Source organism: Delftia sp. K82 (assembly GCF_002193035.1).
GTDB lineage: Bacteria > Pseudomonadota > Gammaproteobacteria > Burkholderiales > Burkholderiaceae_C > Comamonas > Comamonas acidovorans.
Map to the genome: position 1 here is coordinate 1,320,612 of NZ_MYFL01000003.1, position 56,711 is coordinate 1,377,322.

The following is a 56,711-nucleotide window of genomic DNA, read 5'->3' on the forward strand; positions in this document are numbered from 1 at the left end:
GCCGCCCCGCACCGAGGGTGTCGCCGGGTGCCCGTATGCCCCCCTTCAGGGGGAAGGCGCGAAGCGACTCAGGGGGCATTTCAATGTATGCGCATGCCGGGTGTGGCACCGGGGAAGGGCTCCAGCACGTAGATGCCGGGGTTGGCCTTCTCATCGGCGTGGCTGGCTGCCAGCACCATGCCTTCGGAGATGCCGAACTTCATCTTGCGCGGCGCCAGGTTGGCCACCATCACGGTGAGCTTGCCCTGCAGCTGCTCGGGCTGGTACATGCTGGAGATGCCGGAGAACACGTTGCGCGTCTTGCCTTCGCCCACGTCCAGCGTGAGCTGCAGCAGCTTGGTGGAGCCTTCCACGGGCTTGCATTCCACGATCTTGGCAATGCGCAGGTCCACCTTGGCGAAGTCGTCGATGCCGATGGTTTCGGCAATTTCCTCGCCACCGGGCAGGACCTTCTCGACCACGGGCTCGGGGGCCTCGAACAGGGCCTCCAGCTGCTTGACGTCCACGCGCTGCATCAGGTGCTTGTACAGGCCGATGGCATGGCCGGCGCCCAGCAGGTTCTGTGCGTCGGCGAACTGCAGCGGCGCCACGTTCAGGAAGCCTTCCACCTGTTCGGCCACGGCCGGCAGGATGGGCTTCAGGTAGATGGTCAGCAGGCGGAAGGCCTCGATGCAGGTGGTGCACACGTCCTGCAGGCGGGCGTCCATGCCTTCCTGCTTGGCCAGCTCCCACGGCTTGTTGGCATCCACGTATTCGTTGACGCGGTCGCACAGCTGCATGATTTCGCGCACGGCGCGGGCCGTGTCGCGGTTCTCGAAGGCCTGGACAACGGCCTCGCTCTGGCCGCGCAGCTGGGCCAGCAGGGCCTGGCCGTCTTCGCTGACCGTGCCCAGTTGGCCGTCGAAGCGCTTGGCGATGAAGCCGGCCGCGCGCGAGGCGATGTTCACGTACTTGCCGATCAGGTCGGAGTTGACGCGGGCCATGAAGTCATCGGGGTTGAAGTCGATGTCTTCATTCTTGCCGTTGAGCTTGGCGCCCAGGTAGTAGCGCAGCCACTCGGGGTTCATCTGCAGGCCCAGGTACTTGAGCGGGTCCAGGCCGGTGCCGCGGCTCTTGCTCATCTTCTCGCCGTTGTTCACGGTCATGAAGCCATGCACGCAGATCTTGGTGGGCGTCTTGCGGCCGCTGAACTTGAGCATGGCGGGCCAGAACAGCGTGTGGAAGGTGATGATGTCCTTGCCGATGAAGTGGTACTGCTCCAGCGTGGGGTCGGCCATGTAGGCCTCGTAGTCCTCGCCACGGCGGTCCAGCAGGTTCTTGAGCGAGGCCAGGTAGCCCACGGGCGCGTCCAGCCAGACGTAGAAGTACTTGCCTGGCGCATCGGGGATCTCGATGCCGAAGTAGGGCGCGTCGCGCGAGATGTCCCAGTCGCCCAGGCCTTCGCTGGTCGTGCCGTCCGGGTTGGTGCGCACGCCGAACCATTCCTTGATCTTGTTGGCCACCTCGGGCTGCACATGCTGGCCGTCCTGGGTCCACTCGGTCAGGAACTCCACGCAGCGCGGGTCCGACAGCTTGAAGAAGAAATGCTCCGAGCTCTTGAGCACGGGCTTGGCGCCGGACAGTGCCGAGTAGGGATTGATCAGGTCGGTGGGCGCGTAGACGGCGCTGCAGACCTCGCAGTTGTCGCCGTACTGGTCCTTGGCGTGGCAGCGCGGGCATTCGCCCTTGATGAAGCGGTCGGGCAGGAACATGTTCTTCTCGGTGTCGAAGAACTGCTCGATGGTGCGCGTCTCGATGAAGCCGGCAGCCTTCAGGTCCCTGTAGATCTGCTGGGCCAGCACATGGTTCTCGGGCGCGTCGGTGTTGTGCCAGTTGTCGAAGGCGATGTGGAAGCCGTCCAGGTACTGCTTGCGGCCTGCGGCGATGTCGGCCACGAACTGCTGGGGCGTCTTGCCGGCCTTCTCGGCCGCAATCATGATGGGCGCGCCGTGGGCGTCATCGGCGCCCACGAAGTTGACCGCGTTGCCCTGCATTCGCTGCGCACGCACCCAGGTGTCGGCCTGGATGTATTCCATGATGTGGCCGATGTGGAAGTTGCCGTTGGCGTACGGCAGGGCGGTGGTGACGAAGAGTTTGCGTGCGGTCATGGATGGCGGCTTTCTCGGGGGAACCTGACATTCTAGAAGGGCTGGGCGGTTGTGGGGCGGCGATGGCTTTTCCGTGCAGGCCGTCAGTTGGCGACCAGCGGCCGTTGCCAGCCCAGGAACTGCTCTATGTCGCTGCGCCGCGCCAGCGCGTCGCGCCGGCCCAGGGCCATGAGTTCGCGGGTGAAGCTGCGCTCGAACAACAGGTAGCTGGCCAGGGCGGCGCCGCGCGGGTCACTGGCGTCCTGGCGCACGCCCAGGGCGCCCAGCAGGGTGCGCATGGGCAGGGGCAACTGGCCCACGTGGCGCGCGGCGATGGCGTCTATGCGCTCGGACGGCGAGATGACCAGCAGCTGCAGGGGGCGCAGCCGGCTGCGTTCGCGGTCGGCGGGGGGGATCAGGGCCAGGGTCTGGTTGATGCGCTCGGCGCGCTCCACGTCCAGGGACAGGGCGTCCAGGAAGATGCTGGACAGCGTGTGGCCCGCGATGTGGGCCAGCGACGGGTAGCTTGCGCCTTCTGGCGGCGGCCTGGCCGGCGGCTCGGTGCGTCGGCCCGCACCCACGACGAGGATGCGCTCGGCGCCCAGGTGGATGGCGGGCGCCAGCGGCGCGGTCTGGCGCATGGAGCCGTCGCCGAAGTATTCGGTGGCGCCGTCCAGCGGCAGCGGCGTGGCCGGAAAGATGAAGGGAATGGCCGAGGACGCCAGCAGGTGCGCGTGCGTGATCTGGGCGGCTGCGGCCTTGCGCTGGTTGCGCACCCAGGGCTGGAGCTGGTCCTGCGCCTGGCAGAAGGTCACGTGCTCGCTGGTGGTGTAGCTGGAGGCGGACACCGCCAGCGCGCGCAGGTGGCCGTCCGCGATCAATTGCGGCAGGCGTTCCAGCGGAACCAGGCCGCGCGACAGCAGCCGGCCCAGCGGCTGGTTGTCCAGCAGCGAACGCGGGCGCATGCGGCCCCAGCGCGCCAGGGCCCAGCCCAGCGACAGCAGGGTCAGCCAGCGCGCGCCGCTGCGCAGCACGCTCAGCGAGTCGGACAGGTAGATGTCCTCGGGCCGCAGGTTGCGCCAGATGCGCGACATGCGGCGCACGGCCCGGTCGAAATGGTCGCTGCCGCAGGCCAGGGCCGCCGCGTTGATGGCGCCGGCCGAGGTGCCGACCAGGATGGGGAAGGGATTGGGGCCATGCTGCTGGCCGCAGGCGCGGCGTATTTCGGCAATGGCCTCCAGCACGCCGGCCTGGTAGGCGGCGCGGGCGCCGCCGCCGCTGAGCAGCAGTCCGGTGCTGGGGGGAGGGAGGCTGGAGTCGGGTGAGGGCGCGGCATCGGGCATGCCTGGAGTGTGCCGCGCGCCGGCCGTCATCAGATCAGGGGATGACCCCGAAGGGATCAGGCCTTGGCCAGCAGGGAGCCCAGGTCCTTGCCGGAGATCAGGGCGATGCCCTGCTGCTTGGCCCAGGCGGCGGCATTCTCGGCCGGCGGCTGCAGCGACAGGTAGCAGACCGTGGCCGCATCGCGCGCCTGGCCTGCGGCCAGCAGGGCGCGCAGCGGCTCCATGCCGTGCACGCCGGCCTTCCAGCGCTTGGCGCTGGCCACGGTGGTGCGGCCTTCGCGTTCCAGCACGAAGTCGGCGCCATCCTTGTCGGACAGGCGGGTCACGGTGTAGCCCTCGGCCTGCCAGGCGCGATCGAGCCGATCGGCGAACTCGCGCCAGCTTTGCTGGGCGGCGATCTCCAGAGCCTGCTCCACCTTGGCGGGGCTGGGCGCGCGCAGCTGGCGCCAGGCGGCAACGCAGCCTATGCCGAAGAAGGGCAGGGCGGTGATGGCGGCGAACGGCGCGATGTCCTTGGGCAGCAGCGCCGTGGACACCAGGGTCACCAGCGCGGCCAGCGCGATGCTGATCCACCAGCGCGAGCGCAGCAGGATCGCGAACAGGGAGTTGTGGGCCATCTTGAATTTCACGGGGCGGATCTTTCGCGGAAAAAGGCGGTAACAGGGGCCGCAAAGGCAGCAAGGCCCGCATTGTCTCGCGTGAGCGAGGGGATGGTGCCTTGGATAGACTATCCGGCTCTAGGAGTAATCAAAGCAATGGCAGTCACAGAACAAGCGCTCTTGGCCGCGCTCTCCAGCGTGCTCGACCCCCACACCGGCAAGGACTATGTGAGCACCCGCGCCCTGCGCAACCTGCAGGTCACGGGGGCCGACGTGGCCTTCGACGTGGAGATGGGCTATCCGGCGCAAAGCCTGGTGCCGGCGCTGCGCGGCCAGTTCGTCGCGGCGGCCAAGACCGTCGAGGGCGTGGGCAATGTCTCGGTCAACATCACGTCCAAGGTCGCCGCGCATGCGGTGCAGCGCGGCGTGCAGTTGCTGCCGGGCGTCAAGAACATCATCGCCATCTCGTCCGGCAAGGGCGGCGTGGGCAAGAGCACGACCACGGCCAACCTGGCGCTGGCGCTGGCCGCCGAGGGCGCGCGCGTGGGCATCCTGGATGCCGACATCTACGGCCCCAGCCAGCCCATGATGATGGGCATCTCGGGCCGCCCCGAAAGCCCCGACGGCAAGACCATGGAGCCCATGGAAAGCCATGGCGTGCAGGTCATGTCCATCGGCTTCCTGGTCAACAACGACCAGGCCATGATCTGGCGCGGCCCCATGGCCACGCAGGCGCTGGAGCAGATGCTGCGCCAGACCAACTGGAAGGATCTGGACTACCTGCTGGTGGACATGCCGCCCGGCACCGGCGACATCCAGCTGACGCTGGCCCAGCGCGTGCCCATGACGGGCGCCGTGGTCGTCACCACGCCCCAGGACATCGCGCTGATCGACGCCAAGAAGGGCGTGAAGATGTTCGAGAAGGTGGGCGTGCCCATCCTGGGCCTGGTGGAGAACATGGCGGCCCACGTCTGCACCAACTGCGGCCATGTGGAGCACATCTTCGGCGCCGAGGGCGGCAAGCAGATGGCGGCCGAGTACGGCATCGACTACCTGGGCGCACTGCCCCTGTCGCTGCAGATCCGCCTGCAGGCCGACAGCGGCAAGCCCACCGTGGTGGCCGAGCCCGACAGCGAGGCCGCGCAGATCTACAAGAAGGTGGCACGCGACCTGGCCGTGAAGGTGGCGCTCAAGGCACGCGATTTCACGAGCAAGTTCCCCACCATCACGGTGAGCCAGGGAACCTGACCCTTCTGGCGCTGCCGGCATGAACCTGCTGACCTCGATGCGGTATCTGGCGGCGCTCAACGAGCACCGCCATTTCGGCCGCGCGGCGCTGGCATGCCACATCACCCAGCCGGCGCTGTCCAATGCGCTGCGCGCGCTGGAGGAAGAGTTCGGCACGGTCATCGTGCGCCGGGGCCGCTCGTTCGCGGGCTTCACGCCCGAGGGCGATCAGGTGCTGGCCACGGCCCTGGCCATGCTGCGGGCCGAGGAAGGCCTGCGCCAGGAACTGAGCGCCGCCGCCGGCGCGCTGCGCGGGCAGCTGCGCATGGCGGCCGTGCCCACGGCCATGCCCATGCTCACGCGCTTTGCGGCCATGCTGCGCGAGCACCATCCGGGCATCACGCCCGTGGTGCTGTCCATGAGCTCGGCCGAGATCGAGAGCGGGCTCGAAGACCTGTCGCTGGACCTGGCCCTGGGCTACAGCGCGCGCATGCCGCCGCGCGGCCCGCGCCTGCAGTCCTGGCCCCAGTACGAGGAGCACTACTACCTGCTGTGCCGCGAGTGCTGCGATGGGCAGGGCGAGGGCCGGCCCTTTGCCTTTGGCGCCGACATCGCCTGGCGCGAAGTGGCCGGCATGCCGCTGTGCCTGCTCACGCCCGACATGCACAACCGCACGGTGATCGACGAGGCCTTCGCCGCCGTGGACATGGCCGTGCAGCCCGCCATGGAAACCAACTCCGTGCTGACCCTGGTGATGGCCGTGGCGCAAGGAACGGATGGCATGACCACCGTGCTGCCCGGCGCCATGGTGGCCACGGTGCGCCACATGCCGGGCCTGGTGGCGCGGCCACTGCGCTCGCCCGAACTGGTCACCCCCATAGGCTTCATGGCCCAGCAGGGCGTGGCGCCCACGCGCGCGCTGCAGGCGGCGCTGCAACTGCAGGACGACGCCGGTTGGCGTGCGCAGTGCCTGCGGCATGCAGGGGCGCTGAAAAACTAGGCGGGCTGTGCAGTCTTTGGCGCGGCATTCAGTGCGGCGCGCACCACGTCGGGCGTGAAGGGCGCGGCGTAGAAGCGCCGGCCGGTGGCGTCGAACAGCGCATTGGCCAGGGCGGCCGGGCCGGGGACCGAGGCTGATTCGCCTGCGCCCATGGGGGGCTCGTCCTGGCGCGGCATCAGCACCACTTCAATGGGTGGCAGGTCGCGGAATCCGATGATGGGGTAGCTGCCCCACTCGCGGCTGGCCACGCCTTGCGCATTGAAGGCGACCTTCTCCATCAGGCTGCGGCTCAGGGTCTGGATGACATTGCCGTGGATCTGGTGGCGCACGCCGTCGGGGTTGACCATCATTCCCGTGTCCTGGCCCACGACCAGGCGCCGCACGGCGATGCGGCCGCTGGTGGGGTCTACGTCGATGTCGATGACCCAGGCGGCCCAGGCCGCGCCGAAGCCGGGAAAGCGGCTGTGGATATAGCGCGCATAGGCCACGCCGCGCCCGTGCAGCAGGCCGTCGGCGCCGGGGCGGCCCCGGCTTCCCGGCTGGTTTTGCTGCCAGCCCGCGTGGCGGGCCGTGGCCTCGATCAACTCGACGGCGCGCGGGTCATCGAGGTGGCGAACACGGTAGTCCACGGGATCGGCACCGGCCGCATGGGCCAGCTCGTCGATCATGCAATCGTGGGCAAAGGAATTGGGCAGGGCCGAGACGCCGCGCAACCAGGATGAGCGCACGATGGGCGCCATGTCATGGCAGGTGATGCGCTGGCTGGCGTAGCGGTAGGGCGGCACGGCCGTGCGGTCGCCCATCTCCAGCGTGCGCGGCTCGCCCGGGATGCGGCCCGTGAGCAGCAGGGCCAGCAGCGGCGCGTCGTTGGAGGGGTAGCGCACGGCAAAGTCGTAGGCCAGCAGTTCTCCCTGGGCATTGATGGCTGCGCTCACGTCCATGAGCTGGGCCGTGCCCTTGGGCTCCCACTGGTGTTCCTGCTCGCGCGTGAGCTGCACGCGCACGGGCGCGCCCACGGCCATGGACAGCAGGGCGGCGTCGGCGCAGACATCGTCGGCGCAGTTGCGGCCGTAGCAGCCGGCCGCCTCCAGGCGCACGATCTCGATGCGGTCCTCGCCCAGTTGCAGCAGGCGGTCCAGGTCGGTGCGCAGCATGTGGGGGTTCTGCGTGCCGGCCCAGAGCTTGAGACGGCCCCCGCTGAAATCGGCCACGGCGCAGGACGGGCCGATGGAGGCATGCATCTGGTAGGGCCAGACGTAGCTGCGGCGCAGTTCGGTGGCCGCGCCCGTGCCGACGCCCGCGAAGGCATCGTCCACAGTGCCCTGGTCCACCAGCGAGCGGTGCTGGGCGGGATTGGCGCGTATCGCCGCAGCCAGATCGGATAAGTCAGGCGCTGGCGGCACGGCCTGCCATTGCACGCGCAGCGCGCGCATGGCGGCAATGGCCTGTTCCTCGCGGTCGGCGACCACGCCGACGAAGTCGCCCTCGGTGACCACCTGCACGTTGCCGGGCAGGTGGGCCACGGAGTCGCGCTCCACGGCCACCAGGCAGCGGCCGATGAAATCGCCACCGTCGCGGCCCGGGTGCGGAGGGCGGATGACGCGGCCATGGCGCATGCCGGGCACGCGCACATCGTGCACAAAGCTCAGCTCGCCCGTGGCCTTGGCAGGGATGTCCACGCGCGCCGCGCCACGGCCGACGAGCCGGTATTCGCTGGCGGGCTTGAGCTTCACTTCCTGATCGGGCGGGGCCAGCGTCAGCTGCAGTTGCTGGCCGCGCAGCAGATCGCCATAGCCGAGTTCGCGGGCATCGCTGCCATCGGCAAAGCGCACCGCGCCATCCCGCGCCTGGAGCCGGTCCGCCGCCACGCTCCATCGCTGCGCGGCCAGCGCCAGCAACTGCTCGCGCGCCTGGGCGGCGGCGCGGCGCAGCGGCACGGCCGAGATCTGGATGCTGGCGCTGGCAATGGTCGGGCCCTGGTTGGGCGCGGCGGCCGTGTGGCCCAGCACCATGTCCAGGCGCGCCAAAGGCACTTCGAGCTCTTCCGCCACGATCTGCGCCAGGGCCGTGCGTATGCCCGTGCCCAGGTCCACATGGCCGTTGAAGGCCAGGGCGCGCCAGCCCTGGGGCGCGGCTTCGTCGGCCAGCACGGCTACGAAGACCTCGGGCGTGGACTGCACATAGTCGGTGGCCGTGCCGGGCTGGCCGGGCGCAGGGCGCGGCGGCGCCACGGGCTGGCGCACCACAAGCAGGGTGTCGGCTCGCGTGAGCAGCTGTGCGTGCAGGGCTTGGGGCTGGGGCAGGTTCATGGGGCGGTGTTCTTCGCGGGCACGCTTTCAGGCGTGCCCTGTGCATGTTATGCACTCCGGGGCCGGCTGCGCAGGGCCGGCCCCATAGGCGCGTTGGCGCGGTGGGATCAACCTGCGGCGAGGGCGTCGGTGTCGGCGATGGCCTGGCTCAGCGGCATCACGGCCGCGTACTTCTGGGCCATGTCGAACAGGTTGGCCTCGTGCGGGCCCAGGGCGCGGTCGCCGCAGCAGTCGGCCACCACCAGCGGGCGAAAGCCCGACTGCATGGCATCGACCACGCTGGCGCGCACGCAGCCGCTGGTCACGCAGCCGGCCACCAGCAGGGTCTGCACGCCGCGCTGGGCCAGCCAGGGTGCGAGCATGGTGCCGAAGAAGGCCGAAGGCGTGCTCTTGCGCACCACGTATTCGCCAGCGGCCGGGGCCAGCTGGGGCACGATGGCGCTGTTGGGGCTGTCTTCCTTCAGGGTCAGCATGCCGGGCACCTTCAGGCAGAAGATGTTGTGGTCGGCATCGTCGTCCGAGAACACGATGCGGCTGTGCGCCACGGGCCAGCCGCGCTCGCGCGCATGGGCCAGCAGGTGCTGCGTCTGCGCGATGGCTTCGGGGATGTTGCCGCCGCCGAACACGGCCGGGTCGGCAAAGCCGTTGACGAAGTCGATGATGAGCAGGCCGAACGGGGCCTTGAGCGGCAGCGGCGTGCCGAAGCCCTGGCGTGCATAAACCGAGATGTCAGCAGAGATGTCGCCCTGCACGCCCTCGGTGGGAACGCTTTGCGTGCTGGTGGTGGCGGTGGCGGTGGCGGTTGTCATGCGATGTCCTTTCCTTGCTTGGACCTTTTGGCGGCGCGCGCCAGTCCTTCCTCGTCCTGCACCACGCCGTCGATGACCGTGGGCTTGCCATCCAGCGCCACCGAGCAGTGGCGCATGGGAATGTCGATGTGGCAGGCCGTGGTGCGGCTGCCGCCGGCCTCGTTGTTGGGGCCCATGGACCACAGGAAGTTGCCCTCGAAGGCGCGGGCGTCCATGCCGATGTGGGTTTCCTTGTTGTAGTGGGCCAGCATGGACCAGTGGGCGCGCGGCTGCAGCCCCCAGCCGATGTGGGAGACGGCGTAGGCCTCGGGGTCCTCGTAGGAGGCCATGTACTCCTTGAGGATGTCGGCCTGCAGGCCGCCGCTGATGCGCGTGACGTAGCCCTTTTCGATGACGAGTTCGATGGGCTCGGTCACGTAGTCCTTCATGGGCAGCAGAATGTCGCCCCGGTCCAGCACCACGCGGCCGTTGCTCTCGCCCTCGTCGGGCCAGGTCAGCACGAAGCCGCTGGGCCAGTGGTCCCAGCGGCCGGGCTGGTCCACGAAGCCGTATTCGCAGATGGCCGGGAAGCTGCCCAGGCGGCAGCGCAGGTCGGTGCCCGCGGCCGAGGTGATGTGCATCTGCCCGGCCGCCTCGATCAGCTTGGATGCGGCCTGCACGCGCGCACGGTCGCCCTCGGTGGGCACCAGGCGGCACAGCACCTCGGGCGGCTCCACGGCCAGCAGGATCTTGGTGCCGGTCTGCAGGATCTCGTGCTGCTCGGGCGAGAACAGCAGCGTCATCAGGTCCAGCACCAGGTCGCTGGCCTTGAGCGCGGCGATGGCGGCGGGGTTGCCGGTCAGCGGCGTCGTGCCCAGGTAGGCCAGCGAGTCGCGGCTCAGTGATTTTTCGGCATTGACGGGCGGCAGGTCCAGGCGGTTGACGCGCGCCCCCATTTCGCTGGAGGCGGCAATGGCACAGCGCAGCGTCTGCGGGTGCGTGTCGGCGCCCGTGAGCACGGTGACGGTCTGACCGGCTTCGAGCCGGGACAGCGTGAGCACCTGCTTCCAGGCGTGGATCAGATCGATATCGCTGACGGACATGGTCGGCTCCTTGGTGTCGCGATGGATGGGAGTGGGCTGCGGTTGGACATTCAGTCCACCCGCGCGCCGAGGAAATCGCCCAAGGCCACGTAGAACCCGGCCTCGTTATCCCAGGGAATCATGTGGCCGGCATTGGGCACGCGCACATGCTCGGTCTGGGGTGCCAGGCCTTGCCACTCGGCCACGTCCTCGCTGCGCACCACGTCGCCGCGCTCGGCCGTGACCAGCAGCAGCGGGTGCTGGATGCGGGGCAGGTCGGCATGGATGTCGTCACGGCCGAAGTCCTCGAAGCTCTGCACGATGGCCGGCTCGTGGCAGGTGTGCAGCCACTGGGCGCGCAGCTGGCGCTGCTCTTCGGTCCAGGTGGGGCAGAAGGCGCGCATGGCCTCGGCATCCATGCCCAGCGTGGCCTGGCGGATGGAGTCCACATACCAGGGCAGGGCGGCCGGGTAGGCGCGGCGGCCGGGGCCGGAGACCGGCGGATCGACGATGACCAGGCGCGTGAGCCCGGCCGGCTGGCTGCGTGCGGCGCGCACGGCAATGCGCCCGCCCATGGAGTGGCCGACCAGCGCCCAGCGCTGCAGGCCCAGGGCCTGGGCGAAGGCGGTCACGTCGGCGGCCTGGGCATCGAGGCTGTAGTCCAGGCCCGGGCCGGAGGACGACAGGCCGCGCCCGCGCACATCGAGCACATAGGTGTCGAACTGGCGGCCCAGGTGCTCGGCCACGAAGCCCCAGGTCACGGCCGGGCTGGTGATGCCGGGGATCAGGATGACGGCGTCGCGCTGCGCGCGTTCGCCCTCGGCGCCGCCGTAGCGCAGGTAGTGCTGGCGGATGCCGTTGGCGTGGACGTTGCCGCCGTAGCGGAATGTGCTGGGGGTGGGGGAGCTGGAGTGGCTGGTCATGCGTGTGTTCCTCAGGCCTTGGCTGCGCTGGTGCCGGTGTCGTAGGGATAGGCGCCCGACAGCAGCGCGCCCGCGCCCGGCACCACGGGGTCCAGCCCCAGTTCCTTGAGGATGGCATAGGTGGTGGCGATGGAGGCGGTCAGCACGGGCTTGCCGGTCTGGGCCTCGACCTGGGCCACGGCCGGCAGCGAGGGCATCTGTACGCAGGCCGACAGCACGATCACGTCGGCGTCGGCGTAGTTCATGCCGGCCACGATGCCGGGCAGTTTGGCGGGGTCGTGGCGGCCCACGTCCAGGTTGTCGGGGATCTCCAGGGCACGCCAGTCCACGATCTCGAAGCCTTCGGCGGCCACGTAGTCCATGACCAGCTGGGTCAGCGGAATCATGTAGGGCGCCACCAGGGCGATCTTCTTGGCGCCCATGACCTTGAGCGCTTCCACCAGCGCGCCGGCGCTGGTGATCACCGGGGCGGTGGCGCCATTGCTGGCCGTGCGCTCGGTCAGGCGCTGCTGCGAGACGCGGTGGTAGCCCTTGCCCATGGCCATGATGGCCACCAGGCAGGCATAGCCCAGCACGTCCACGCGCGCGTCGCTCAGCTCCAGCGCGCAGCGGTCGCTTTCGGCGTCCATGGCGGCCAGCTCCTCCTTTTGCACCTTCTTCATGCGCATGCGGCTGGAGTGGAAGGTGAAGCGGTCCTGCGGGCGCAGCGTGGAGTGGGCCTGCAGCATGGCCGGCACTTCGGTCTCCATGGTGGTGTTGGAGCTGGGGACGATCTGGCCGATGCGGAACGTTTTGGTCATGGACTTGCCTTTGCGAAGTTTCGAGGGTTTCTGATCAGAATCAACTGAGTGTGTACGCTTTATTCTTGCAAAAGACGTGCCGCCTTGCAAATGAGAATTTTCTCGGGGTTTGTACTGATTTGGTGCAGAAATTGCACCAAAAACGGCGAACTTCAATTTATTCTGCCGCCCTATGGTGCATGCGTCGATTTGAAAAATTCAAGCGCATACACCTGAATTAAGTGTTTTGTTGCCTGGCACGCTTCCTGCTCTACACCCTGCAAGGACGCGCCGAAGCAACGGTTGCCCCGTCTGGCTTTCAACATTCCTGCAAGGAGAAAACTGTGTCTCAATCCCCTCGAATCGCCGTTGTCGGCGCCGGTCTCGGCGGGGCTGCAGCTGCCAAGCTGCTGCTCCAGGAAGGCTTCAATGTCCGCGTCTATGAGCAGGCGCCCAGCTTCTCGCGCCTGGGAGCCGGCATCCACGTCGGGCCCAATGTGATGAAGATCCTGCGCCGCATCGGCATCGAGGACGCGCTCAACGAGCAGGGCTCGCATCCCGACTACTGGTACAGCCGCCACTGGCAGACGGGCGACGTGCTGGCCCAGATTCCGCTGGGCGACTACGCCGTCAAGGAATACGGCGCCAGCTACCTGACCGTGCACCGTGGCGACTTCCATGCGCTGCTGGTCGAGGCCCTGCCCGACAGCGTGATGGCCTACGGCAAGTTCCTGACCAAGGTGGAGGACCGCGGCAACGTGGTGGTCATGCACTTTGCGGACGGCACGACCGAGGAGGCGGACATCGTCATCGGCGCCGATGGCGTGAACTCCCGCATCCGCGAGGAACTGCTGGGCCCGGAGCTTCCCAAGTACGCGGGCTACCTGGCCCACCGCGCCGTGTTCCCCACGCCCGAGGTCAAGGCCGGCATGCTGCCCTTCGATGCCTGCGTGAAGTGGTGGAGCGATGACCGCCACATGATGACCTACTTCGTCACCGGCAAGGCCGACGAGCTGTACTACGTGACCGGCGTGCCCGTCGAGAAGTGGGATCTCAACGACCGCTGGCTGGAAAGCAGCAAGGAAGAGATGCGCGAGGCTTTCTCGGGCTGGCATCCCACCGTGCAGGCACTGATCGACGCCACCGTGGAAGTGACCAAGTGGTCGCTGCTCGAGCGCGATCCGCTGCCGCTGTGGAGCCGTGGCCGCCTGGTGCTGCTGGGCGATGCCTGCCACCCCATGAAGCCCCACATGGCCCAGGGCGCGGCCATGGCCATCGAGGACGGCGCCATGCTGGCGCGCTGCCTCAAGGAAGTCGGCGCGCACAACCATGAGCTGGCCTTCGCCCTGTACGAAGCCAACCGTGCCGAGCGCGCCAGCAAGGTGCAGCGCATCTCGCACGACAACACCTGGCTGCGCACCAACGAAGATCCGTCCTGGTGCTTCGGCTACGACGTGTTCAACGTGCCCCTGGTCGAGCCCAAGGTCAAGGCAGCGGCCTGATACTCGCTGCCTTGCCGGACGAGGGGAGGGGAGGGAATCCCCCCCCCTCCTGTCCGGCCGCAGAACGCCGACATCCTGAACCGCAGCCAAGTTGCAAGAGCCTCGTCCCATGGGAACCCCAGTCCATCCAAGCAGTACCCCCAGCCCCATCCGCCTGCAGGTCAATGCATGCGCATGCGAGGTGCCGGCAGCGCCCGGGACGGCGCTGCTGCATGTGCTGCGCAATGACCTGGAGCTGAACGGGCCCAAGTACGGCTGCGGCCTGGGCGAATGCGGCGCCTGCACGGTGCTGATCGATGGCGTGGCCGCGCGTTCCTGCGTGATCCCCGTGCGGGCGGCCGTGGGCCGCGAGGTCACCACGCTGGAAGGCCTGGGCTCGCGCCAGTGCCCCGGCCCCACGCAGCAGGCCTTCATCGACTGCCAGGCGGCCCAGTGCGGCTACTGCCTCAACGGCATGATCATGACCGTGGAGGCCCTGCTGCGCCGCAACCCCAATCCCACCGAGCAAGAGCTGCGCAACGAGCTGCACCACAACCTGTGCCGCTGCGGCACGCATGTGGAAATCATGCAGGCCGCCCTGCGCGCCGTGCAGCTGCGTGCGCAACGCGCCGCGCTGCAGGCACCCTCCGGTTTTCCATCTTCCAGCGCGGGCGAGGTCCAGCCATGAGCCCGGCCGGCAACACTCCCGCCCTGCCTTCCGACCTGCTGCACGGCCTGGCGCTGCGCCCGCCCGTCGCGGCCTGGGACGGTCTGCGCTACCGGGGCAGCGTGCCCCTGCATGCAAGGCTGCAGGACGCCCAGGCCATGGCCGGCGTGGTGACTGCGGTGCAGCGCGGGCATTTTCTGGGTGTGGTGGCCGTGGCGCCTGTCCATGCCCGGCAGGCCGCTGCCAGCCTGGCCCCTGCCTGGGACGACCGGCAGGAAGCCAGGGCCGCCAGCGCGCCCCGTGCTGCCGACAGAGCCGACAGAACCGACAAGGCTGACAAGGCTGACAAGGCCGACCTGCCCGATGCCGGCCGCTATGTCTGGCGCATGGCGGCGCCCGTGTCTTGCGAGGGTGCCGCACGCGCAGCCGTGTGGTGCCTGGACGGTCATGCCAGCGTCTGGCTGCCGCCCTGTGACGCCGAGGTGCGGCAGATGATCGGCCGCGAACTGGCCGCATTGCTGCAATGCCCCGAGTCCGCGCTGAGGCTGTTCAGCCTGCCGGCCACGGCGGCCGGCACCCCGCATGTGCTGGATCTCATGGACGCAGCGGCCGATGCGGCCCTGCTGTCCCAGGCCGTGGGCCGGCCTGTCAGCGTGGCCTGCGAGGCCTGGACTGCTGCGGGCAGCGCAGACAGCCGGGAGCTGGTGCTGCGCGTGGATGCGCAGCCTTCGCAAGGGCTTGAAGCCGACACGGTGGTGCAGCCTCAGCCGGGCAATGCATCGCCGCAGCCAGACCTGCTGCTGTCCGACACGCCCTGGGCCGTGCGCCCCAGCATGGCGCGCCTGTTGAGCCAGCCCGAGCTGGCGCGCGCCGCAGCTCTGGCCACCGTGCTCGATGCCGGCGAAGTGCATGAACGCCGACAGGCCGCCAGCCTGCGGCATGCCGGCGTCGATGATCTGAATGCCGCCCAGGTCTTTGCCCGCGAAAGCCACTGGCATGAGCAGGCGCTGGATCAGGGCCGTGACCCGCTGCAATGGCGGCTGCAGCACCTGCCCGAAGGCCCGGTGCGCGATCTGGCCCGGCAGGTGGCCGAGCGTGCGCAGGCATCGCAGCAGGCACCATCCCACCAGGGTGCCGATGGCCGCCTGCTGGGCCGGGGCTTTGCCACCGCCCAGCTGCAGACCCTGGACGCGCAGGGCGCCGATCTCCATGCCTGGAGCGCCTGGGTGGCCGAGGTGGCCGTGCACCCGCAAACGGGCGAGATCGAAGTAACCCGCGTCGTGGCCGGCCATGACAGCCGCAGCCTGCAGGCGGCGCAGGCCGCCAGCACGCGGCCCGAGATCGTCCAGCAGGACCCGCAACTGCTGGCCGACGCGCGCCGGCTGCTGGGCGCGGCCCCCGCTTTTGACGACTGGACAGGGTCCACAGCTTCCGCTGCTTCTTTCGATGTGATCGCCAAGCCCGGCTCCGACCTGGCGCAGCATGCGCCCGGCGATATAGCGGTCATCCGCCAGGGCAATCTGGCGCTGGACGGCGTGGCCACGCTGCCCGCCGCCGCCGCCATTGCCAACGCCATTCACCATGCGACAGGCGTGCGCCTGCGCGAAGTGCCTTTCCAGCCCGAGCAGCTGCGCCTGGCGCTGGCGGGCGAGGGTGCCGGCAGGCCCGGTGCGGCGCGGCCCGGCCGTGGCTGGGGCTGGCTGGCCGCAGGCGCCGCAGGCCTTGCCGGCATGGCGGCCATGGCCTGGCCACTGAAGCCGACCCTGCCGCTGACTGACGGGCCCGACGTTTCCCTGTACTCGCCGCAGGCCCTGGAGCGCGGCCGCCTGGTGGCGGCTGCGGGCGACTGCGTGGTCTGCCACACCGCCCCGGGAGGCGCGGCCAATGCCGGCGGCTTCGGGCTGGAGACGCCGTTCGGCACCATCTACTCCACCAACATCACGCCCGACAACGAAACCGGCATCGGCCGCTGGTCCTACGCGGCCTTCGAGCGTGCCATGCGCCACGGCATCCACCAGGATGGGCGCCAGCTGTATCCGGCCTTCCCGTACACGGCCTTCGCCAAGCTCAGCGATGGCGATCTGCAGGCCCTCTACGGCTACCTGATGTCCCAGCCCGCCGTGAAGGCCAAGGCGCCCGAGACGCAGCTGGCCTTCCCCTACAACCTGCGCCCGGCCATGGCGGGCTGGAACCTGCTGTTCCACGACGCCACGCCCTTCAAGGCCGACCCCGCGCGCAGCGCCGAATGGAACCGGGGCGCCTACCTGGTCGAAGGCGCGGGCCACTGCGCGGCCTGCCACTCGCCGCGCAATGCGCTGGGTGCGGAAAAGACCGGCATCCACTACTTGGGCGGCGGCGAGGCCGAAGGCTGGACGGCGCCCGCGCTCAATCAACTGGCCGGGGGCAAGCTGCCCTGGAGCCGCGAAGAGCTGTACCAGTACCTGCGCACCGGCTTCTCGGCCCGCCACGGCGTGGCGGCAGGCCCCATGGCGCCCGTCATCCACGGCCTGGCCCAGTTGCCCGAAGCCGATGTGCGCGCCATGGCCACCTATCTGATGGAACTGCCGGGCCAGGCCCCACAGGCCGCCCAGGCCACCGCCCCGGCCATGCCGGCACCGGCCGCCGTGCAGGCGGCAGCGCCTGCGGCTCCACCTGCCAGGGCGCTGGACCGCCACGCCAATGGCGAGCGCATCTACCAGAACGCCTGCGCGGTCTGCCATGAGGCGGGCAGCGGTCCCACATTGTTCGGCGTCAAGCCGCAGCTGGCCCTGAACACCAACCTGCACGCGGCCAGCCCCGACAACCTGGTCCAGGTGATCCTGAACGGCATACAGGCGCCGGCCGACGATGCGCTGGGCTACATGCCCGGCTTCGGGGACAGCCTGGATGACAGGCAGATCGCGGACCTGCTCGGATATTTGCGCGAACGATTTGCACCGGAGGAAAAAGCTTGGCCAGACGACACGAAGACGATTAACCGGCTGCGCATGCAGGCACAGGCGCATGCGCACTGAGGGCGGCAATGGGCAGCAATGGGCGGCGGCAGGGGCGATGCCGCGGATATGGACACCTTGCCCTGGAATCTCTCCAGGGTCTGGGTCCTGACATCTGATGCTGGGGACGGGTGATGGGCAACAACGGGCGGCGCTGTCGATGTGCAGCCTGTCCGCAATGCGCCCATCGCCCGGATGCAGAGACCGACATCCGGAAATTTTTCATCGGGCCATGGAGATGGCGCCGAGGGAGCGGTTCGCTCCGGATGTGTGAAGGGTGGAAGGCACGGCAGGAGACGGCAACACAAGCTGAACGGCCTTGCCTGGGAAAAGACAGATTCAACAATTGCGATGGCTAGAAAAGGAGTCCCTGCATGTCATCTACATACATTTCGGTGGAAAAAGGCATCCAGACAGCGGGTGTCGGCAAGTTCCAATATCGGCTGTTCGTCATCTTCGGGCTGGTCTGGCTGGCCGATGCCATGCAGGTGCTGTCCATCGGTTTCAGCGCGCCGTCCATTGCCAAGACCTTCGGCAAGACCGTGCCCGAGGCGCTGCAGACCGGCACCTTCTTCTTCATCGGCATGCTGATCGGCGCCTTCGTCTTCGGCCGCCTGGCCGACCGCATCGGGCGCCGCCCGGTGCTGATGATGGCCGTGGTGATCGACGCCTTTGCGGGCGTGGCCTCGGCCTTTGCGCCCGAGTTCGCCTGGCTGCTGGTGCTGCGCTTCATCACCGGCATCGGCGTGGGCGGCACGCTGCCCGTGGACTACACCATGATGGCCGAGTTCCTGCCCAGTGACCGCCGCGGCCGCTGGCTGGTGCTGCTGGAATCGTTCTGGGCCGTGGGCACCATCTTCCTGGCCATCCTGGCGCTGGTGGCCGTGTCCTGGGGTGACGATGCCTGGCGCGTGATCTTCTTCGTGACCGGACTGCCGGCGCTGATCGGCGTGGTGCTGCGCTTCTACATCCCCGAGTCGCCCATGTTCCTCAACCGCAACGGCAAGTCCGAGGAGGCGCGCAAGGTGCTGCAGCGGGTGGCCAAGGTCAACGGCACCACCGCGGAAATCCCCGCTCTGCAGCCTGAAAAGCAGGAGCGCAAATCCATCCTCGCGCTGTTCAACGGCGACCTGCGCCGCCGCAGCCTCTCGCTGTTCCTGGCCTGGGCGCTGATCTCCATCGCCTACTACGGTGTCTTCGTCTACCTGCCTGTCAAGCTCAGCAGCGAGGGCTTCGCCTTCATGCGCGGCCAGGTCTTCCTGGTGGTGCTGGCCCTGGTGCAACTGCCCGGCTTTGCGCTGTCGGCCTATGGCGTGGAACGCTGGGGCCGCAAGCCCACGCTGATCGGCTTTTTGCTGCTCAGCGCCGTCGGCTGCATGTTCTACAGCCTGGGCTCGTCGCCCTTCGTGGTCATCGGCTCCACCCTGCTGATGAGCTTCTCGCTGCTGGGCACCTGGGGCGCGCTGTATGCCTTCACCCCCGAGGTCTACCCCACCGACCTGCGTGCCAGCGGCATGGGCATGGCCGGCGCCGTGGCGCGCTTCGGCGGCCTGTTCGCCCCGGCCATCATTGCGCCCATCATGGCCACCCACTTCACCCTGGCGCTGGCCGTGCTGTCCGCCATGCTGGTGGGTGGTGCCCTGTCGATCTGGGCCGTGGATGTGGAATCGCGCAACCGGGCGCTGGATTGACGCCGAGAAAGAACTTCGAATGGAAAAGGTCTGCGCAAGCAGGCCTTTTTTCATGGCTTCCCCAAATGAGGATCAGGCCTTTTTCGAAGGCAGGGCGTGCGGATTGTCCGATTTGCTGGAGAACTCCCATGGGCTGAAGATCCTGTGAGCTCAACCGGTCCATGCGACACAATGACTGCTCCTGGCGCAAGCAATTCGCTGCGCCATATCTCCAGCGGAGCCTTGTTCTCATGTCATTGAATGGCAGCTATCGCAGGCATGGCCTGGTCGCCACGGCAATCCTGGCTGTGCTCTGCCTTTCAGTGCTGGTCGCTCCCCGAGAGGCGATGGCCAACCAGGAAGAACCAGTGGTTTTGATCGGCTCGATCCATCGTTCGGTCGGAGAAGGGCAAACCATGGGCTGCGAGAAAATTACGCTGCGGCCCAAGGATGTCATTCGTTATTTCTCCACGGCAACCGAAGTTTCCTTCTCCACCTTCCACTATGAATCGATCATTCTGCCTTGCGCCTTCAGTGGGAAGCTGCGGCGCAATGGCGTGGTCTATGGGTGGAGCATCAATGCAGCAGGCGCCGGGTATCTCTATCCGGAAGATGGGCGTGAGAATCTGTTTTTTCTTTGCTACAGGTCGTGCGCAAAGGCACTGCCTGGGTTGATGGGGCTTTGACGGCGAGGGCCCAAGCCCTTTGAAATCGCCTGGCAGCCATCCTCATGAAAACAGGGGCTCTTCAATCCGCCTCGCCACCTTCCAGCATCTTCTTGAGCAAAAAATCCAGCGCCAGGCGCTCGGCCGGATTGAGCTTGCCGTAGGTGCTTTCGGTGATCTGCTTGGCGAAGGGCTCCATGTCGCGCACCAGGTCCTGGCCGGCCTCGGTGAGGTTAATGACGACCTTGCGGCGGTCGATGCGGTCATGGTCCACCTGCACCAGTTCGCGCTGCTTGAGCCGGTCCACCACGCCGCGGATGGTGGCTTGGTCGATCACGGTGGCCTTGACGATGTCGGCCAGCGAGCTGCCGCTGTTGTCGCGCACGGAGCACAGCACCACGAATTGCGCAGCCGTGAGCTGCGAGTCGGGAATGTATTGCTGGAAGAGTGCAGTGTGGCGCTGATAGACACGCCGCAGCAGGTGGCCGATCTGGTCTGAAAAATGATAGCCATCCTGTGGCGTCATGGCTGATGGCGGGTGGTTCATGGTGCGCGTGAGCTTATCAAAATTCACACCAAATACCGTGTGATTTGCGACAAGCCGGGCGCATTTGCCAAGTGGCGCAAACCCGCGCTGGCTGCGGCATCCGAACGGCCTGGTTTGGCAGGCGCAGCACTGCCCGGCAGCTCATTTGGGAATTGAATGGCGCAATCACCCGTTTGAATTTGACGGCTTGTCCAGCAGGGCTTGAAATGGGCATCAGAGACAAAGCGCCAGCGGACCGGACCGCGCCGCTCCCCACAACGAAAGCCAGCAGGGACACCCATGCCAGCCACACAAGGGAAGATCATTCCCATCGCCGTCCTCAATGCCGCTGTTGCCGGCAGCGCACTCGGCGCCCATGAGCGCGAGGCCGTCGAGCACGCCATTGCCGTCCATGCCCGGCGCCCCGGCCCCCTGATCGAGTTGCTGCACGCCGTGCAGGACATGCTGGGCCATATCCCCGAAGCCGCCGTGCCGCGCATCGCCGATGCGCTGAACCTCTCGCGTGCCGAGGTGCATGGCGTCATCTCCTACTACCCCCATTTCCGCAGCACGCCAGCGGGCCGCCATGTGCTGCAGGTCTGCCGCGCCGAGGCCTGCCAGTCGCGCGGTGCGGACGCGCTGCTGGCCCACGCAGGCCAGGCGCTGGGCTGCGGATCGAGTGGGCACGGGCATGGGCATGCAACCAGTGCCGATGGCGCCGTCACGCTGGAGCCGGTCTACTGCCTGGGCCTGTGCGCGTCATCGCCTGCCGTGATGCTCGATGGCCAGCCCCATGCGCATGTCTCGGCCAACGGCCTGGATGCACTCATCGCGCAATGCCGCCAGCCGGAGCAGGCCGGCGAGCCGGTGGCCCAGCCTGCGCATGCAGGGGCAGGGGCAGGGGCAGGCCCCGGCGTGCGCGTCTATGTGCCCCGCGATGCCGCCGCGCTGGCCGTGGGCGCTGACGCCGTGGCCGGCGCCCTGCAGCGCGAGTGCGCGGCGCGCGGCCTTCAGGTGCAGATCGTGCGCAACGGCTCGCGCGGCCTGCTGTGGCTGGAGACCCTGGTGGAAGTCGAGACGCCCGAAGGCCGCGTGGCCTACGGCCCGGTCACGGCCGATGCGGTGCCGGGCCTGATCGATGCCGGAATGCTGCAGGGCGGCAGCCATGCGCTGTGCCATGGACTGACCGAGGCCATTGCCTACCTGGCGCGCCAGGAGCGCCTGACCTTTGCGCGCGTGGGCGTCATCGATCCGCTGAACCTGGCCGACTATGCGGCCCATGGCGGTTGGCAGGGGCTGGAGCGCGCGGCGCGCATGGAGCCCGCAGCCATCGTGCAGGAGGTACTGGATTCGGGCCTGCGCGGCCGTGGCGGTGCGGCGTTTCCTGCCGGCATCAAGTGGAAGACCGTGGCCGCCGCAGCGGGGCCGCAAAAGTACATTGCCTGCAATGCCGACGAGGGCGACTCGGGCACCTTCGCCGACCGGCTGCTGATGGAGGGCGATCCCTACACGCTGATCGAAGGCATGGCCATCGCCGGCCTGGCCGTGGGCGCCACGCAGGGCCTGGTCTATGTGCGCAGCGAGTATCCGCATGCCATCGCCACCCTGCGCGAGGCCATTGCGCGTGCCGAGGCCGCAAGCTGGCTGGGCCGCGACGTGGCCGGCAGCGGGCGGGCCTTCCACATGGAGGTGCGCAAGGGCGCGGGCAGCTATGTCTGCGGCGAGGAAACGGCCATGCTGGAGAGCATCGAGGGCCGGCGCGGCATTGTGCGCGCCAAGCCGCCGCTGCCGGCCATCGAGGGGCTGTGGGGCCGGCCCACGGTGATCAACAACGTGATCACGCTGGCCACGGTGCCGCTGATCCTGGCGCGCGGCGCGGCCTTCTACCAGGGCTTCGGCATGGGCCGCTCGCGCGGCACCCTGCCGTTCCAGCTGGCCGGCAACATTGCGCGCGGCGGCCTGGTGGAAAAGGCCTTCGGCCTGAGCCTGCGCGAACTGATGGAAGACTTCGGCGGCGGCACGGCCACCGGCCGCGCCATCAAGGCCGTGCAGGTGGGCGGCCCGCTGGGCAGCTATGTGGCGCCGGCCGACTGGGATGCGCCACTGGACTACGAGGCCTATGCCGCCAAGGGCAACGTGGTGGGGCACGGCGGCATCGTCGTGCACGACGACACGGCCGACATGGCGCAGCTGGCGCGCTACGCCATGGAGTTCTGCGCCATCGAGTCCTGCGGCAAGTGCACGCCCTGCCGCATCGGCTCCACGCGCGGCGTGGAGGTCATCGACCGCATCGTGCGCGCCGGCACCGACCCTGCCGCCCACGCCGGCCAGGTGGCCCTGCTGGAAAGCCTGTGCGACACCATGCAGTACGGCTCCATGTGCGCCATGGGCGGGATGACGCCGTATCCCGTGCGCTCGGCGCTGAACCACTACCCCCAGGACTTCGGCATCGAGTCCACCACGGCCGCAGCGGCTGCCTGAACGGAGAACACCATGCTCGACCATTTGAAGCAAGCCGACTGGGGCACGCCCGTCAGCCCGTCCGAACGCCTGATCACCCTGGAGATCGACGGCCGCGAGGTCTGCGTTCCCGAGGGCACCTCGCTGATGCGCGCTGCCATGGAAGGCGGCGTCAGCGTGCCCAAGCTGTGCGCCACCGACAGCCTGGAGCCCTTCGGCTCCTGTCGCCTGTGCCTGGTGCAGATCGAAGGCCGCAAGGGATTTCCGGCCTCGTGCACCACGCCGGCCGAGCCGGGCATGAAGGTGCGCACGCAAAGCCCGCAACTGCAGGAGCTGCGCCGCGGCGTGATGGAGCTGTACATCTCCGACCATCCGCTGGACTGCCTGACCTGCAGCGCCAACGGCGACTGCGAACTGCAGGACATGGCCGGCACGGTGGGCCTGCGCGAGGTGCGCTACGGCTTCGACGGCGCCAACCATTTCAAGGGCCAGGCGCGCGCCGAGGTCGATGTCTCCAACCCGTACTTCAGCTACGACCCCAGCAAGTGCATCGTCTGCAACCGCTGCGTGCGCGCCTGCGAGGAGACGCAGGGCACCTTTGCGCTGACCATCTCGGGCCGGGGGTTCGAGTCGCGCGTCACGGCGGGGCAGGGCGGCAGCTTCATGGACAGCGACTGCGTCAGCTGCGGCGCCTGCGTGCAGGCCTGCCCCACGGCCACGCTGCAGGAAAAGACCGTGACCGAGCTGGGCCAGGCCGGGCACAGCGCCATCACCACCTGCGCCTACTGCGGCGTGGGCTGCGGCTTCAAGGCCGAGATGAAGGGCGAGCAGGTCGTGCGCATGGTGCCCTGGAAGGACGGCCAGGCCAACGAGGGCCATGCCTGCGTCAAGGGCCGCTTTGCCTGGGGCTATGCCACGCACAAGGACCGAATCACCCGGCCCATGGTCCGCACGAAGATCACCGACCCCTGGCGCGAAGTGAGCTGGGAAGAGGCCATTGCCCACACGGCAAGCGAGTTCCGCCGCATCCAGGCGAAGCACGGCAAGGACTCGATTGGCGGCATCACCTCCTCGCGCTGCACCAACGAAGAGGCCTACCTGGTGCAAAAGCTGGTGCGCACGGCCTTCGGCAACAACAACGTCGATACCTGCGCGCGCGTGTGCCACTCGCCCACGGGCTATGGCCTGGGCCAGACCTATGGCACCTCGGCCGGCACGCAGACCTTCAAGTCCATCGAGCACACGGACGTGGTCATGGTCATCGGCGCCAATCCCACGGCCGCGCACCCGGTGTTCGGCTCACGCATGAAAAAGCGCCTGCGCGGCGACGGCCGGCGTGCGGGCGCCAAGCTCATCGTCATCGACCCGCGCGAGATCGAGCTCGTCAAGTCGCCCCACATCCGCGCCGACTACCACCTGCAACTGCGGCCTGGCACCAACGTGGCCATGATCACCTCGCTGGCCCATGTCATCGTCACCGAAGGCTGGCTGGCCGAGGACTACATCGCCGAGCGCTGCGATGCCAAGTCCTTTGCCCAGTGGAAGGAATTCGTGGCCCGGCCCGAGAACTCGCCCGAGGCCATGGCCGAGGTCACCGGGGTCGCTCCCGAACTCGTGCGCGGCGCCGCGCGCCTGTATGCGCTGGGTGCCGAGGACCACGCGGCGGGCACTCCCGTCAACGCGGCCATCTACTACGGCCTGGGCGTGACCGAGCATGCGCAGGGCTCGACCATGGTCATGGGCATCGCCAACCTGGCCATGGCCACGGGCAACGTGGGCCGCGAGGGCGTGGGCGTGAACCCGCTGCGCGGCCAGAACAATGTGCAGGGCTCCTGCGACATGGGTTCCTTCCCGCACGAGCTGCCCGGCTACCGCCACATCTCGGACAGCACGGTGCGCGCCGAGTTCGAGGGGGCCTGGGGCGTGGCGCTCAGCCCCGAGCCCGGGCTGCGCATTCCCAACATGTTCGAGGCGGCCCTGGCCGGCAGCTTCATGGGCCTGTACTGCGAGGGCGAGGACATCGTGCAGTCCGACCCCAACACCCAGCATGTGACGGCCGCGCTCTCGGCCATGGAATGCGTGGTGGTGCAGGACATCTTCCTCAACGAAACCGCCAAGTACGCCCATGTCTTCCTGCCGGGTGCTTCCTTCCTCGAAAAGGACGGCACCTTCACCAATGCCGAGCGCCGCATCTCGCGCGTGCGCAAGGTCATGGCGCCGCTGGCCGGCCATGCCGATTGGGAGGTCACCCAGCTGCTGGCCAATGCGCTGGGCTACGCCATGCACTACACGCACCCGAGCGAGATCATGGCCGAGATCGCCGCGCTCACGCCCAGCTTTGCAGGCGTGAACTACGACAAGATCGACCGGCTGGGCAGCGTGCAATGGCCCTGCAATGACAGCACCGAAGAGGCCGGCACTTCCATCATGCACAGGGACCGCTTCGTGCGCGGCAAGGGCCGCTTCATCATCACCCAGTACGTGGCCACCGACGAGAAGGTCACCCAGCGCTTTCCGCTGCTGCTGACCACGGGCCGCATCCTGTCGCAGTACAACGTGGGCGCCCAGACCCGGCGCACGCACAACAGCCACTGGCACAGCGAGGACCGGCTGGAAATCCATCCGCATGACGCCGAGGACCGCGGCATACGCGACGGAGACTGGGTCGGCATCGCCAGCCGCGCGGGCGAGACCGTGCTGCGCGCCACCGTCACCGAGCGCATACAGCCCGGCGTGGTCTACACCACCTTCCACTTTCCCGAATCGGGCGCCAACGTCATTACCACCGACAGCTCGGACTGGGCCACCAACTGCCCCGAATACAAGGTCACGGCCGTGCAGGTGCTGCCCGTCCCCCAGCACGCCCAGCCGTCCGACTGGCAGCGCGGCTTTGCGCGCATGCACGAAGAGCAGATCGGCCTGTTGCAAGCCGCGCAGGCCGCGCAGGCAGGCAGCATGGCCGTGGCGGGAGGCAAGTGATGGACAGCGCGAACCTGGTCCGCATGGCCAACCGCATCGGCGAGTTCTTCGAGGCCATGCCCGAGCGCGACGAGGCCCTGCAGGGCATTGCCGAACACATCCGCAAATTCTGGGAGCCCCGCATGCGCGCCGAACTGGCCCGCGTGCTGGCCAGCCCCGACGAGGCCCAGGCGCTCAAGCCCATCGTGCGCGAGGCGCTGGTGCTGCATCCGCTGACCTTGCCGTCGGCGGCGCAGGCTTAGCCAAAGCACTTCTTCTTCGCCATCTCCCGCGCCAGCTCCACAAAGCCGGCAGCCGCCGGCGACAGCCGCTCCATGCTGCGCACGGCCAGGCCGGTGACGCGGCGCTGGCGGGGCGAGAGGCTGCGGTAGACCATGCCTTCAGGCGCCTGCTCGGGCACGGCCAGGCGTGCGGCAATCGCAATGGCGTGGCCCTGGGCCACGAAGCCCTGCATGGAGGACATCTGCTCGAAGTGGTAGATGGCCGCAGGCTGGGCACCGGCCTCGGCCAGGAAGCGGTCGATGTGCGCGCCCGACCCGGCCGAGGTGCGCACAAAGGCCTCGCCCTGCAGGTCGGCGGCGCGGATGCTGCGCTGGGCCGCCAGCCGGTGCGATGCGGGCAGCAGCGCCACCAGTTCGTCTTCCACCAGGGGTACGGTCTCGAAGCGCTCGTCGGGCAGCACGACGAAGCCGATCTCCACGCGCCGCTCCAGCAGCCACTTGACCACGGTGTCGTCGTTTTGCTCGTCGATCTGCACCAGCACGGCGGGCTGGCGGCGCCGGTATTCGGTGATCAGCGGGGGCAGCAGACGCAGCGAAGATGTGGCGCCGAACGAGGCCACGCGCAGCGTGCCGCGCGCCATGCCGCGCTCGGCATCGGCCTCCTGCCGCAAGGCCTCCTTTTGCTGGAGGATGTCGTTGGCGCGCTGCAGCAGCCGCGTGCCTGCGTCGGTCAGCGGGGAGTGAGGGCCTTCGCGCCGCACCAACTGCACCTGCAGCTCGCCTTCCAGCGCGCGCAGGGCATGGCTGACGGCGCTCTGGGTAATGCCCAGCAGCGCTGCCGCGCGCGAGAAACTGCCGGCGCGGGCCAGCGCCGCGAACACTTCGAGCTGGGTGAAGGTCATGGGATCACAGTGTTTGGGTCATGAACATTCGCTCATTTGTCTATGAATCGATATGAGCACATAGTACGCGCCATGAATTTTCAACGCTTCTTCGGTCCCCACCTGCGGCTTGTCGGCATGGCCCTGCTGTGGGGCGCTTCCTGGCCTGCGGGCCGCGTGGTGGCACAGAACATGCCGCCGCTGGCAGCCGCCAGCCTGCGCTTCCTGCTGGCCGCCGCCGTGCTGCTGCCGTGGCTGTACTGGGCCGGTGGCATGGCCGGTCTCAGGCACTGGAGTGCCAAACGCTGGCTGGGCATGGCGGCCGCTGGCGCCACGGGCGTGTTCGGCTATGCGGCCTTCTTCCTCATGGGGCTGCAGCATGTGCCGGCCGGCAAGGCGGCCCTGGTGATCACGCTCAACCCCGTGCTCACGCTGGCGCTGGCGGTCTGGCTGTTCGGCGAGCGGCTCAACCGCACCATTGCCCTGGGCATGGCGCTGGCGGCCTGCGGCGCCGTGGTGGTGATCTCGCATGGCCAGCCGCTGGCGCTGCTGCAGGGATCGGTGGGCGCCGGCGAGCTGCTGATCCTGGGCTGCGTGGTGTGTTGGGTGACCTACACCCTGATCGGCCGCTGGCTGCTCACGGGTGTCGATGCGCTGTCGGCCACGGCCGTGACCTCGACCATGGGCGCGGCCATGCTGCTGGTGGCCAGTCTGGTGGTGGAAGGGCCGGCCGGCCTGCAGGCTGCCGTGCTTGGCAACGCAACCGCCTGGGGTGCGCTGGCCTTCCTGGCCTTCGGCGCCACGGCGCTTGCCTATGCCTGGTACTTCGACGGCGTCAAGGCGCTGGGCGCGGGCGCGGCCTCTGGCTACATCACCCTGGTGCCCGTGATCGGCGTGGCGCTGTCGGCGCTGTGGTTGGGCGAGAGCATCGATGTCAGCATCATGCTGGGCGGCGGCATGGCCGTGGCCGGCACGGCGCTGATGAACTGGGGGCGCAGGCCTGCGGCTGCGGTGCACGTGGTTGCCAAGCGCACCGCAGTCCAGAGCTGAACGGACTCCGTCCGGTTCAATCCAGCGAGGCGCCCGAGGTGCGCACGCGTTCGCCCTGCACCTGGTAGTCGCGCGCCAGGAAGTCGCGGTATTCGGCGGGGCTGGAGGCCACGGCCACGTAAGAGAACGCGTCCACCTGGGTCTTGCGGAATTCGGGCTCCAGCAGCACGCGGCGCACATCGGCGGCGATCTTCTCCACCAGGGGCGCCGGCGTTCCAGCCGGTGCCAGCAGGCCGATGTTGAAGACAGCCTGGATGTCGCGCACGCCGGCTTCCTTGAAGGTGGGCACATCCGGCAGGGCGATGCTGCGTGTCTCCGAGGACACTGCCAGGGCCTTGAGCTTGCCCGACTTGATGTGCTGCTCGATCACCGACACGCCCAGCACCGCTGCGTCGATCTGGCCGGCGATGACTTCGGGGATCAGCGGTGCAGCGCCCTTGTAGGGCACGTGCACCATCTCCAGCCCTTCCTGCTTGGCGAACATGGCCAGCGGCAGGTGCACGATGCCGCCCGCGCCCGATGAGCCATAGGTCAGCGGTTTGGTCTTGCCTGCCTGGCGTGCCTGAGCGATGAACTCCTGCAGCGTGCCGGCCTTGGAGCTCTGGGGCACGAAGAAGACCATGGGCACGCTGATCAGGCGGGAGATGGGGGCGAAGTCCTTTTGCGGGTTGTAGGGCAGCTTCCTGTACAGGTGCGGGTTCATGGTCAGCGACGCTTCGGTCGCGGCGAACAGCGTGTAGCCGTCGGGTGCGCTCTTGGCCACGTACTCGGCCCCGATGATCTCGTTGGCGCCTGTGCGGTTGAGGATGACCACGGGCTGCGACCAGACCTTGTTCAGGCGCGTGGCCAGCGCGCGTGCCAGGTTGTCCACGGGGCCGCCGGCCGCGTAGGGCACTACGATGTTCACCGGCTTGGAAGGAAAGGCTGCCGGAGCCTGGGCGTGGCCCAGGGCGGGCACGAGGGCCACGGTGGCGGTCAGCAGGGTTGCGGCGATGCGATGCAGGCTGGACATGGTGTGGGAAGCGGGTACGGTGAAGCAGGCCGCACTCCAAGGGGCGGCCTGCTGTGGAACGGAAGAATCGAAAAAATGGCAGGCCGGAAGGCCGCGGAAGGTGGAGGCGCCTCAGGCGCGCACACGCTCCATGCGTGTCAGCGGCAAGGACTCGCCTTCGCTGACTGCGGGCTGCAGCACGAAGTCGAAGCGCGTGCGGACGAAAGGCGCGTTCACGCCCAGCGACTCATAGCCGGCCGGCGCCACGCCGCGCTCCAGCTCGACGATCAGGCCGTCGCGCGTGGCGAAGGCGAAGTCGTCGTCCAGGTAGGTATCGCCGGGCAGGTTGACCTGGGTGGTCAGCGTGCGCATGCCGGGTGCAACCACGAGGAAGTGGATGTGGGCGGGACGATGGCCGTGGCGTCCCAGCGCGTCGAACAGCTCCGAGGTGGGGCTGTTCGGCGGTATGGAGTAGCCGGGCGGCACATAGCTGCGAAAGCGGTAGCGGCCCTGGTCGTCGGTTTCTATGCGGCGGCGCAGCTCGTAGGGCTTCATGCCCGGGAAGAAGTGTGAGTAGCCGCCCTGGACATTGGCATGCCAGACATCGATGAGCGCATGCGGCAGAGGCTGGCCGTCAAGATCCAGCACCCGTCCTTCCATCACGAAGACCTCGCCCTGGGGTTCGCCCTCGTCCAGGCGCGCCTCGGCTTGCGACAGCGGTGCGCCGGCCACGAACAGCGGGCCTTCGATGGCGCGCGGCGTGCCGCCCGCACGACCGGCACGCGCATCGGCCTCGTCGCTGCGGATGTCCAGCAGCCGGTCGAAGCCCAGGCCTGCCGTGATCAGGCCCAGCTGGCCGCTGCTCCCAAGGCGGCCCAGCCAGTCCACGGCGGCCCAGAACTCGTCGGGCGTGACATCCATCTCGTCGATGGTGTGGAACAGATCGCTGACGATGCGCTGGGTCAGCGCCCGCACGCGGTCGCTGCCAGGGGCGATCTGCTTGCTGTTGACCAGATTCAGCAGCTGGTCCTGGGACAGTTCGGACATGTTTGTCTCCTCGTGGTTTTATGGGATGTCCTGGAAAAGAGAAGCGCTCAATCCATGCTGATGTTGCGCTCCGTGATCACCTTGGTCCAGCGCACGGACTCGGCCTGCAGGTGCTTTGCCGCTTCCTCGGGCGTGGAGCCCACGACTTCGGCGCCGATGGCCTTGAAGCGTTCGAGCACGTCGGGCTGCTTCATCTCTGCCACGAAGACCTGGTTGAGCTTCTTGACGATGGCCGGCGGCGTGCTGGCGGGCATGAAGACGGCGAACCAGGGCGAGACCTCGTAGCCCTTGATGCCGGCCTCTTCCATGGTGGGCACGTCGGGCATGCTGGACGAGCGCTTGGCCGTGGTCACGGCCAGGGCGCGCAGCTTGCCCGACTGGATGTGCGGGCGCGCCGAGGTGATGGAGTCGAACATGTAGTTGACCTGTCCACCCAGCAGGTCGGAGACGGCCGGGCCCGATCCCTTGTAGGGGATGTGCAGGATGTCCACGCCGGCCAGCGAGTTGAACACTTCGCCCGCCAGGTGGATGGAGGTGCCGTTGCCAGCCGAGGCATAGGTCAGCTTGCCGGGCGAGGCCTTGGCGGCGGCCATCACGTCGGCCACGCTCTTGACGTTGGGCTGGGTGGAGTTGGTGACCAGGATGTTGGGCACCACGGCCAGCACGCCCACGGGGGCGAAGTCCTTGATCGGGTCGTAGCTGAGCTTGCGGTACAGCGGCTTGTTGGTGGCCATGCCGATGGAGGTGATCATCAGCGTGTAGCCGTCGCCGGGCTGCTTGGCCACGAAGTCGGCGCCGATGTTGCCGCCGGCACCGGGACGGTTCTCGACCACGAAGGGCTGGCCCAGCGTGCGGCCGGCCTTCTCGCCCAGGGTGCGCGCGATGGCGTCCATGGCGCCGCCCGGCGGGAAGGGCACGATCCAGCGGATGGGCTTGCTGGGCCAGTTGGCCTCGGGTGCCTGCGCATGGGCGGCGGGCATCACGGCGGACAGGCACAGGCCTGCGGCTGCGGCGGTCAGAAAACGGCGTTTCACATTCACTTCAGTTGTCTCCGAAAAATTTGGTCTTGGTTTGGGCTGTGCTCAGGCGATGGCCGACGGATGCCGGGCCAGCGGCGTGACCTGGATGTCCATGTAGGGGAACAGCGGCAGGCCCTGCAGCAGCTCGTGCAGCTCGTCGTTGGAGGCCACGTCGAACACGCTGTAGTTGGCGTACTCGCCCACCACGCGCCAGATGTGGGGCCAGCGGCCGTCGTGCTGCAGCTGCTGGGAATAGGCCTTCTCGCGGGCCTTGATCTCGGCTGCCACGTCGGCGGGCAGGTCGTGGGGGATCTTCACGTCCATGCGGACCAGATAAAGCATGTTTGTCTCCAGGAGGAATGAAAGGAATTCAGGTCGCAGCCCCGGTCCGGGCCTGCCCCATGTCGAAGTGCTGCGGCTGGCTGCCGGCCAGCGCGCGGTCGAAACGCGCGAGTTGCTGCAGGTCGATCTCCACGCCCAGGCCCGGCCCGTCGGGCAGTTGCAGCTCGAAGTCGCGGATGGCCATGCGCTCGGTGACGATGTCGTCCACCAGCAGCTGGGGGCCGAACAGCTCGCAGTTGTAGTGCTGCCCGCCCAGCGTGGCAAAGACATGGGCCGAGGCGGCCGAGCCGATCGAGGTCTCCAGCATGGTGCCGCCGTACCAGCCGATGTCGGCCGCCTGGGCGATGGCTGCCACCTTGCGCGTGCGCAGCAGGCCGCCGTGCTTGGCCACCTTGAGCGAGAACACATGGCTGGCCTGCTCGCGCGCCAGGCGCATGGCGTCGTAGGGCGTGCACACGCTCTCGTCGGCCATGACCAGTGCACCCTGCAGCGTGGCCGTCAGCTCGCGCAGCGCGGGCACGTTCCAGCCGGCCACGGGCTGCTCGATCAGGGTCACGCCGGCATCGATCAGCTGCGGCAGAAAGCGCCGCGCCGTGGCGCCGTCCCAGGCCTGGTTGACGTCCACGGTCAGCGTGGCGCGGCCCTGCAGGCCGCGTGCGATCTCGCTCACATGGGCCACGTCGGCCTCGGGCGTGCGCGCGCCGATCTTCATCTTGAAGATGCGGTGGCGCTTTTGTTCCAGGCGCAGATGGGCCTCGGCCAGGTCGCGCTCGATGTCGCCGCTGGCCAGCGTCCAGGCCAGGGGCAGGCTGTCGCGCTGCTTGCCGCCCAGCAATTGCCACAGCGGCAACTGCAGGCTGCGGGCCACGGCGTCCATCAGCGCGATCTCGACGGCGCTCTTGGCAAAGGCATTGCCCTTGCAGGCCAGGTCCATGCGCGAGAGGCAGGCCTCGAAGCGCGCGCCGTCCTGGCCGATCAGGCTGGGCGCCAGGTGGTTGGTGATGGCGTGGTGGATGCTCTCGGGCGATTCCTCGTTCCACGACGGGCCGCCGATGGTGGCGGCCTCGCCAAAGCCCGTGGCGCCATTGCGCAGCCACAGCTGCACGATCACCGGGCTTTGCCGGCTGATGGAGCCGAACGACAGCTTGTGCGGACGGATGGTGGGAATGTCGAGGATCCGCGCCTCGATGCGCTCGATCAGGAAACGGTCTTGCATGCCACAAGCGTAGTGGCATGTATTGCACTGTTCCAGTGAATTATTTTCCAGGAATTGTTCGATGAAATCGATGAATTGAGTGCGTGCGGCAATCCGTCGTGCCGACGGTGTGCCGTCACTCTAGATGCTGCCGGGCCGGTGGGATGTGGCAGGCTGCACTGGAGCGCTTGCGCCAGGGGAGGCAGCAGACAGCGGCAAACCCGCCTGACCCTGCAGCCAATGCAGGAGCGGATGAATTGCGGTGATGCAGTGCGCAGTCTGGCGCGATGATTCGGCGATGAAGTGCTGGCGGCCGATGTGACGGATTCCGATGGCGAGAAAAAGATCTCGGTCTATCTGAAAAGGCAATCCGGCAAGCAGATGGCCAAAAAACTGGGCGTGAGCAAGATCAATGAATTCGCGAGCACGGAAGAGGCTTCCTATTTCAAGGAGACCAGCAAGAAGACCACCTTGATGGTGGGCTCGGCCGATGAATTGCACATCGGCAATTCAGGAAAGAGCATCCGCTTCAATTCGGCAGTGGCTTGCCAGATGATCAAGTGAAGCGGCATCGGTATGCCACGCACCGGATCGTGAAGAAGAGGCCGCAACGCAGGAAGCCAAGCGATGATGTGGACGGAGGGCACGTGCAATTGGCCGAGAATGCAGGAATGCAAAATACAAAGCGCTCCACATTCGGCATGCGCAGCTTGCACACCGCGTGTGCATCCCTGTATGCAGCGGCCATTGTGCCGCTGCTTTCTTGCCTGGTGGCAGCGAGTCCAGCGCAGGCCCAGGCACTGTCCGTTCAGGTTCCCCATGGCCTGGATGGCTCGGCTGCCATGCGGGAAAACATGGCGTACGGTGTAGATCTCTGGTTGATGGCCCACGACAATGCGCGCCGTGTACTGCTGCTGGATCGCTGCACTGCACTGGATCGGAAGTTTCCCCAGCAAGCTGCGCCAGCAATGGTTGCGGCAAGCACGGAAGTCCTGCGCTGGATGACAGGCGAAGCATATTCCGATCTGCCGCCGGAGCCCTATTCGGTAGCCGTGCGCGAAATGCTCCCGGTTCTGGCAAAGCACGCGTTCAGCGAAAAGGAGCTTGCATCGTGGGATACCTTGCGCAATTCACCGCAGGGCCGTAGAGGGCGGGCCATACGAGAGGTCCAGTTGGCGCTGACAAAGGCGGCCGGCAGCCTGGTCGACGTGAGTTCAGGGCGCTATTGGAACTGGCCGTTGGCGCGAGCAGCGCGGCTTGCCGATGCCCATGGCCTGAGAGAGCAGGTCGATGCAGCATTCGAGGCGCTTGAGCCCGGAGCCGCTGCATGGCTGCGCGGTGTCAGTGTCGTTCCCGGGGAAACGCCGGCAGATGAAAAGTTCACGGGCCGCATCGCTGCTTCCGGCACGCTGTTGGCCCAGCATTTCATCGATGGCCTGGCACCCTTGGACAAGGAGGCGTATGAGCGCATCGAGCAAGTCAAGTTGCTGTATCGCTGGATAGATATCACGCAGGCGCTCAATCGTTTCGCCGCCAGGCCCAATCTGCCCTTCTTGCGCGGAGAGCCTATTCCCGAAACCGTGGCCGGCTTTTGTGACAGCGTGGGCTTGCCATCGTGCCAGCCCGGCGGTGAACTGCACACGGCCATCACCGGATACCAGGTGGCTACCGGCAATGCCGCACGCAGCGATGTGCCGATGAATACCACCCGTCGCATCGTGCATGGCCTGCCTGCCTCAGGTTGCGGCCCGATGTCCGGACCAGCCTATGGTGCCAGAGGCAGGCACTCGGCGAGCTCGGTGTCCGCGCCCTAGCCTTCTGTACCAGATGTCTGCCACCATGGAAATGCCCCGGGCGATGGCCAGCCCCAGGTGGGCAGGAGGCTCTGGTGCCGCGCGCCGCCCATGTTGCCACCTCCTTGCCGCGAGGCTTGGGCTGCATGGCGGGCTGACAGGGTGGCTCGGCGCGCGGCTGGGCACCTTCAGAAACTGCTGCGCAGCGTGACCATGATGCTGCGCGGCAGGCCGTAGTAGTTGCTGCGCGTGGCCGTGCCCACGCGCTCCCAGTAGACGCGGTCGAAGAGGTTGTCGATGTTCACGGCCAGCTTGACCTTGGGGGTGAGCGGGTAGGCGGCATAGACGGACCAGACGCCGTAGCCGCCCGCGCGCCAGCGCACGGTGCCCAGGGTGTCGTAGAACTCGCTGACGGCGCGCACGCCCGCGCCCAGCTCCAGCCCCTGGGCCGCGGGGCCGGCCACGCGGTAGCGCGCCCACAGGTTCACGCTGTGGCGCGGTGACATGCTGCTGAAGTCGGTGCCCGTCTGCGTGACAGTGCCCTGCAGGTATTTGGAGCGCATGTAGGCGTAGCTGGCCGCCACGTCCCAGCGCGGCGACAGCGAGCCGACCACTTCGGCCTCGAAGCCTTCGGAGCGCACCTTGCCTGCGGGGATGACGAAGGCGGCATCGGCGGGGTCGGCCAGCGCGCGGTTGGTGTCCTGCATGCGGTAGATGGCGGCGGTGGCGCTCAGGCGGCCGTCCAGCAGGCTGCCCTTGATGCCTGCCTCCACCTGCCGGCCCTCGCGCGGGGCGATCTGGCCGCCGCCGGCCAGGCGCCCGCTTTGCGGCTGGAAGATGCGCGACTGGCTGGCGTAGAGCGTCCAGCTGTCGTTCAGATCGAAGAGCACGGCGCCGAAGGGCGTGAACTGGCCATCGACCTCGTAGCCCGAGCGCGTGTTCTGCAGCCGGTCCGAGGTTTCTGTCTTCCACCAGCTCTTGCGCGCGCCCGCCACCAGGGTGAGGGCCTGCGTGGGCTTGATGCGCAACTGGCCGTAGACGCCGCGCAGGCTGGTGCGCGTGATGTCGTCGGCAAAGGGCTTGAAGCTGGGCTCGGGGATGGAGGAGGGGTCGTAGTGGAACAGGTCGGCCGGCGTGTTCATGGCGCCGCGCAGCATGCGCAGGTGCATGTTGGAGCTGCGGTAGTCCGCGCCCGCGATGAAATGGTGCGTCTGCCCGGCCCATTGCCAGGGCGTGCTGTAGTAGATGTCGGCCGTGGTGTCGGCATAGTCGCGGTCCACGGTCTGGGCCTGGGTGAAGCGGCTGATGCCGGTGTCCGAGACGGCCGAGTAGCCGTTGATGTACTTGTCGCGCTGCTGGCGCAGCACGCGGCGCGCGGCCACCTTGAACAGGCCGCCGCCGTCGAGCCGCGTCTCCGACTCGATGAAGCCGGCCAGCGATTCGGGCGCGGCGCGGCCCCAATCGGCGGCAATGGCCACGTCGCGCGGAATGGGGGCCAGCCTGCCGTCGGCGTGGGCGGGCAGGCCGGTGTCGTAGTTGCCCCGGCCGCGCTGCCAGGTGGCGCCCACCGAGACCGTGCTCTGGGAAGTGATGTCCAGCTCCACCGTGCCATACAGGGCCTGCTTGTGGCCGTCCATGGCCATCACGGGGCTGCCGAAGTTCTCGTGCAGCGCCACCACCCGGCCACGCAGGCGGCCATCTTCGGACAGCGGGCCGGTGACATCCACCTCGGCCCGCTTGCGGCCCCGCGAGCCCAGGCCGATGGCGCCCTGGCCCTGGTAGTCCGGCAGGGCGCGCTTGCGCACCAGGTTGAGCATGACGCTGGGCTCGCCCGCGCCCGAGAACAGCCCGGCCGGCCCGCGCAGGGCCTCGACCCGGTCGAACAGGGCCAGGTCCAGCGTTTCCTGGGTGGCCGGGTTGCCGCTGACGGTGAGCCCGTCCAACTGGTAGGTGGAGGACTGGTAGCCGCGCGAGAGGATGTCGCTGCGCCCGCCCGTGCTGCTTTGCCGGCGCACGACGATGCCGGGCACCACCTTGGCGGCTTCGGTGAGCTCCACGAAGTTCTGGTCATCGAGCTGCGCGCGCGAGATCACGGACACGGACTGCGGCGTCTCCCGCGCCGTCAGCTCGATCTTGGTGGCCGCGCTGGCATAGGGCGCCCGATAGCTGCCCGTGCCTTCCGTGCGGCCGTCGCGCAGGGCCGTGGCCGTCACCCGCACTTCGTCCAGCGCGGTCTGCGGGCGCGCCGGGGCGGGGCGCAATAGCCAGCCGCCCTGGGGCTGGGCAGAGGCTTGCAGCCCGCTGCCGGCCAGCAGGCGCTGCAGTGCCTCGGCCGGCTCCAGGCGGCCCTGGACGGCGGGCGCGGTCTTGCCTGCCAGCAGGGCGCTGTCGGCCGCGATGCTGGTGCCGGTGGCGCGCGCCAGGGCCTTGATGGCGTCGGACAGCGGCTGGGCCGGCAGGTCGATGGCGGCAGGCGCGGCCAGGGCTGGCGTGCAGGCCAGTGCCGCCGCGCAGGCGAGCAGGGACAGGCAGGCGCGTGCCGGGCGGGAGGAAAGAGGGCGGGCGGGCATGGCGGGAACGTTCTCCTGGGTATCGGTTGTGCTCGCCTGTATGACGGAGCAGCCCGCCGGATCCCTGATGTGTGTTGGCCGCTTTTTTTCAGTTTTTCCGGATTTTTTCCGGCGCCGTGCTGCGCGGGGCCAGCCAGGTGGCACCGTCGCGCTCCTGCACGCGCACGGCGGCGATGCGCGGCAGCGCGTCCAGGAAACTCTCCACATCGGCGCGCTGCACAGCGGCCGTGATGCGCGGCCCGCCCGTGCCGTCGGCTACGGCCGCACGCACGGGTTGGCGGCGCCAGCGCGACAGCGTGGCCGCGATCTCGCCCAGCCCGGCGCTGTCGAAGACGATGAGGCCGCGTTCGATGGACGAGAAGCTGTCGCGCGCATCGCGCTGCACGCGGCGGGGGAGGGGGCTGGCGTGGGCGCCATCGGCACCGGGGGCGGCACCGGCGCTTTCGTCCGGCAGTTCCCCCACTTCGCCCGCCTGCAGCAGCAAGAACGGTGCTCCTTCAGCACCTTTCACCGCCAAACGCACCGTGCCATGCTCCACGCTCACCCGCACCAGGCCCGGCAGGCGGTTGACGGTGAAGCGCGTGCCCAGCACGGTGATGCGCGCCTGGCCTGCGTCGATGGTGAAGTGGCGGTCTGCATCCCTGACCACGTCGAGCAGGGCCTCGCCCTGCTCCAGCACCACGGCGCGCCGGCGGCGCGTGTAGCGCGTGGCGATGCGGCTGGCCGGTCCCAGGGTCAGCACGCTGGCGTCGGGCAGGTTCAGCACGATGCGTTCGCCAATCGCACTGTCGCGGGCCAGGGCGAACACGGTGGTGTCCTGCCATTCAAGCCAGCCGCGCCATGCCACCAGGCCCGCCGTGCCCAGGCCGGCAACGCCCAGCACGCTGCGGGTGATGGCTGCGCGGCGCGTGTTGCGGCGCTGGCGTGCGGCGGTGTTCACGGCCGTGGCCAGGGCCTCGGTGCGGGGCGTGGAGTCGAAGTCCTGCCACAGCGCCTCGAAGGCGGCGTATTCGGCGGCGTGGCGCGGGTCGGCGTCCATCCAGGTGCGCCAGGCGGCGGCGTCGGCGGCGCCGGGCTGCGCTCCCGCATCCCGGTGCATGCGTATGAACCAGCGCGCGGCCTCTTCGCGCGGTGTGGTCATGGCGCGAGCAGCTCGCGCGCGGCGCGCAGGTCCAGCAGGGCGCGCATCAGGTGGCGCTCCACCATGTTCAGGCTGATGCCCAGCGTGGCGGCAATCCAGGGCTGGGAATGGCCTTCCACCTTGCACAGCCAGAACACCTCGCGGCAGCGCGGGGGAAGCCCTTCGATGACCCGCTGCGCAGCGGCCAGGCGCTGCTGCAGATCGGCCAGCACCTCGGCAGAAGGCGCGGTGAATGCTTCCTGCACGGCGATGGCGTCCGCGCGCCTGCCGGGGGCCGTGGAGTCCGGCTCGCCTGCCAGGTCGGGCAGGGGCACGAAGCGGCGTTCATGCGCCATCTGGTCCGCGAGCACGGTACGCGCCACCACGCGCAGATAGGCGTGCGGCTGGGCGATGCCTTCATGCCTGCCGCTGAGGGCGTAGCGTACGAAGGCGTCATGCAGCACATCCTGCGCACGGTGGATGCAGCGCGTGCTGCGCCAGATGGCGGGCAGCAGGCTGCCGTAGGCCCAGCGCAGGTCCAGGCCCAGCCAGGCTGCGGGAGTCGGATGGCGTGTCATACGAACGGGAATGGAGGCCGGGCGTGCCGACCGGCAGGTTCAGGGAGCAAGGTTGCGGCATTCTAAATGAGACTTTTTCTCATTTGTTGCCGAATGCCCACGCGCTCTCTGCCCTGTCTGGCGCCGCTACAGCAACTCCGCCGGCCGCGTCTCCGATGCGCCGGTGCGGCAGGGCAGGGTGATGCGAAACAGCGACCCGCCTTCGGAGCGGTTGCTGGCGGCGATGGTGCCGTCCATGGCGTCGATGATCTTGCGGCAGATGGCCAGGCCCAGGCCGGTGCCGCCCGAGCCGTTGCGGGTTTTGCTGGACTGCACGAAGGGCTGGAAGATCTTGTCCAGTTCCTGCGGAGGAATGCCCGGCCCCTGGTCGGAGACGGCGATGCAGATATCGCCCTGCTCATCGATGCGGCCCTGCACATCGATGCGCCCGCCAATGGGCGAGAACTTGATGGCATTGGCCAGCACGTTGCGCACCACCTGCTGGAAGCGCACGGGGTCGGCCTTGGCGATCAGCGGCGTGTCGTCGAGCTCCAGCCGCAGGTCGATCAGCTTTTGCTGCTGCTGCGGCTCCAGCTCGCGCACCACGGGCCGGATCAGGCTCCTGAGGTCGGTGCGCTCCACGTGGATGGTGCCCACGGCGCTTTCCAGCTTGGCCACGTCCAGCAGGTCGTTGACCAGGGCCAGCATGCGTATGCCCGCCTCGTGGATGTCGTTGAACATGTCGGCCATGGCGGGATTGCCGCGCGAGCGCAGGCCGCCGAGCTCGGCAAAGCCCATGATGGACTGCAGCGGGGTGCGCAGCTCATGGCTCATGTTGGCCACGAATTCCGATTTCACGCGGAAGGCCTCTTCGGCCGCGTCGCGGGCTTCGCGGGTGGCATGCTCGGCTGCGCGGAATTCGCTCACGTCCACAAAGATGCTGAGCACGCCGGTGATCTGGCCCTGGGCGTTCTTCACCGCGGCCTTGGAGATCTGCACGTCGCGGTAGCTGCCGTCCACATGGGGCAGCCGGGCCTCCACCATCATGCGCTGGCCCGAGCGCATCACGACCTGGTTGCTGCGCATCTGCAGCAGGGCATCGTCGCGCGCGTGCAGGCCCTTGATCTCGTGGCCGAGCACAGCGTAGCGGCCCCGGCCGAAGAAGTCCTCCCAGGCCTTGTTGACCAGGGCCACGCGCTGGTCCGCGTCGGTGACCAGCATGGGCAGGGGCGTGGTCTCGAACAGCAGATGCTGGAAGGCCAGCTGGGTCTGCAGTTCCTGCTGGGCCTTCCAGCGGGCGGTCACGTCCACGGCGCTGCCGGCAAAGCCCACCAGCCGGCCGTCGCGCAGCAGGGGAACCACGGCGATGTCGCAGAGCATCTCCCGGTTGCCCGGCAGGCGGAACATGGCCTGGCAGTTGCGCGGTGCCAGCCGGGCCAGTGGATCGAGCAGGGCCTGGATCTGCGCCAGGTACGAGCCGTCCACGATGTTCTCCAGCGGCTGGCCCACGGCCTCGGCGCTGGGCTGGCCGGTCAGCTGCTCCCAGCGCGCGTTCACGAAGGTCAGCAGTCCCTGGCTGTCGGTGCGAAAGATCAGCTCCTGCACGCTGCGCATGAGCACGGCCATCTCATGCTCGCTGCGCGCCAGGCGCGCCTGGGCCTGCTCCATGGCCTGCAGTGCCGACTTCTGGACCCTGCGGGTCTTGAGCACCGACCAGCTCAGTCCCAGCACCAGGGCCAGCAGGGCCAAGCCGGCCACGAAGAAGGCAAAGGCGTTGTCCCGCCAGCGCGCCACCATGGCCGCGTAGGGCTCCTCCACCACCAGCAGCAGCGGCCAGTTGCGCACGGTGCGGAACGACACGATCTGGTGGCGCCCCAGCATGCCCGCGCCGATGTAGGAGCCGAATTCGCTGTGCGGCAGCCATTCCTGGAACAGCGGCGTCTGCAGCGCGGCGGCCGCCTGCACGCCCGTGCCCGCATTGGTGCTGGCCAGGGGCCGGCCGTCATAGGTCAGCAGCACGGCCTCGTAGCTGAGGGTCTCCAGCGTGGACTGGTAGAAGTTGGCCACGGCGTCGGGATTGATCAGGGCCACCAGCACGGCGGGCATGCCGTTGTCCTGGTGGAAGGCCAGCAACTGCGGCAGAAAGGACACGCCGCGCGGCGTCGGATGCGCCCGTGGCGCCAGCGACGACAGGCTGCGGCCGGGCACCAGCCGGCCCAGCTGGGGCTTGCCGGGGATGAGGACGGCCGCCTTGTCGTGCAGCAGATCCTGCGTGTCGATCTGCTGGCCGGCCTCCCCGGCCTGGGTGCTGGCCAGGATGAGGCCCTTGTCGTCGATCAGCGCCATGCTGCGCAGGTAGGGCAACTGGGCGATCAGCAGGGCCATGGCGGCCTCGCGCGTGCCGCGCCCACTGCCTGCGGCCACGATGGCCGGGTTGTGCGCCAGGCTGGCCAGGGCCATTTCGGTGTTCTCGAAGGTCTTTGCCGTCTGGTCCTCCAGCACGCGGGCCAGCAGCGAGGCCTGGGACTTGCTCTGGTCCGCATCGGCATGCAGCTGGCTCCAGACGAAGAGCACCAGTCCGGCAAGCACGCACAGTGCAAAGGTCAGCACCAGTGCCTTGATGTGGGCACTGCGCCGGGCTCCGAGAAAATGATGCGCGGCAGCTCGTTCAGACATGATGAAGGTGCTCCATCGGAAGTTTCAGGGCGCGACGATGGCGGTCAGGCCGTTGTGGCGCGCGGCCCTGGCCAGGCGGCCGTCGCGCTTGATGTCCGAGACGAACTGGTTCAGGCGCGCCAGCCACTGGGCGTCGGCAGGGCTTGCCGCATAGCCGTAGGGCAGCACATGGAAGGGCTTGGGCGGCGCGATCAGCTGCATCCAGTCCGAGCTGTCCAGCAGCTTGCGGCTGTACGGGTAGTCGGTCATGAACACGTCCACGCGCCCGGCCATGAGTTCCTTTTCGCGGGTTTGCGGCGGCTCCACCAGCACCAGGTGCGCATGCCTGAGCGACTCGCGCATGACCGGCTCCATGAAGGTGCCGCGCTGCACGGCCACCTGCACGCCGGGCTGATCGATGTCGGCCCAGCTGCGCACGGCGGGGTTGCTCTTGGTGGTGATGCCGTAGATATCGCTGCTCAGGTAGGGCTGGGTGAAGCGCAGCTGCTGCTGGCGCTGCGGCAGGATGCCGACGGCAAACATGGCCACGTCGCAGCGTGACTCCAGCAGGTCGGGCACCAGCCGCGAGAAGGACGAGTCCACATGCTGCAGCCGCGCGCCCAGGTCCTTGGCCAGCTCTGCCGAGAGCTCCGCGTCGATGCCCGTGAGCCTGCCCGTGCGTGCGTCACGGTAGGTGATGCCGTAGTAGTCGGGCCAGATGCAGACCTTCAGCGTGTGGCTGCTGGCCACGCGGTCCAGCACCTCGCCGGCCCGTGCTGCGCCAGGCCCCATGGCCAGCACCGCCACCCAGACCGGCACCAGTGCCAGCAGCAGCGCCTGTACAACGGGCAACACAACGGCCCGCACCAGCGCGGACAGGCGCGCGGCGTTCCCGGACGGTATCTGCCATCGGCCCGCGGCGGCCTGCGTGTGCATCGTCATCAGTCGCTCCTGTAAAGACTGGCCAGGGTCTCCAGCAGCCGGTTCGGGCTGAAGGGCTTGAGCAGGTATTCGTCGGCACCGGCATTGAAACCCGCCTCGCGGTCCTGCGCACTGCCCCGGGCCGTCAGCAGGATCACCCGCGTGTGCCGCAGGTCGTAGGAGGTCTTGATGCGGCAGCACACCTCCAGGCCGTCCAGCGTGCCCGGCATCATCATGTCCAGCAGCACGACATCGGGCTGGCTGCGCTGGGCCAGGGCCCAGGCTTCGTCACCGGTCGGCGCCTCCATGACTTCGTATGCGCTGGACTCCAGCGTCATGCGCAACAGCTTGCGGATGTCGGCTTGGTCTTCGGCGATCAGTATCTTCTTCATGGCGGGCCTTTCGCAACGCAGTTGAAGGTTTCTGCGTTGGATTGAATCATAAATATCAAATTCATCAAATTTGTATTGTTTTTTTTAATCGTATTTGATGCAAAATTGCTGCCATGTCCGAGAACAGCACCCCACCAGGCCAAATTCCGCACTACACGACCGCTGAGGTGGCCAAGCTGCTGGGCATGGCGGTGCGGTCGGTTCAGCTCATGGTCGATCGCGGCGATCTGGAGGCCTGGAAGACCCCCGGGGGGCACCGGCGCATCACGCGCGCCTCCGTGGAGCGCTGGCGCGGCAGGCAGGGTGATGCGGCCACCACGTCCGGGGCGCCAGCGGCGGCCCCGGCGCCCGCTCCCGCGCAGGCCGGCACAGGCCCGCGCGTGTTGCTGATCGAGGACTCCGTGCACTTCCAGAACCTGGTGCGCCTGCTGGTGCAGCGCCACTTTCCCGACGTGCAGCTGCACGTGGCGCACGACGGGATCACCGGCATGGCGCTGTACGGGCAGATCCAGCCCGACGTGCTGCTGGTGGACATCCTGCTGCCCGACATCGACGGCGCCGCCCTCATCACCACCTTGCGCACGCATGAGCAGTTCGCGCGCTGCAAGCTGCTGGTGGTCACCTCGCTGGATGCGGCAGAGCGCGAGGCCTACGCCTTTGCGCTGGGCGGCGCGCGCGTGATCCACAAACCCCAGCTCGTGCAGGAGCTGCCCGAGGCGCTGGGCGAGCTGCTGGGCAGGCAGGCAGCGTGAATCCGGCCCATCCTGCGGTCCTGCTGGTGGAGGACGATGCCTCGATTGCGCGATTCGTCACGCTGGCGCTGGAGGGAATGCCCCTCACCCTGGTGTCCTGCGCGAGTGCGGAGCAGGCGCAGAGCCTGCTGCAGAGCCAGCCCTTTGCCCTGCTGATCACCGACCTGATGCTGCCCGGCGCCTCCGGGGTCGAGCTCATCGAATGGCTGCGCAACTCCCCGCAGGCAGGCTGCAGCGCCGTGGTCTTCAGCGCCGGCGTGCGGGCCGACGTGGCGCTGCGGCTGGAGCAACTGCAGGTCTGGGGCGTGCTGCGCAAGCCCGTGTCGGTGGCGCAACTGGTGGACTGCGTGGAATCGGTGCTGGCGGCGCAACCGGCCGGCTCGCCCGCGCCAGCCAGCGTGCAAGCCGCCGGTGCGGATGTGCCGGTGGATATGAAGGCGGATATGCCGGCGGATGTGCCGGCGGATGGCGGCCCGGCCGCCGTCTCCAGCTACTTCGGCGGCGATGCCGCCCTGTTCCACAGCTACCGCGCCAGCTGTCTTGCGCAGTTGCCCGACGATGTGGCGCTGGGCGAAAACCTGCTGGCCGCGCGCGATGCCGCGGCGCTGCGCCGGCTGGCGCACAACCTCAAAAGCGTGCTGCGCCTGCTGGGGCACGAGCAGGCCAGCGGCCTGGCGCAGACGCTGGAGCAGGCCTGCCTGGCCAGCGACTGGGCGGGCGCCACCGATGCCTGGCGGCAACTGGGCGCGGCCCTGCTGGGAATGCTGGACGGCGCGGGCCAGCGGCCCCGGCGCGGCTGACACCGCGCCCGCTATTCCGCCATCCCGCCGTCATTGCGGGGGCTGCGCCGCACCCAGCCGTGCCAGATTCCCGCCGCCGTGGGAATGGCCAGGCAGACGCCGGCCAGCATGTCGCCAAGGCCGCCGTCGCTGAACAGGGCCGAGACCAGGCCGATGGCCGTCAGCACGCCCAGCGCGATGGGCCAGCCCCAGAGGGCGAGAAAGCCCCGGTGTTGCGCGCCGCTCATGCCGAGACCTCCTTGCCGCGCGGCGCGGGCTGCGGGGCCGGCACGCTCTTGCCCTTTTTGACCCACAGGTACAGGCCCGTGCCCAGCACGATGATGCTGGCGATGTCCAGCAGCGCCCAGAGGATCTGCATGGCCCGCCCGCCGTAGTCGCCGAAGTGCAGCGGCTGGGACACCAGCAGCGCCGTCAGATACCAGGGCAGGGCGGGCGCGGCCGTGACCTGGGCGGTCTTGGCGTCCACGAGCACGGGCAGGAACAGGCGCGAGGTCAGGGGCTCGTTGCCACGCAGGAAGAAGGTGTGGTGGTGCGGGCTGGAGAACGTGGTTCCGGGGAAGGCGATGAAGTACAGCTTGGTGCCCGGCACCTGCTGCTGGGCGGCCTGCAGCGATTGCTGCAGCGAGGCGCGCTCCGCCACCGGCACCGTGTCCTGGCCCTGGTAGGGCGCCAGCACGCTGCTGAGCTGGTCATGCTGCCAGTACTTGATCAGCAGGTCGGCCCAGGTATTGATCATGCCGGTGGCGCCCACCACGAACAGCCACACCAGGGTGACGATGCCCAGCAGGTTGTGCAGGTCCAGCCACTTCAGGCGCGGCTGGCGCGTGCGGCGCACGGTGCCGAAATCGAGCTTGCGCATGAAGGGCGCGTACAGCACCACGCCGCTGACGATGGCGATCAGCAGCAGCAGCCCCATGAAGCCCAGGAACAGCTTGCCCGGCAGGCCTGCGAACAGGTCCACGTGCAGCTTGAACATGACCCACATGAAGCCCTGGTCGAAGCGCGGCTGGGCCAGCAGTTCGGCCGTGCGCGCATCGATGACCACGGAGCGGAAATCGTCCGTGGGCGCCGGCGTGGGCGTCATGGTGACGAACCAGAGGTCATCGGTGTCGTCGGACTTGGAGACGAACTGCACCACGCGGTCCGGGTGCTGGGCGCGGGCCACCTCCAGCACCTTGTCCAGGCTGGCATGGGGCGTGCCCTGGGGCATGGGCGGGGCCTCCACCTCGGTGCCCAGCAGGTGGCCGATTTCGTGGTGGAAGATCAGCGGAAGGCCGGTCAGGCACAGCAGCAGCATGAAGACGGTGCAGACCAGGCTGCTCCATTTGTGCAACCAGGCCCAGGTCTTGATCGTGTGGCTTTGCATGGGGTGTTTTTTCTCTGACAGAAGGGGGCCTGGGGCCCCCGCCATCACCGCGCCCCCGGCGCCTTGCCGGGGGGCGGGGCGGTTGCCGGTGGCCGGGGGCTTAGAAGTCCACTTGTGCCGACAGCATCAGCGTGCGCGGCGCGCCCGTGGTGGTGTAGCCGGCGGCAGTCACCCAGTAACTCTTGTTGCTGACGTTCTCCAGGCTGGCGCGCAGCACCACGGGCTTGCCGGCCACATGGGTGCGCAGGCGTGCGCCCAGGTCCAGGCGCGTCCAGCCAGGCATGCGCAGGATGTTGGCCGCGTCGTAGTACATGGACGAGGTGTGGATCACGCGGCCGTTCAGGCTCAGGCCCTCCACCCAGGGCGTATCCCAGTCCAGGCCCAGGTTGAAGGTGCGCTCGGGCACGCCGTTGGCGTCGTTGCCCTGGTTCACGCCGCCTGCCGTGCGCGAGAGCCTGGCGTTGTTGAAGGCCGCGCTGGCCAGCAGGCGCAGGCCCTTGTGGATCTCGCCGTAGGCGGTCAGCTCCAGGCCGCGGTTGCGCGTCTCGCCGCCGAAGCTGTAGACATTGGTCACCGGGTCGGTCATGGAGCCCGGGCGCTGGATCTGGTAGAGCGCGGCCTGCGTGGTCATGCGGCCCCAGTCCACCTTCACGCCGACCTCGTACTGCTTGGACTTCTGCGGCGCGAACACCTGGCCGGCATTGGCCGTGTTGGGCCCGGCCGTGCCGCCTGCCGACAGGCCAGCCGTGTAGTTGGCGTAGACCGAGACATTGTTCTGCGGCTTGAACACCACGCCGGCCAACGGCGTCACGGCGCTGGCCTTGTACAGCGTGGTGCCGCTGGCGTTCTTCTGGTCGATGGTCTGGTCGCGCAGGCCCACGGTCACCAGCACGCGGTCGCTGAACAGCGCCATGGTGTCGGCCAGCGCCAGGCTGTGCTGCGTCAGCTCGGCATTCTTGGTGGGCGCGCCGCGCACGAAGTCGATGGCCGGCAGGGGCGCGGGGTTGTAGATGTTGGAGGGGACGGCTTTGGTGGTCAGCTGGTAGAAGTAGCCGCTCTCGCGGTCCATGTAGTTGGCCGCGGCCACCACGGTGTGGCCGATGGCGCCGGTCTTGAAGCGCGTGCGCAGGCCCACGTCGGCCGAGGTGGTCTTGTTGAACTCGTCGTAGAAGCCGTTGCGCACGGTGAAGTTGCCCAGCGAGTCGATGCGCTGCACGGCCGTGGGGAAGCTCTGGTCGCTGGACACATCGCTGTAGCCCACGCCGCCGTAGACGGAGGTGTTGGCGTTGATGTCGTATTCCACGCGCGAGATCACGGTCTTGGCCTTGTCCAGCAGCTCCGTGCCCGGGTTGAAGTTGGTGCGGCTGTCGGGCACGGCGGGCACCTGGGTGATGCCGGCCAGGAAGGCGCTTTGCGGGCGGAATTCCGTGGTCTTGCCGCTGGTGGTCAGCGCATCCAGCGACCAGCGCAGGCCCTGGCCTTCGTAGTCGAGGCCCACCGATGCCAGGCCCAGGCGCTGGCGGCCGCCGTCGATATTGCCTTCGCCATTGCGCCACACGCCGTTCACGCGCACGCCCCACTGGTTGTCTTCGCCAAAGCGGCGGCCCACGTCCAGGTGGCTGCCGAACTGGGCCTTGCCCATGTAGGTGGCGGTCAGGCGGTTCAGCGGCACATCGCCCGCGCGCTTGGTCACCACGTTGATGCTGCCGCCGATGCTGCCGCTGGGACCCACGCCATTGGTCAGCGAGCCGGGGCCCTTGAGCACTTCCACGCGCTCGATCACCTCCAGCGGCAGGCGCGTGGAGGGCGACAGGCCGTACAGGCCGTTCACCGACACATCGCGCATGGACAGGGAAAAGCCCCGCACCTGGAAGTCATCGCCATAGCCGCCGCGCGCCTGCAGCGTGCGCACCGAGGCGTCGTTCATCACCACGTCGGCAATGGTCAGCGCCTGCTGGTTCTCGATCAGCTCCGAGGTGTAGTTGGTGGTGCTGAAGGGCACGTTCATCTGGTCGGTCTTGCCGAGGATGCCCAGGTCGCCACCGCGCGCGATCTGGCCGCCGGCATAGGTCTTTTGCAGTCCGCCGATGGCCTCGGCCTGGTCGCTCACCGTCACTTCCTTGAGGGCCGGGCCCTCGGCCGTCTGGGCCGCCACGCCCACGGCGGCCAGGGCCAGGCCGGCGCCCAGGCATTGGCGGATCAGGCGCGTGAGGGGGTGGGGAGCGAAGCGGAAGTCCGCAGGAGTGCTGTGGTGCGTCATGGCAGTCATGTGCAAAGGTTGGAAAACGGGAAGAAAAAGCGGGAAGAAAACCGGGGGGAAAACCGGGAAACGAGGGCAGGCCGGCCGTGGCCCTAGAAGCGCGCGCGCAGCGACACCGTGACGTTGCGCGGATCGCCGTAGTAGTTGTTGAAGTAGGTGCTGTTGGGCGAGAACTTGGCGTAGTAGCGCTTGTCCAGCAGGTTGCTCACGTTCAGCTGCAGCGAGTAGGTGTCGTCCAGGCGGTAGGCCAGCAGCGCGTCAAAAAGCGCATAGCCACCCTGGCGGGTGGTGACATCGCCCACGCTGGCGTAGGCATCGCTTTGCAGCCGCACGCCGGCGCCTGCGGTCCATCCCTGCAAGGGCCCCTTGAAGCGGTGGCTGGCAAACAGGCGCAGCGCATGGCGCGGGTCCACGGGCCGCAGCGGCTGGCCCACGTTGGCCTCGGAGGCGTCGCGCAGGTACCTGGCCTGGGTGTAGGTGTAGCCGGCCAGCACCTGCCAGCCTGGCGCGGGCTCGCCGGACAGCTCCAGCTCCCAGCCCTGGCTGCGGCTCTTGCCGCCGGCCATGAAGCAGTGGCTGGTCGGGTAGTACGGCAGGCAGGGCATGGCCGATGCCGTGTCCTGCATGGCGCTGCCCACGCGCTGGATGCGGAACACCGACACGCTGGCCTGCAGCCGGCCGTCCATGAAACTGCCCTTGAGCCCGGCCTCCAGGTCCTCGCCCCGGGCGGGCGCCAGGATGCTGCCGTCGGCGGCCTTCTTGTCCTGGGGGCTGAAGATCTCGCTGTAGCTGGCATAGGCGTCGAGCGTGTCCGACAGCGCATGCACCAGGCCCGCGTAGGGCGTCAGCTCGCGGCGCACGCTGTAGCCGCTTTGGGCATTGCCGGGTTCGAGATAGCTCCACCAGCTCAGGCGCGCACCGGCAATGGCGGTGAGCGAGTCGGTCAGCGACAGCCGGGCCCGCGCGAATCCGCCGTACTGGTGGATGTGGGACACGGGCGATGAATAGGCGTTGCCGTTGCCCTCGCTGTAGAACGGCTCGGGATAGCTGGTGTACGGATTCCAGCCGCGGATGTCCACATTGCGCAGCGGGCTCACGCCCCAGTAGCCCGTGGCGCCCGTGCTGCGGATGCGCTGCAGGTCGGCGCCCAGCGACAGCTCGTGCCTGCGGCCCAGGGCCTCGAAGGGGCCGCTGGCCAGCAGGCTCAGCGCGTTCTGCGTGCTGCCGTCGCCGCCATAGATGGAGGTGCTCACGTCGAACAGGTAGGGATTGCTGTCGCTGGCCCTGGAAAACGAGGTCTGCTTGAACCCGTCCGACCGAAAGCGCGTGTGCGCCGCCTGGGCCTTCAGTTGCCAGCCGCTGTCCAGCCGGTGCTCCAGCTCGGCAAAGGCCTGCTGGTTGTGGCGGTCCCAGGTATTCCAGGGCGTGCCCAGGTAGGTGCTGCGCGGCAGGCCGAGCTGGCTGCCGTCGGCGGCGGCAGGCAGGCCGCCCCAGGAGCCCGTGGCCTGCAGGTCCGTGTGCTGCAGGCCGGCCGTGAGCGTGGTGCGCGGCCCCAGGTCCGCCTCCAGCACGCCGTACAGGCCCAGGCGCTTTTCCTTGCGCGCGGTCTGGAACGATGCCTTGTCGTCCGCCAGCGCCACCAGCCGGCCGCGCAGCGTGCCGGCTGCGTTCAGAGGGCCGGACAGGTCGGCCTCCATGCGCTGGCGGTCCCAGGAACCCAGCGTCAGCGCGGCCGAGCCCTGCCATTGCGCCGTGGGCCGCTTGCGCACCATGTTCACCATGGCCGAGGGCGAGCCCGCGCCCCGCAGCAGGCCCGTGGCGCCGCGCAGCACCTCCACGCGGTCCAGCATGGCCATGTCGGGCTGGATGAAGGTGGAGGCCGAGGCCACCTGGTTCACATTGAGCCCGTCCACCTGCAGCGAATCGATCTGGTAGCCGCGCGAGTAATAGGCGATGCGCTCGCTGTCGATGTACTCCACCGTCACGCCCGGCGTGTGCTGCAGCACGGCATGCAGGTCGGGCAGGGCCTGCTCGTCCAGCCACTGGCGCGTGAGCACGGTCACGGGCTGCGGGATGTCGCGCACCGACTGAAGCCCCTTGTAGCCCGTGACCAGGCTGGCCGCGTAGCTGTCCGATGCCTCGGTCGTTGCACTGGCCGGCGCCGTGGCCCGGACCGTGACCGTGCCCAGCGTCTGCCCGCCGATGCCCGAGGCCGCCGCTGGCAGCGGCCGCAGCGTATAGACGCCGCTGGACTCGCGCACGGCCTGCAGCGCCGTGCCCTGCAGCAGCCTGGCAAAACCGTCTTCCACGGCATAGCTGCCCTGCAGCCCCGGGGACTGCAACCGGCCCAGCTGCGCGGCATCAAACGACAGCGCAACGCCAGCCTGGTTGGCGTACTGCGCGATCACATGCGTGAGCGGGCCGGCCGCAATCGAAAAGCTGCGCTGGCCGGCTTGGGCGGCCTGGGCGGACGGCGCCGCATGGACGCAGTCCGCTGCCGTGGCAACCAGCATCGCCACGCCCAGCACCGCTGACACCCCAGCCATCCCCATGGACGCAGGCCAGCCCCGTGCGGCTGCAAGGCCGTCCTGGGGCTGGTGGGGGAGGGTGCGGGGCATGGGGCTGGGAAAGTGGTGTGACTCCCCGTATGCCGAACAAGCCTTGCCGATCCTGCAAGTTCGGCTGGATTTTTTTTGCGCTGCCCCTGAGATTTTCTCCGTTACTTCCCGTTGATAACCAGGTGGAATAAGGCTGGATTGCTATGGTTTTATTTTCCGATCAATGCCTCAGGACACCACCACCGGCCTGGGCTGGCGCGTCCCCGCCAGCGCCAGGCCCGCGAACAGCATCAGCATCAGGCCGTAGGCATAGGTCACGGGCAACAGGCCGAAGCGCGCGGCGGCCATGCCCGCCGCGATGGCCGGCACGCTGAACGCCAGGTAGCTGGCGATGTAGATGGCCGAGATCAGGGCGCCGCGCTCGTGCGGCTCGGCCAGCGGGATCACGCTGCGCAGCGCGCCCTGGAAGCCCACGCCGAAGCCTGCGCCCGCCACCACCGAGGCGCCCAGCACCAGGGGCAGGCTTTGCAGATGGGCGCCGACCAGCAGCAGGGCCACCCCGGCCAGCAGGCCGCTGCCGCCGAACTGCAGCATGGCGCGCGGCGCGCGGCTGCGCAGCGTCCAGATGGCGGCGGCGGCGCTCAGCGTGTTGATGCACACGGCAAAGCTGGCGGCGACCTCCGAGCCCGTGACCGAGCGGATCATCGAAGGGCCCAGCGACAGGTAAAAGCCCCCCAGCGCCCACACCGTGATGCTCATGGGCAGCACGCGCATGAAGTCGGCCCGGGCCTGGCCCGGAATCCGCACGCGCGGGCGCATGGCGGCCAGTGCGCCGGGGCGGCGCGCGCCCGTCTCGGGCAGCACGGCCATGGCGGCGGCCACGGCCACGAAGATCAGCGCCATGAGCCAGAACACCAGGCCCAGCTGCTGGCGCCACAGCTGCGCGAACTCGCCCGCCACGACAATGCCCGCCGCCATGCCGACCATGGGCGCCATGGTGCTCACCAGCGTGCCGCGCTCGCGGTGCAGGTCCAGCAGCGCCGCGCCCATGGCCGCACTGGCCATGCCGGTGGCAAAGCCCTGCAGCACGCGCGCCAGCACCAGGGCCTGCACGTCGCCCGCGCGGGCGAACACCGCCAGCGAGACGATCTCCAGCACCAGCGCCGCCAGGATCACGGGCTTGCGGCCCAGGTGGTCCGACAGCGCGCCCGTGGTGAGCAGGGCCAGCAGCAGGCTCAGCGCATAGACCGCGAAGACCAGGGTCAGCATGCCCGAGGAAAAGCCCCAGTCCTGCTGGTAGAGCCGGTACAGCGGCGTGGGCGCGCTGGAGGCCGCGAAGAAGCTGCCCAGGCCGAAGGCCAGGACGGCCAGGCTGCGGCCGGGCCGGGCAGCGGGAGTGGAGTTGGATGGTTGCAGTACCGACATGGTTAAGAGCCCTGCTGCACAATTAATGCAAAGTTTTTGCGTTAGCGAATTCTGCGCTTGTGCGCTGCTAATGCAAATTTTTAGCTTTAATAACCATGAGCACGCAAGTCCCATCCCTTTCCAAAACAGGCGGTCCCGCCCGTCCCGGCGGACGCAGCGCGCGCATCCAGGCCACGGTCTACCAGACCGTCAAGGGCCTGCTGGAAACCATGCCGCGCGAGGAACTGAGCTTTCCGCTCATCGCCGCCCAGGCCGGCGTGACGCCGTCCACCCTCTACCGGCGCTGGGGCGACATACAGCAGCTGCTGGCCGATGTGGCCGTGGAAATCATCCGGCCCACGGCGCCGCCGCTGGACACGGGCACGCTGGAGGGCGACCTGCTGGCCTGGGCCGAGCAGTTCCTGGAGGAATCGGCCTCGCCGCTGGGCCGCACCATGCTGCGCGACATGGCCGCCGCAGCGGGCAACGAGCACACGCCCTGCGCCTGCGTGGAAATCCTGCGCGGGCAACTGGCGCAGATCGGCGAGCGCGCAGCGCGGCGTGGCGAGGCGATGCCCGCTGCGGACACCCTGATCGACGCGCTGGCCGCGCCCATCGTCTACCGCGTGCTGTTCGACCTGCCGCCGTCCCTGGAACACGTGCAGGCACGGGTGCGCGGCCTGCTGCAGGCTGAAACGGCCTAGCCCTTCAGCGCCCGCGCCAGCACCTCGAAGATCCGCGCATCCGAGCACTGCGCCACATTGAAGCGCAGGAAATCGCCCGCGCTCTGCGACTGGCTGAAGGCATTGCCGGGCGCCAGCACCACGCCATCTTCCAGGCAGGTGCGCGCAAGCGCAGTGGCATCCATGCCCCCGGGCAACTGGCACCACAGGAACATGCCGGCCTGCGGCACCAGCCAGGGCTTCATGCCCAGGGCCTGCAGCCGCGCGGCCGTGCGTTCCATCTCCTGCGCCAGCCGCAGCCGCACGGACTCCATGTGCCTGCGGTAGCCGCTGTCGGTCAGCGTGCGCAGCACGATGTCGGCGGCCATGCGCCCGCCGCCGAAGTTGGTGGCGATCTTCAGGTCCGCCAGGTCCTGCGTCCAGTCGGGCCGCGCCGCAATGAAGCCGCAGCGCAGCGAGGCCGACACCGTCTTGGAGAAGCTGCCGATCTGGATCACGCGCGACAGGCCGTCGAAGGCCGCCAGCCGGGGCGCCGCATGGGTCTCCAGGTCGCAGAAGATGTCGTCCTCCACGATCACCAGGTCCGAGCTGTCGGCCAGCTTCAGGATGCGGTGCGCCACCAGTGGCGACAGCGTGGCGCCCGTCGGGTTGTGGATGGCCGAATTGGTGATGTACAGGCGTGGCGAATGTGCCTGCAGCGCGTCGGCGAACCGGGCCACGTCGGGCCCCTGCGGCGTGTAGGGCACGCTCACGGCCTGCACGCGGTGCGCCTTGAGCAGCGCATGGAAATTGAAATAGCAGGGGTCGTCGATCAGCACCGTATCGCCGGGCTCCAGCAGGAAACGGCAGACCAGGTCGATGGAGTGCGTGCCCGACTCCGTCAGCAGGATCTGCTCGGGCGAGGTCTCCAGCCCCATGGCGGCCATGCGCCGCGCCAGCAGGCGGCGCAGTGCCGGGTGGCCCAGCGGCGTTGCGTACTCCGTCAGCTCCAGCGTGCCCGAGCGCGCCAGGGAACGCAGCGCGCGGCGCACGCCTTCCTCGTACAGCCATGAAGGCGGCAGCCAGCCGCAGCCCGGCTTGAGCGCGTGGGCATCTGCCTGCAGCGACTGGCGGGCCAGCCACAGGGGGTCGACCTCCCTGTCCACGCGCGGCCCGATACCGCCCAGCGCCAGCGGTGCCACCGGCCCCGCCACATAAAAGCCCGAGCCCGGGCGCGAGGCGATCACCCCCTCGGCCGCGAGCCGCTCATAGGCCTCCACCACCGTGGACACCGACACCTGCATGGCCTGCGCCTGCGCGCGCACCGAGGGCAGGCGCGTGCCGGGCAGGTAGGTGCGCGCGGCGATGCGCGACTGGATCTCTTCCATCACCGCCTGGATGCGTGTGCCGCTGCGCATGGCTGCTCTTTCTTCTGTAGTGGTTTTGTGTGCATAACAGTTCTTTTGGATTGTATTGGACTGTCTATGGAAGATCCGGCCGTGCAATGGCCCACTGCCCGCTGCAAACCAAGGAGCTTTTTGATGGACAAGACAAGCAGCGGGTGGATCAACGGATTCATCGGCGTGGCGATCTTTGCTGGATCGCTGCCGGCCACCCGCGTGGCGGTCGCCGACCTGGACCCCACCTTCCTGACCTGTGCGCGCGCCAGCATCGCGGCATTGCTGGCCCTGGCCATGCTGCTGGCGTTGCGTCAGCCCCGGCCCGCGCGTGCCGACATGCCTTCACTGGCGCTGAGTGCGCTGGGCGGCGTGGTGGGCTTTCCGCTGCTGACCGCGCTGGCGCTGCAGTACGTCACCTCAGCGCATTCCATCGTCTTCGTGGGCCTGCTGCCCCTGTCCACGGCCGTGTTCGCCGTGCTGCGCGGCGGCGAGCGCCCGCGCCCGGCGTTCTGGCTGTTCTCGCTGGCGGGCGCGGCCTTCGTGGCCGGCTATGCGGCCGTGGGCGGGGCCGGGGGCTCGCTGCGCGGCGATCTGCTCATGCTGGCCGCCATCATCGTCTGCGGCCTGGGCTATGCCGAGGGCGCGCGCCTGTCGCGCACGCTGGGCGGCTGGCAGGTCATCAGCTGGTCGCTGGTGCTGGCCCTGCCCGTCATGCTGCCGGCCGCCCTGCTCAGCATGCCGGCATCGCTGGCCGATGTGGGCCGGCCCGCATGGCTGGGCCTGGCCTATGTCTCGCTGTTCAGCATGCTGATCGGCTTTGTGTTCTGGTACCGGGGCCTGGCGCAGGGCGGCATTGCGGCCGTGGGCCAGATCCAGCTGCTGCAGCCCTTCATGGGCCTGGGCCTGGCGGCCCTGCTGCTGCACGAGCAGGTGAGCTGGGGCATGGTGCTGGTCACCATGGCCGCCGTGGTCTGCGTGGCCGGGGCCAAGAAGTACGCGCGCTGAGCCTGGCGGGCGTGGTGCGGGGGGGCGGGGCAGGGCGGAGGGGCGGTCAGCGCCCGGCCTCGCGCATCACCTGCTGCGCGAACTCTGCGGCCGAACCCTCGAACGGCTGGTTGCTGGCCGCCTCCAGCCGGCTGCGGATGGCCGGCGCGCGCAGCGCCTGGGCCACGGCGGCGTTGATGCGCTGGGCCAGCGCTGGCGCCATCTGCGGCGGCGCGAACAGGCCGAACAGCGAATCCAGGTTGGCCTGCGCATGGCCCAGCTGCGCCAGCGTGGGCACATCGGGCAGGGCCGCCAGCCGCTGCGGTGCGCCCACGGCCAGGGCCTTGAGGCGGCCCGCGCGCAGCGCCTGCAGCTGCAGCGGCGCCACATTGGTGGACAGCAGCTCGAAATGCCCGGCCAGCGCATCGTTGAGCTGCTGGCCCCCGCCCTTGTAGGGCACATGCACGATGGGGATGCGCGTGGCCTGCTCTATGCGCTGCAGCACGGCGTGGCCCGTCGTGCCCTCGCCCGTGGTGGCCCAGCGTATGCCGCCGGGCATGCCGCGCGCCTCGGCCAGCATGCCCTCGAAATCCGCGGCCTTCAGCGCCGGCGTGCCCACCAGCAGCATGGGCGTGCGCATCACACCGGCCACGGGCGTCACGGAGGCTGCGGCCAGGCCCACGGCGGTGGCGGCGGCAAAGACCAGGGTGCGGCCGTCGGGCGCGCTGCGCGCCAGCAGCTCCAGCGCCACGGTGCCGCTGGCGCCGGGGCGGTTGTCCACGATCACGGCCGTGCCCCATTGCTGCGCCAGTTGCTCGGCCAGGGCGCGGGCCACCATGTCGCTGACACCGCCTGCGGGGTAGGCCACCACGATCCGCACGCTGGCGCCCGGCCAGGCGGGCCGGGCCGGCAATGCCTGGGCGGGCCAGGCCAGCGCGCAGGCGCCCGCCGCCAGCAGGGCGCGCCGGCCGGTATCGGTGCCTTGCGGTGCCCGCATGCCTCAGCCGCCCGGCGCCTGGTGGCGCTGCGCCAGCTCGCGCGCCAGGGCGATGAAGGTGGCCGCGGGTCCTGCACCGCCGGTTTCCGTGCCGGCCTCGCGGTGCACCAGGGTGAGCGGGGCGCTCAGCCGCACGGCGGGCTCGAAGGCGCGGTAGACCACGGCCTCGGGATGGGCGCCGCGCACCGAGGCCGGCACGATGGACAGGCCCACGCCCGCCGCCACCAGGTTCACATTGGTCATCATGCGTTCCACCTCGGCGGCCACCTCCACCTGTACCTTGTGCCGGGCGCACAGCGCCAGCAGGTTCGCGTACAGCCCCGGCGCGCCCGTGCGCCGCACAAGGATCAGGCGCTCGCCATCGAGCTGCCTGAGCGCCACGGGCCGCGATGCATCGCGCGCCAGCCGGTGGTCCACGGGAATGGCCAGCAGCGCGGGCTCCTGCAGCAGCGTCTCGAAAACCAGGCCTTCGGGCCGGGCCACCGGCACGCGCAGAAAGCCGCAGTGCATGCGCCCGGCCTGCACGGCCTCGGTGATCTCGGCGGCATTGTTCTCGCTCACATCCAGCGCAATGTCGGGATGGCGGCCACGGCACAGGCGCAGCACCTCGGGCGTGAAGGCATGGGCCGCCGCCGAGCTGGTGAAGCCCACATGGATGCGCCCGCGTTCGCCGCGCGCAAAGGCCTGCATGCGGTCGCGCATGGCGGTGAAGTCGGCCAGCAGCCGCGTGGCCTCGCCCTGCAGCTCCAGGCCCGCGTCGGTCAGGTCCACGCCCTTGGGGTGGCGCCGGAACAGGGCAATGCCCAGCTCCTCCTCCAGCGCGCGGATCTGCTGCGACAGCGGCGGCTGCTGCATGCCCAGCAGCTCGGCCGCGCGCGTGATGTGGCCGGTATCGGCCACGGCCAGGAAGTAACGGAGATGGCGCAGTTCCATATATGTGAAAAGTATCCAGCCGATATCCTAAAAATCTTTGAAATATTGGACAAGCCTCTACAGAATCCCCTCCAGTCACCGATGCGACCGCTTGCCGCGGCGCGGCAGGTGACTTCCAACAAGAAGCCAAGACAGGAGACAAGACATGCAAGCATCCGCGTATTTCCCCCTGCGTCCCGCCAGCGCCTCGCTGCTGGCCGCGCTCGCTCTGGCCGGCTGCGGCG

47 protein-coding genes (1 of these 47 only partly in view) are annotated in these 56,711 nt (G+C 68.6%); 18 read left to right on the forward strand and 29 right to left on the reverse strand.

Annotated features, from left to right (window positions below):
* Window positions 1–80: 80 nt before the first annotated feature.
* From metG to KDK82_RS22850, 3 genes are all read right to left on the reverse strand, one after another.
* The gene (gene metG / locus KDK82_RS22840; RefSeq protein ID WP_088166257.1) at window positions 81–2,147 is read right to left on the reverse strand and encodes a methionine--tRNA ligase; all 2,067 of its coding nucleotides are present in this window, start codon (window positions 2,145–2,147) and stop codon (window positions 81–83) included.
* Window positions 2,148–2,230: 83 nt separating this feature from the next.
* A complete protein-coding gene (locus tag KDK82_RS22845; RefSeq protein ID WP_013803901.1) occupies window positions 2,231–3,469 on the reverse strand; it encodes a patatin-like phospholipase family protein in 1,239 nt (412 codons plus the stop codon).
* Between the two features lie 56 nt (window positions 3,470–3,525).
* On the reverse strand, window positions 3,526–4,086 hold the full coding sequence (locus KDK82_RS22850; protein WP_034398227.1) for a restriction endonuclease: 561 nt from the start codon (window positions 4,084–4,086) through the stop codon (window positions 3,526–3,528).
* 138 nt (window positions 4,087–4,224) lie between these two features.
* Between KDK82_RS22850 and apbC the strand changes: the two genes are divergently transcribed.
* A complete protein-coding gene (gene apbC, locus KDK82_RS22855) occupies window positions 4,225–5,316 on the forward strand; it encodes an iron-sulfur cluster carrier protein ApbC (protein ID WP_012203771.1) in 1,092 nt (363 codons plus the stop codon).
* Window positions 5,317–5,335: 19 nt separating this feature from the next.
* Window positions 5,336–6,295: a LysR family transcriptional regulator gene (locus tag KDK82_RS22860; RefSeq protein ID WP_088166258.1), complete on the forward strand. Its 960-nt coding sequence runs from the start codon at window positions 5,336–5,338 to the stop codon at window positions 6,293–6,295.
* Here the strand turns inward: KDK82_RS22860 and KDK82_RS22865 are convergent.
* The 5 genes from KDK82_RS22865 to KDK82_RS22885 form a co-directional block, all read right to left on the reverse strand.
* Complete coding sequence (locus KDK82_RS22865; RefSeq protein ID WP_088166259.1) at window positions 6,292–8,604, reverse strand: molybdopterin cofactor-binding domain-containing protein; 2,313 nt, start codon at window positions 8,602–8,604, stop codon at window positions 6,292–6,294. The two genes, KDK82_RS22860 and KDK82_RS22865, sit on opposite strands and share 4 nt — an antisense overlap.
* A gap of 107 nt (window positions 8,605–8,711) precedes the next feature.
* On the reverse strand, window positions 8,712–9,413 hold the full coding sequence (locus KDK82_RS22870; RefSeq protein WP_088166260.1) for an N-carbamoylsarcosine amidohydrolase: 702 nt from the start codon (window positions 9,411–9,413) through the stop codon (window positions 8,712–8,714).
* Window positions 9,410–10,495, reverse strand: coding sequence for a hypothetical protein (locus KDK82_RS22875; RefSeq protein ID WP_012203775.1), 1,086 nt, complete (start codon window positions 10,493–10,495; stop codon window positions 9,410–9,412). The genes KDK82_RS22870 and KDK82_RS22875 overlap by 4 nt, the downstream gene beginning before the upstream one ends.
* Before the next feature lie 50 nt (window positions 10,496–10,545).
* Window positions 10,546–11,397, reverse strand: a complete 852-nt coding sequence (locus KDK82_RS22880) for an alpha/beta fold hydrolase (RefSeq protein WP_088166261.1) — start codon at window positions 11,395–11,397, stop codon at window positions 10,546–10,548.
* An 11-nt stretch (window positions 11,398–11,408) separates the two neighbouring features.
* The gene (locus KDK82_RS22885; RefSeq protein WP_012203777.1) at window positions 11,409–12,197 is read right to left on the reverse strand and encodes an Asp/Glu racemase; all 789 of its coding nucleotides are present in this window, start codon (window positions 12,195–12,197) and stop codon (window positions 11,409–11,411) included.
* A 323-nt stretch (window positions 12,198–12,520) separates the two neighbouring features.
* Here KDK82_RS22885 and KDK82_RS22890 point away from each other — a divergent pair, with 323 nt between their 5' ends.
* From KDK82_RS22890 to KDK82_RS22910, 5 genes are all read left to right on the forward strand, one after another.
* Window positions 12,521–13,678, forward strand: coding sequence for an FAD-dependent monooxygenase (locus KDK82_RS22890; RefSeq protein ID WP_012203778.1), 1,158 nt, complete (start codon window positions 12,521–12,523; stop codon window positions 13,676–13,678).
* Window positions 13,679–13,787: 109 nt separating this feature from the next.
* Entirely contained in the window at window positions 13,788–14,345 is a 558-nt protein-coding gene (locus KDK82_RS22895) for a (2Fe-2S)-binding protein (protein ID WP_088166262.1), read from the forward strand.
* Window positions 14,342–17,338, forward strand: coding sequence for a cytochrome c (locus tag KDK82_RS22900; RefSeq protein WP_088166263.1), 2,997 nt, complete (start codon window positions 14,342–14,344; stop codon window positions 17,336–17,338). Before KDK82_RS22895 ends, KDK82_RS22900 begins: the two co-directional genes overlap by 4 nt.
* 353 nt (window positions 17,339–17,691) lie before the next feature.
* Window positions 17,692–19,008 carry an MFS transporter gene (locus tag KDK82_RS22905; RefSeq protein ID WP_012203781.1) on the forward strand — a complete coding sequence of 439 codons (1,317 nt, stop codon included), beginning with the start codon at window positions 17,692–17,694 and terminating at the stop codon, window positions 19,006–19,008.
* 230 nt (window positions 19,009–19,238) lie between these two features.
* Window positions 19,239–19,673 (forward strand): hypothetical protein, encoded by a 435-nt coding sequence (locus tag KDK82_RS22910; RefSeq protein WP_088166264.1) that lies wholly within the window; start codon window positions 19,239–19,241, stop codon window positions 19,671–19,673.
* Between the two features lie 61 nt (window positions 19,674–19,734).
* On the opposite strand, the gene KDK82_RS22915 is transcribed toward KDK82_RS22910, so the two are convergent.
* On the reverse strand, window positions 19,735–20,178 hold the full coding sequence (locus tag KDK82_RS22915) for a MarR family winged helix-turn-helix transcriptional regulator (protein ID WP_016449026.1): 444 nt from the start codon (window positions 20,176–20,178) through the stop codon (window positions 19,735–19,737).
* Between the two features lie 300 nt (window positions 20,179–20,478).
* Here KDK82_RS22915 and KDK82_RS22920 point away from each other — a divergent pair, with 300 nt between their 5' ends.
* From KDK82_RS22920 to KDK82_RS22930, 3 genes are read left to right on the forward strand one after another with little or no spacing between them, the layout of a single operon-like run.
* A complete protein-coding gene (locus KDK82_RS22920; protein ID WP_088166265.1) occupies window positions 20,479–22,659 on the forward strand; it encodes a formate dehydrogenase subunit gamma in 2,181 nt (726 codons plus the stop codon).
* Between the two features lie 12 nt (window positions 22,660–22,671).
* A complete protein-coding gene (gene fdhF / locus KDK82_RS22925; RefSeq protein ID WP_088166266.1) occupies window positions 22,672–25,617 on the forward strand; it encodes a formate dehydrogenase subunit alpha in 2,946 nt (981 codons plus the stop codon).
* A complete protein-coding gene (locus KDK82_RS22930; RefSeq protein ID WP_013803888.1) occupies window positions 25,617–25,859 on the forward strand; it encodes a formate dehydrogenase subunit delta in 243 nt (80 codons plus the stop codon). The genes fdhF and KDK82_RS22930 overlap by 1 nt, the downstream gene beginning before the upstream one ends.
* On the opposite strand, the gene KDK82_RS22935 is transcribed toward KDK82_RS22930, so the two are convergent.
* Window positions 25,856–26,740, reverse strand: a complete 885-nt coding sequence (locus KDK82_RS22935; RefSeq protein ID WP_046239768.1) for a LysR family transcriptional regulator — start codon at window positions 26,738–26,740, stop codon at window positions 25,856–25,858. The genes KDK82_RS22930 and KDK82_RS22935 overlap by 4 nt on opposite strands.
* Before the next feature lie 72 nt (window positions 26,741–26,812).
* On the opposite strand from KDK82_RS22935, the gene KDK82_RS22940 reads away from it, so the two are divergent.
* Entirely contained in the window at window positions 26,813–27,769 is a 957-nt protein-coding gene (locus tag KDK82_RS22940; RefSeq protein ID WP_088166267.1) for a DMT family transporter, read from the forward strand.
* A 16-nt stretch (window positions 27,770–27,785) separates the two neighbouring features.
* Here KDK82_RS22940 and KDK82_RS22945 read toward each other — a convergent pair whose 3' ends face one another.
* From KDK82_RS22945 to KDK82_RS22965, 5 genes are all read right to left on the reverse strand, one after another.
* On the reverse strand, window positions 27,786–28,781 hold the full coding sequence (locus KDK82_RS22945) for a tripartite tricarboxylate transporter substrate binding protein (RefSeq protein ID WP_012203791.1): 996 nt from the start codon (window positions 28,779–28,781) through the stop codon (window positions 27,786–27,788).
* A gap of 111 nt (window positions 28,782–28,892) precedes the next feature.
* Complete coding sequence (locus KDK82_RS22950) at window positions 28,893–29,807, reverse strand: dioxygenase (protein ID WP_071954526.1); 915 nt, start codon at window positions 29,805–29,807, stop codon at window positions 28,893–28,895.
* Between the two features lie 47 nt (window positions 29,808–29,854).
* Window positions 29,855–30,847 carry a tripartite tricarboxylate transporter substrate binding protein gene (locus KDK82_RS22955; RefSeq protein ID WP_088166268.1) on the reverse strand — a complete coding sequence of 331 codons (993 nt, stop codon included), beginning with the start codon at window positions 30,845–30,847 and terminating at the stop codon, window positions 29,855–29,857.
* Between the two features lie 42 nt (window positions 30,848–30,889).
* Complete coding sequence (catC, locus tag KDK82_RS22960; protein ID WP_012203794.1) at window positions 30,890–31,168, reverse strand: muconolactone Delta-isomerase; 279 nt, start codon at window positions 31,166–31,168, stop codon at window positions 30,890–30,892.
* A gap of 28 nt (window positions 31,169–31,196) precedes the next feature.
* Window positions 31,197–32,384: a muconate cycloisomerase family protein gene (locus KDK82_RS22965; protein ID WP_012203795.1), complete on the reverse strand. Its 1,188-nt coding sequence runs from the start codon at window positions 32,382–32,384 to the stop codon at window positions 31,197–31,199.
* A 282-nt stretch (window positions 32,385–32,666) separates the two neighbouring features.
* Here KDK82_RS22965 and KDK82_RS22970 point away from each other — a divergent pair, with 282 nt between their 5' ends.
* Window positions 32,667–32,927 (forward strand): hypothetical protein, encoded by a 261-nt coding sequence (locus tag KDK82_RS22970; protein ID WP_049801454.1) that lies wholly within the window; start codon window positions 32,667–32,669, stop codon window positions 32,925–32,927.
* An 83-nt stretch (window positions 32,928–33,010) separates the two neighbouring features.
* On the forward strand, window positions 33,011–34,177 hold the full coding sequence (locus tag KDK82_RS22975) for a hypothetical protein (RefSeq protein ID WP_143290086.1): 1,167 nt from the start codon (window positions 33,011–33,013) through the stop codon (window positions 34,175–34,177).
* A 167-nt stretch (window positions 34,178–34,344) separates the two neighbouring features.
* Here KDK82_RS22975 and KDK82_RS22980 read toward each other — a convergent pair whose 3' ends face one another.
* From KDK82_RS22980 to KDK82_RS23005, 6 genes are all read right to left on the reverse strand, one after another.
* Window positions 34,345–36,726 (reverse strand): TonB-dependent siderophore receptor, encoded by a 2,382-nt coding sequence (locus KDK82_RS22980; protein ID WP_088166270.1) that lies wholly within the window; start codon window positions 36,724–36,726, stop codon window positions 34,345–34,347.
* Window positions 36,727–36,814: 88 nt separating this feature from the next.
* The gene (locus tag KDK82_RS22985; RefSeq protein ID WP_088166271.1) at window positions 36,815–37,867 is read right to left on the reverse strand and encodes a FecR domain-containing protein; all 1,053 of its coding nucleotides are present in this window, start codon (window positions 37,865–37,867) and stop codon (window positions 36,815–36,817) included.
* Entirely contained in the window at window positions 37,864–38,424 is a 561-nt protein-coding gene (locus KDK82_RS22990; RefSeq protein ID WP_088166272.1) for an RNA polymerase sigma factor, read from the reverse strand. Before KDK82_RS22990 ends, KDK82_RS22985 begins: the two co-directional genes overlap by 4 nt.
* 126 nt (window positions 38,425–38,550) lie before the next feature.
* Window positions 38,551–41,079 (reverse strand): ATP-binding protein, encoded by a 2,529-nt coding sequence (locus KDK82_RS22995; RefSeq protein WP_088166273.1) that lies wholly within the window; start codon window positions 41,077–41,079, stop codon window positions 38,551–38,553.
* Window positions 41,080–41,103: 24 nt separating this feature from the next.
* Window positions 41,104–42,000 (reverse strand): ABC transporter substrate-binding protein, encoded by an 897-nt coding sequence (locus tag KDK82_RS23000; RefSeq protein WP_034390822.1) that lies wholly within the window; start codon window positions 41,998–42,000, stop codon window positions 41,104–41,106.
* The gene (locus tag KDK82_RS23005) at window positions 42,000–42,371 is read right to left on the reverse strand and encodes a response regulator transcription factor (RefSeq protein ID WP_012203798.1); all 372 of its coding nucleotides are present in this window, start codon (window positions 42,369–42,371) and stop codon (window positions 42,000–42,002) included. The genes KDK82_RS23000 and KDK82_RS23005 overlap by 1 nt, the downstream gene beginning before the upstream one ends.
* 113 nt (window positions 42,372–42,484) lie before the next feature.
* Between KDK82_RS23005 and KDK82_RS23010 the strand changes: the two genes are divergently transcribed.
* On the forward strand, window positions 42,485–43,123 hold the full coding sequence (locus KDK82_RS23010) for a response regulator (RefSeq protein WP_012203799.1): 639 nt from the start codon (window positions 42,485–42,487) through the stop codon (window positions 43,121–43,123).
* A complete protein-coding gene (locus KDK82_RS23015; protein ID WP_088166274.1) occupies window positions 43,120–43,923 on the forward strand; it encodes a response regulator in 804 nt (267 codons plus the stop codon). The genes KDK82_RS23010 and KDK82_RS23015 overlap by 4 nt, the downstream gene beginning before the upstream one ends.
* 11 nt (window positions 43,924–43,934) lie before the next feature.
* Here the strand turns inward: KDK82_RS23015 and KDK82_RS23020 are convergent, their stop codons facing one another.
* From KDK82_RS23020 to KDK82_RS23040, 5 genes are all read right to left on the reverse strand, one after another.
* The gene (locus KDK82_RS23020; protein ID WP_088166275.1) at window positions 43,935–44,150 is read right to left on the reverse strand and encodes a hypothetical protein; all 216 of its coding nucleotides are present in this window, start codon (window positions 44,148–44,150) and stop codon (window positions 43,935–43,937) included.
* Window positions 44,147–45,289, reverse strand: coding sequence for a PepSY domain-containing protein (locus tag KDK82_RS23025; protein ID WP_088166276.1), 1,143 nt, complete (start codon window positions 45,287–45,289; stop codon window positions 44,147–44,149). Before KDK82_RS23025 ends, KDK82_RS23020 begins: the two co-directional genes overlap by 4 nt.
* A gap of 100 nt (window positions 45,290–45,389) precedes the next feature.
* Entirely contained in the window at window positions 45,390–47,558 is a 2,169-nt protein-coding gene (locus KDK82_RS23030; protein WP_088166277.1) for a TonB-dependent siderophore receptor, read from the reverse strand.
* Between the two features lie 83 nt (window positions 47,559–47,641).
* Window positions 47,642–50,167, reverse strand: coding sequence for a TonB-dependent receptor (locus KDK82_RS23035; protein ID WP_088166278.1), 2,526 nt, complete (start codon window positions 50,165–50,167; stop codon window positions 47,642–47,644).
* Window positions 50,168–50,335: 168 nt separating this feature from the next.
* Window positions 50,336–51,532, reverse strand: a complete 1,197-nt coding sequence (locus KDK82_RS23040) for an MFS transporter (protein WP_013803871.1) — start codon at window positions 51,530–51,532, stop codon at window positions 50,336–50,338.
* A 95-nt stretch (window positions 51,533–51,627) separates the two neighbouring features.
* On the opposite strand from KDK82_RS23040, the gene KDK82_RS23045 reads away from it, so the two are divergent.
* Window positions 51,628–52,215 carry a TetR/AcrR family transcriptional regulator gene (locus tag KDK82_RS23045; RefSeq protein ID WP_012203814.1) on the forward strand — a complete coding sequence of 196 codons (588 nt, stop codon included), beginning with the start codon at window positions 51,628–51,630 and terminating at the stop codon, window positions 52,213–52,215.
* On the opposite strand, the gene KDK82_RS23050 is transcribed toward KDK82_RS23045, so the two are convergent.
* Window positions 52,212–53,591: a PLP-dependent aminotransferase family protein gene (locus KDK82_RS23050; protein ID WP_047219778.1), complete on the reverse strand. Its 1,380-nt coding sequence runs from the start codon at window positions 53,589–53,591 to the stop codon at window positions 52,212–52,214. The two genes, KDK82_RS23045 and KDK82_RS23050, sit on opposite strands and share 4 nt — an antisense overlap.
* A 123-nt stretch (window positions 53,592–53,714) precedes the next feature.
* Here KDK82_RS23050 and KDK82_RS23055 point away from each other — a divergent pair, with 123 nt between their 5' ends.
* Complete coding sequence (locus tag KDK82_RS23055) at window positions 53,715–54,578, forward strand: DMT family transporter (RefSeq protein ID WP_012203816.1); 864 nt, start codon at window positions 53,715–53,717, stop codon at window positions 54,576–54,578.
* A gap of 46 nt (window positions 54,579–54,624) precedes the next feature.
* Here the strand turns inward: KDK82_RS23055 and KDK82_RS23060 are convergent, their stop codons facing one another.
* Both KDK82_RS23060 and KDK82_RS23065 read right to left on the reverse strand, forming a co-directional pair.
* A complete protein-coding gene (locus KDK82_RS23060) occupies window positions 54,625–55,554 on the reverse strand; it encodes a tripartite tricarboxylate transporter substrate binding protein (protein ID WP_088166279.1) in 930 nt (309 codons plus the stop codon).
* Window positions 55,555–55,557: 3 nt separating this feature from the next.
* Window positions 55,558–56,487: a LysR family transcriptional regulator gene (locus tag KDK82_RS23065; protein ID WP_012203818.1), complete on the reverse strand. Its 930-nt coding sequence runs from the start codon at window positions 56,485–56,487 to the stop codon at window positions 55,558–55,560.
* A 145-nt stretch (window positions 56,488–56,632) separates the two neighbouring features.
* Between KDK82_RS23065 and KDK82_RS23070 the strand changes: the two genes are divergently transcribed.
* Window positions 56,633–56,711: the start of a hypothetical protein gene (locus KDK82_RS23070; protein ID WP_088166280.1), read on the forward strand. It continues 1,310 nt past the right edge of the window; 79 of the gene's 1,389 nt are visible here — the first part of the coding sequence; it begins with the start codon at window positions 56,633–56,635; its stop codon lies off the right edge, out of view.

Bases quoted from the DNA above. Each gene is read 5' to 3' on its own strand.
- metG (WP_088166257.1), bottom strand. From the start codon at position 2,147: ATGACCGCACGCAAACTCTTCGTCACCACCGCCCTGCCGTACGCCAAC.
- KDK82_RS22845 (WP_013803901.1), bottom strand. From the start codon at position 3,469: ATGCCCGATGCCGCGCCCTCACCCGACTCCAGCCTCCCTCCCCCCAGC.
- KDK82_RS22850 (WP_034398227.1), bottom strand. From the start codon at position 4,086: ATGGCCCACAACTCCCTGTTCGCGATCCTGCTGCGCTCGCGCTGGTGG.
- apbC (WP_012203771.1), top strand. From the start codon at position 4,225: ATGGCAGTCACAGAACAAGCGCTCTTGGCCGCGCTCTCCAGCGTGCTC.
- KDK82_RS22860 (WP_088166258.1), top strand. From the start codon at position 5,336: ATGAACCTGCTGACCTCGATGCGGTATCTGGCGGCGCTCAACGAGCAC.
- KDK82_RS22865 (WP_088166259.1), bottom strand. From the start codon at position 8,604: ATGAACCTGCCCCAGCCCCAAGCCCTGCACGCACAGCTGCTCACGCGA.
- KDK82_RS22870 (WP_088166260.1), bottom strand. From the start codon at position 9,413: ATGACAACCGCCACCGCCACCGCCACCACCAGCACGCAAAGCGTTCCC.
- KDK82_RS22875 (WP_012203775.1), bottom strand. From the start codon at position 10,495: ATGTCCGTCAGCGATATCGATCTGATCCACGCCTGGAAGCAGGTGCTC.
- KDK82_RS22880 (WP_088166261.1), bottom strand. From the start codon at position 11,397: ATGACCAGCCACTCCAGCTCCCCCACCCCCAGCACATTCCGCTACGGC.
- KDK82_RS22885 (WP_012203777.1), bottom strand. From the start codon at position 12,197: ATGACCAAAACGTTCCGCATCGGCCAGATCGTCCCCAGCTCCAACACC.
- KDK82_RS22895 (WP_088166262.1), top strand. From the start codon at position 13,788: ATGGGAACCCCAGTCCATCCAAGCAGTACCCCCAGCCCCATCCGCCTG.
- KDK82_RS22900 (WP_088166263.1), top strand. From the start codon at position 14,342: ATGAGCCCGGCCGGCAACACTCCCGCCCTGCCTTCCGACCTGCTGCAC.
- KDK82_RS22905 (WP_012203781.1), top strand. From the start codon at position 17,692: ATGTCATCTACATACATTTCGGTGGAAAAAGGCATCCAGACAGCGGGT.
- KDK82_RS22910 (WP_088166264.1), top strand. From the start codon at position 19,239: ATGTCATTGAATGGCAGCTATCGCAGGCATGGCCTGGTCGCCACGGCA.
- KDK82_RS22915 (WP_016449026.1), bottom strand. From the start codon at position 20,178: ATGACGCCACAGGATGGCTATCATTTTTCAGACCAGATCGGCCACCTG.
- KDK82_RS22920 (WP_088166265.1), top strand. From the start codon at position 20,479: ATGCCAGCCACACAAGGGAAGATCATTCCCATCGCCGTCCTCAATGCC.
- fdhF (WP_088166266.1), top strand. From the start codon at position 22,672: ATGCTCGACCATTTGAAGCAAGCCGACTGGGGCACGCCCGTCAGCCCG.
- KDK82_RS22930 (WP_013803888.1), top strand. From the start codon at position 25,617: ATGGACAGCGCGAACCTGGTCCGCATGGCCAACCGCATCGGCGAGTTC.
- KDK82_RS22935 (WP_046239768.1), bottom strand. From the start codon at position 26,740: ATGACCTTCACCCAGCTCGAAGTGTTCGCGGCGCTGGCCCGCGCCGGC.
- KDK82_RS22940 (WP_088166267.1), top strand. From the start codon at position 26,813: ATGAATTTTCAACGCTTCTTCGGTCCCCACCTGCGGCTTGTCGGCATG.
- KDK82_RS22945 (WP_012203791.1), bottom strand. From the start codon at position 28,781: ATGTCCAGCCTGCATCGCATCGCCGCAACCCTGCTGACCGCCACCGTG.
- KDK82_RS22950 (WP_071954526.1), bottom strand. From the start codon at position 29,807: ATGTCCGAACTGTCCCAGGACCAGCTGCTGAATCTGGTCAACAGCAAG.
- catC (WP_012203794.1), bottom strand. From the start codon at position 31,168: ATGCTTTATCTGGTCCGCATGGACGTGAAGATCCCCCACGACCTGCCC.
- KDK82_RS22965 (WP_012203795.1), bottom strand. From the start codon at position 32,384: ATGCAAGACCGTTTCCTGATCGAGCGCATCGAGGCGCGGATCCTCGAC.
- KDK82_RS22980 (WP_088166270.1), bottom strand. From the start codon at position 36,726: ATGCCCGCCCGCCCTCTTTCCTCCCGCCCGGCACGCGCCTGCCTGTCC.
- KDK82_RS22985 (WP_088166271.1), bottom strand. From the start codon at position 37,867: ATGACCACACCGCGCGAAGAGGCCGCGCGCTGGTTCATACGCATGCAC.
- KDK82_RS22990 (WP_088166272.1), bottom strand. From the start codon at position 38,424: ATGACACGCCATCCGACTCCCGCAGCCTGGCTGGGCCTGGACCTGCGC.
- KDK82_RS22995 (WP_088166273.1), bottom strand. From the start codon at position 41,079: ATGTCTGAACGAGCTGCCGCGCATCATTTTCTCGGAGCCCGGCGCAGT.
- KDK82_RS23000 (WP_034390822.1), bottom strand. From the start codon at position 42,000: ATGACGATGCACACGCAGGCCGCCGCGGGCCGATGGCAGATACCGTCC.
- KDK82_RS23005 (WP_012203798.1), bottom strand. From the start codon at position 42,371: ATGAAGAAGATACTGATCGCCGAAGACCAAGCCGACATCCGCAAGCTG.
- KDK82_RS23010 (WP_012203799.1), top strand. From the start codon at position 42,485: ATGTCCGAGAACAGCACCCCACCAGGCCAAATTCCGCACTACACGACC.
- KDK82_RS23020 (WP_088166275.1), bottom strand. From the start codon at position 44,150: ATGAGCGGCGCGCAACACCGGGGCTTTCTCGCCCTCTGGGGCTGGCCC.
- KDK82_RS23025 (WP_088166276.1), bottom strand. From the start codon at position 45,289: ATGCAAAGCCACACGATCAAGACCTGGGCCTGGTTGCACAAATGGAGC.
- KDK82_RS23030 (WP_088166277.1), bottom strand. From the start codon at position 47,558: ATGACTGCCATGACGCACCACAGCACTCCTGCGGACTTCCGCTTCGCT.
- KDK82_RS23035 (WP_088166278.1), bottom strand. From the start codon at position 50,167: ATGCCCCGCACCCTCCCCCACCAGCCCCAGGACGGCCTTGCAGCCGCA.
- KDK82_RS23040 (WP_013803871.1), bottom strand. From the start codon at position 51,532: ATGTCGGTACTGCAACCATCCAACTCCACTCCCGCTGCCCGGCCCGGC.
- KDK82_RS23045 (WP_012203814.1), top strand. From the start codon at position 51,628: ATGAGCACGCAAGTCCCATCCCTTTCCAAAACAGGCGGTCCCGCCCGT.
- KDK82_RS23050 (WP_047219778.1), bottom strand. From the start codon at position 53,591: ATGCGCAGCGGCACACGCATCCAGGCGGTGATGGAAGAGATCCAGTCG.
- KDK82_RS23055 (WP_012203816.1), top strand. From the start codon at position 53,715: ATGGACAAGACAAGCAGCGGGTGGATCAACGGATTCATCGGCGTGGCG.
- KDK82_RS23060 (WP_088166279.1), bottom strand. From the start codon at position 55,554: ATGCGGGCACCGCAAGGCACCGATACCGGCCGGCGCGCCCTGCTGGCG.
- KDK82_RS23065 (WP_012203818.1), bottom strand. From the start codon at position 56,487: ATGGAACTGCGCCATCTCCGTTACTTCCTGGCCGTGGCCGATACCGGC.